The organism is Geodermatophilus sp. SYSU D01036, from assembly GCF_054050435.1.
In genome coordinates this window covers 220,132-275,663 of record NZ_JBJGZJ010000001.1, presented here as the reverse complement: position 1 = coordinate 275,663, position 55,532 = coordinate 220,132, and the positions used below count along the sequence as shown (strand labels likewise).

Genomic DNA, 55,532 nt, shown 5'->3' with positions numbered 1-55,532 from the left:
GCCGACGACCAGCAGCACCTCGCCGGCACCGGCCGGGGCCGACGGCGCCGCGGGCAGCGCCGCGCCGAGCGCGCGGGTCAGCGCCGCGTAGGTGCCGGACTCGGCGACATCGGCGGGGAAGCCCGCACCGAGCAGGTCCTCCGGCACGCCGAGCGCACGCAGGCGGGCGACGGTGCCGGCGGCCCCGACCATCCGCGGGTCGACCCAGCCGCGGCCCGGCGCCAGCGCGCCGGCCTCGCGGACCGACGGCACGACGACGCGGGCCGGCGTCCACCCGCGGGCGGCGCGGGCGTCGACGGGCAGGCGGGTCACGGTCGCCAGGCCCGGCGCCGGGGCGGCCACGCGGGCGACGGCCTGACCCGGCGCCGGCGGCAGGCGGCGCGCCGGCGGCACCGGCGGGCGCCCGAGCAGCCGCGGCACGGCCAGCTCCGCGCCCGGGGTGGGCGGCGGCAGCAGCGACAGCGGGGGCAGGACGGCGGTCGAGTCCAGCGCCAGCGGGGCCGGGTCGCTGGCGGTCGGCGCGAGCACCGCCTCCTCGGCCTCCCACTCGTCGGACTCGGCCGCGGCGTCGACCCAGCCCGGCTCCTGGTCCACGCGCTGCGAGGGCGCCGGGACCGGCGGGCGGCCGCGGTGCGCGCCGCCCTGGGTGGAGGCGCTGGCGAGCACGCCGCGGAGGATGTCGGTGAGCGCGTCGTCCGGGGTGTCGTGGGCCAGGGCCGCGCGCAGCACCTCGGCGATGGCCTCCTCGCGCCCGGTGACCGGGCCGGTCGGGTCCGCGTCGGCCCAGGCGGCCACCGGCCGGGGCGCCGGCACCTCGACGGGCTCGGCGACGACGGCCGGCAGCACGTCGGTGACCGGCTCGGCCTCGGCCACGACGGCCACGACGGCGACGGCGGTGTCCTCGACGGCGGGGTGCTCGGTCTCGTCGGTGGCGGTCTCGTCCGCCTCCGGACCGAGCAGCTCGGTGAGGAGGGAGTCCTCGGTGTCGTCGCGGTCCTGGGGGTCCTCGTCCGCCGGGGGCTCCTCGACGGCCGGTGCCTCGACCACCGGCTCCTCGACGACGGGCTCCTCGACGACCGGCTCGGCGACGGCGGCGGGTCGGAAGACGGGCACGGGGTCGGCCCACATGTCCACGCCGGGACCGGAGTCGTCGGCGGACCCGGAGACCTCGGGGACCTCGGGAGCCCCGGGCAGCGGCGCCTCGACCACGGGGGCATCGACCACGGGGGCATCGACCACGGGGGCATCGACCACGGGGGCATCGACCACGGGGGCATCGAGCACGGAGACCTCGGCCACGGGCTCCTCGACGACGGGGGCCTCGGCCACCGGGGCGACCGGCTCCGACTCCGGCTCCGGCTCAGGAGCCGCGGGAGCAGGGGCGGGCGCGGCCATCGCGGCGGCGAGGGCGGCGGCCAGCGGCATCGCCGGCGCGGCGGGGGCGGGCTCCGGGGTCCGCAGCACCGACGGGGGCGCGAGCTCCTCGTCCGTGGCCTCGGCGGTCGCGGCGGCGACGGCCTGGACCGCCCGCAGCGCCTCGGCGGCGGACATCGCGGCGGCCGAGCGGACGGCGTCGTCGACGGCCTCGCGGACCTCCCGGTCACCCGCGACGACCTGCGCCAGCGCGGCGGTGAACAGCGAGGGTCCGGCGGGCTCGGCCGGCGGGCGCACCGCCGCCCGAGCGGGCCGCCGGGCGGCCGGGGGCGCGGCTGCGGAGGGCGCGGCTGCGGAGGGGGCGGCAGCGGACGGGGCGGCAGCCGCGCGAGGGGCAGCGGTGCGGACGGCGGTGGCCGGGCGGAAGGCCGCGGTGCCGGCGGCGGGCCGGCGGGTCGCGCCCACCGACGCCCGGGAGTACAGGTCGACGCCCGGGCCGCCGTCGCCGGACCCGAGCAGGCCGGCCAGCTCGGACACCGGGTCCGGCAGCTCGGTCGGGAGGGTCGGGCGCTCGGTGCGGACGGCCGGGCGCGCGGTGGGCCGGGCCGCCGCGGGGCGGCTGCGGTGCAGCTCGGTGGCGCGCAGGAACGCGCCGGTGTCGGCGAGCGGGCCGGGGTCGCGGCTGAGCGCGGCCTCGATCCGGCGGGCCGACTCGGACTTCGGCGCGGGGCCGCGCCGGGCCGGCTCGACGTCCTCCACCTCGGCGACGAACCGCTCGGTGGCGAAGAAGCCCAGCACGCCGCCGGACCGGATGCGGCGCACCCCGGTGATCCGCACCGCGTTGCCGTACCGCTCGCGGGCCGCCGCGACGGCGGCCTCCGGCGTGGGCGCCTCAACGGATGGCAACGGCACCGTTCACCACTCCCAGTGACTCGATCTGGGCCGTCCGGGAGACCTCCGAGTAGGAGATCACCGGCAGGCGGGGGAGGACCTGACGCATCAGGCGGGACAGCGCGGCCCGCACCTGGGGGGAGCAGACGAGGACGGGGGACAGGCCGTGCTGCTCGGCGTCCTCGAGCAGCCCGCTGCACCCGGTGACCAGCGCGTCGACCGAGCCGGCGTCCAGCGCCAGCACCTGGCCGCCGTCGCTGTGCCGCACCGCCTCCAGCAGCCGCTGCTCGAAGGCGGGCTCCAGCGTGAGCACGTGCAGCCGCTCGTCGGGGGTGACGTAGGGGTGGCTGATCGCCGCCCCGAGCGCCGCGCGCACCGCCTCGACCAGCCCGTCCAGGTCGGTGGAGGTCTTCGCACGCAGCGACAGCGCCTCGAAGATGCGCACCAGGTCGCGGATGGAGACGTTCTCGGCCAGCAGCGCGTGCAGCACCCGCTGGATCTCGCCGAGCGTGAGCAGCCCCGGGGTGAGCTCCTCGACGACGACCGGGTGGGTCCGCTTGACCATCTCCACCAGCAGCCGCACGTCCTCGCGGCCGAGCAGCTCGGCGGCGTTCTGGCGGACCACCTCGGCCAGGTGGGTGGTGATGACCGAGGAGCGGTCGACGACGGTCGCGCCGGCCATCTCCGCCTGCCGCTGCAGCTCCACCGGCACCCACTTGGCGGGCAGGCCGAACACCGGCTCGCGGGTGGGCCGGCCCGGCAGCCCGTCGAGGGCGTCGCCGATGGCCAGCACGGTGCCGGCGGGGGAGGTGCCCTTCGCCGCCGGGACGCCGTTGAGCCAGATGACGTACTGCGACGACGGCAGGTCGAGGTTGTCGCGGGTGCGGACCAGCGGGATGACCAGGCCGGTCTCCATCGCGACCTTCCGGCGCAGCGCCTTGACCCGGTCGAGCAGGTCGCCGCCGCGGGAGGAGTCGACGAGGTCGACGAGGTCGAAGGCCACCTCGAGCTCCAGCGGGTCGACCCGCATGCGCTCGGCGATCGCCTCGGGGGAGTCCGGCGCGGGCTCCTCGGAGGCGGCGGGCGCGGGCGTGTCGTCGTCCTCGGCCGGGGTCTCCTGCATCCGCGCGGCCATGACCAGGAACAGCCCGCCGATGACCAGGAACGGCAGCTTCGGCAGCCCCGGGATCAGGCACAGCGCCAGCGCCGCGCCGCCGGCGATGCGCACCGGCTGGCGGAAGCGGCCGAGCTGGGCGAGCAGGTCGCTGCCCATGTCGCCGTCGCTGGCCGAGCGGGTGACGATGATGCCGGTCGCGGTGGACAGCAGCAGCGCGGGGATCTGCGAGACCAGGCCGTCGCCGACGGTCAGCAGCGAGAAGGTGGAGACGGCGTCGCCGGGCGCCATGCCGCGCTGCATGACCCCGACGGCGAAGCCGCCGACCAGGTTGATCAGCGTGATGATGATGGCGGCGATGGCGTCGCCCTTGACGAACTTCGAGGCGCCGTCCATCGAGCCGTAGAAGTCCGCCTCGGCGGTGACCTCGGTGCGCCGCCTGCGCGCCTGCTGCTCGTTGATCAGCCCCGCGTTGAGGTCGGCGTCGATGGCCATCTGCTTGCCGGGCATCGCGTCGAGGGTGAAGCGGGCGCCGACCTCGGCCACGCGGCCGGCACCGTTGGTGATGACGACGAACTGGATGATCGTGAGGATCACGAAGATCACCAGGCCGACGACGAGCGAGCCGCCGATCACGAAGTGCCCGAAGGCCTCGATGACCTTGCCGGCGTAGCCGTCGGTGAGCACCAGCCGCGTCGAGGAGACGTTGAGGGCGAGCCGGAACAGCGTCGCGATGAGGATCAGCGACGGGAAGACCGCGAAGTCCAGCGGCCGCTTGATCTGCATCGCGACCAGCAGGATCAGCAGCGACGCGGTGATGTTCAGGCCCAGCAGCAGGTCCAGCACCGCGGCGGGCAGCGGCACGACCAGCATGAGGACGATGGCCACCACGCCGATCGGCACGGCGGCCTTGGTCATCCCTCGCACGGGCACACCATCGGCAGCCGGGGGTCCCCGGCAGACCGCTGACGGCGCACGAGTCACAGCCGTCCCAGCGTCGCGGGTGCCTACGAGGCGACCGGGGTCCTCCGGCGGCCGGCCCTGGGCAGGCCGGCGACGTCGGGCGCCTCGAACCCCGGCCGGTGGAAGCCGCCGCGCACCCCGCGGGCGCCGAGCTGCATGACGAAGGCCAGCACCCGGGCGACGGCGGTGAACAGCTGCGGCGGCACCTCCTGGCCGAGCTCGCAGGAGGCGTGCAGCGCCCGGGCCAGCGGCACGTCCTGCACCATCGGCACCCGCGCCTCGGCGGCCCGCTCGCGCAGCTTCGCGGCGACCTCGTCGGCGCCCTTGGCCACCACCCGCGGCGCGCCCTTCTCCGGCTCGTACCGCAGCGCGACGGCGACGTGCGTCGGGTTGACCAGCAGGACGTCGGCGGTGGCGACCTCGGCCATCATCCGGTTGCGCGACATGGCCAGCTGCATCGAGCGGCGCTGGCCCTTCACGTGCGGGTCGCCCTCGGACTGCTTGTGCTCCTGCTGGATCTCGTACTTGGTCATCTTGAGCCTGGTCATCGTCTGCTTGCGCACCACGACGTAGTCGGCGATCGCGATGACCAGGCCGGTGATCGCCACGACGCGGAACATGAGGACGGCGGAGGAGGCGAACGTCGCCACCACCGCCGACAGCGGCAGCGCCCCGGACGCCGACACCAGTGCCTGCGCCTCGCTGCTGGTCACGACGACGACGGTGCCGAGCGCCGCCGTCTTGATGACCGCCTTGAGCGCCTCCCACAGGCCGTGGGTGCCGAACATCCGCTTCATCCCGGGGAACGGGTTGAGCTTCTTGAGCGTCGGCTTCATGCCCTTGGTGGCCAGCGCGACCCCGCCCTGCGCGGCCGAGGCGAGCACCCCGACGAGCATGAGCGCGAGCGCCATCGGCAGCGCCGTCTCGAGGAACGTCCTCAGCGCCTCCCCGAGCAGCGCGCCGACGGCGTCGGCCTCCGGGTGCTCGACCACCGACCCGAACCGCACGAACAGCCGGCCCACCGCGTCGAAGGCGTTGCCGACCAGCACGGGCAGGAAGACGCTCGCCGCCGCCACGCCCGCCCAGGTGCCGAGTTCCTGGGTCCGCGGGATCTGCCCCTCCTTGCGCGCCTCCTTGAGGCGCTTGGGAGTGGGCTTCTCGGTCTTCTCACCGCCCTGTCCGTCCTTGGCCACGCGGCCTCACCCGCTCCGGAAGCCGACGATCGCGCGGGTGGCCTGCTCCACCAGCGCGTCCAGCGCCGGTGGCAGCAGCGGGAAGGTCAGCCCGAGCAGCGCCAGGGTCAGCATGATCTTCACGGGGAAGCCGATGGCGAAGATGTTCAGCGCCGGGGCGGCCCGGGACAGCAGGGCGAGGGCGACGTCGGCCAGCAGCAGCACGGCCACCATCGGGCCGGCGATCTGCAGCGCGGCGAGGAACATCATCGAGAACGCCGTCAGCACGACCTGGCCGACGTCCCCGGCCGGGAACCCGCCGCTGACCGGCAGCCCCTCGTAGGAGGTGGCGAACCCGCGCACGATCACGAGGTGCCCGCCGCTGGTGAACAGCAGCGTCGTCGCGAGCAGGTAGTGCAGCTTGCCGATGACCGAGTTGGTGGTCATGGCCAGCGGGTCGTAGGCCGGCTGCAGGGAGAAGCCGCCGGTGAGGTCGATGAGCTCGCCGGCGAACTGCACCGCGGTGAAGAACAGCTGGACGACGAAGCCCAGCGCCGCGCCGATGGCCACCTCGCTGACGGCGGTGACGACGAGGAACCCGGTGGTCGGCTCCGGCAGCCCCGGCGCCACGCGGTCGACCAGGGCGACCGACAGCGCCAGGGCCAGGGCGCCCTTGACCGGCGCCGGGATGGTGCGGGTGGTGAACGGCGGGGCGAGCAGGACGAAGCCGGCCGCCCGGGCGGTGGCCAGCAGCAGGGCCGCGAGGGTGACCGCCGGGACCTCGAGGTCCATGCCGGTCAGGTCCGCCCGAGCAGGCGCGGCAGCTGGTCGAACAGGGTGTGGGTGAAGTCGACCAGCTCGGAGAGCACCCAGTTGCCGGTGACCAGCAGGGCGATGCTCACCGCGATCATCTTGGGGACGAACGACAGCGTCGGTTCCTGGATCTGGGTCGCCGCCTGGAACAGCGAGATGAGGAAGCCGACCAGCAGGGCCGTGAGCAGGACCGGGGCGGCGACCTTGGCGGCCACCATCATGGTCTGGACGGCGATGTCGGTGACGTCGGCGTCGGTCATCCGTAGCTCCCGACCAGCGACGTGGTGATCATCGCCCAGCCGTCGACGACCACGAAGAACAGCAGCTTGAACGGCAGCGACACCATCGACGGCGGCACCATCATCATGCCCATCGACATGAGCGCGGCGCTGACCAGCATGTCCATCACCAGGAACGGGATGAACACGACCAGCCCGATGATGAAGGCGCTCTTGAGCTCGGAGAGGACGAACGCCGGGACCAGCGTCGTCATGCTCACCGCGGCGCGGTCCTCGGGCTGCTCCTCCCCGGACAGGCCGACCATCAGCTGCAGCTCGTCGTCACGGGTGTTGTCGAGCAGGAACTCCTTGAGCGGCACGACGCCGACGTCGTAGGCCTGGGAGACCGACATCGCGCCGTCCATGTAGGGCTGCACGGCGACGTCGTTGATGTCGGAGAGCACCGGCCCCATGACGAACAGCGTCAGGAACAGCGCGATGCCGGTGAGCACCGAGTTCGGCGGCGAGGACTGCAGGCCCAGCGCGTTCCGGGTCAGCGACAGGACGACGACGATCTTGGTGAACGACGTGCACAGCAGCAGCACCGCGGGCGCCACCGACAGCACGGTGATCGCGAGGATCAGCGTGATCGAGGTGCTGGGGCTGCCGTTGCCGACCGAGATGTCGACCCCGCCGTCGACCGCGGGCACGGTCGGTGCCGTGGGTGCGGTCGGCGCGGTGGGCGCCGCCGCGGCCGGACCCGCGAGCAGCACGCCGGCCAGCGCGCAGCCCAGCAGGGCCAGCAGCAGGGTGGCGGCCCGGCGCGCGCGGGGGCGCGCGGGGGCGGTGGCGGTCATCAGCGGCGGACCGTCCGCTCGCGCAGCTGGGTGACGAAGCCCTGCCAGCCCGACCGGTCGAAGACCGAGCCGGCCAGCGCGCCGCCGATGCGGGGCGTGGGGACGGCCGGGCCGCCCGCGGCCGGGGCGGCCGCGGCGCGCTCGGCGAGCGTGGCCTCCACGGCGTCGCCGTCGAGCTCGGCGAGCAGGGTGACCTGCTCCTCGGTGGCGCCGACGACGAGCACCCGGTCGGCGATGCGCAGCACGTTGACCGTGCTGGCGCGGCCCATCCGCTGGCGCGCCACGACCTCGACGAGGCCGCCGCCGGAGCCCAGGCCGCGCTTCTTGGCCAGGCGCGCGGCGAACCACAGCACCCCGCCGACGAAGGCCAGCGACAGGACCAGCCGGATCAGCATCCAGGTCATGCCTGCGCGGCCCCCAGCTCGGTGGCGGCGTCGGTGACGATCTCGCTGATCCGCAGGCCGAAGTCCTCGTCGACGACGACGACCTCGCCGCGCGCGATGAGGGTGCCGTTGACCAGCAGGTCGGCCGGCGCGCTGGCGGCGCGGTCGAGCTCGACCACCTCGCCCGGGTGCAGCGAGAGCAGCTCGCCGACGGTCATCCGGGTGCGGCCGATCTCGACGGTGACCTCCATGGCCACGTGCCGCAGCAGGTCCAGGCTGTTGCGCGGGGTGCGCGGCGCGGTCGGCAGGGTCACCTGCAGCGCGAGCGTGGCCTGGTGGTCGGCGCCGGCCACCAGCGGCACGGCGACGAACATGCCCTTGTCGCGCAGACCGTCGAGCGCGGTCACCGGGTCCTCGGTGCGCTCGGCGTCGACCCGCACCCGGCCCAGGGTGGCCGCGGCGGCCTCGAGCGCGGGGCGCAGCGCGGTCGCGACGTCCATCGGGCCGACGGGGGAGTTGTCGAGCGCCTCGACCACCTCCGCCGACAGCACCAGGACGACGTCGCCGGTGATCTCCCCGGACAGCCGGGCGCCGACCGCGGCGGCCGCGGCGGGCGGGACCGGGACGGCGTCGGGGTCGGTGACCGCGGGCCCGGGGACCAGCTCGGTGCCGGAGGGGACGAGCGCGGCCGCGGCCCGGGCGGCGGCCACCACGACGGCGGTGATGGTCTCTGCAGCAGCGTGGGTGGCGGCCTGGGTGGTGTCGAGCGTGGCGGTCATGCGGGGTCCTTCACGGCGGACGGGGCGGGCACGATGGCGGCGGCCAGCCGGCGGCGGTGGTTGGTGGCGATGGCGTGGGCGAAGACGGCGTCGTTGGTGGTGACCTCGAGCGGCGCGTCCCGCGGGTGCCGCAGCAGCAGCACGTCGCCGACGGTCAGGGAGAGCAGGTCCTCCGAGGACACCTCGAGCGGGCTGAACCGGACGCTGACGTCGACCGGCACCAGCTCCAGGCGGGCGGCGAGCAGCTCGGCGGCGCGCTGCCGGGTGCGCTGTGCCGACTCCGACAGCTGCGGGGAGGCGGCGCTGTCGAGGGCCTGCTGGAAGGAGCTGAAGGGCAGCACCAGCGACGCGGCGCCCTCGCGGCCGCCGATCGACATCGTGTAGCGGGCCACCATCACGGTGTCCGAGCCCGCCGCGGCCTGGGCGAGGGCGGGGTTGTACTCGATGCCGTCGATGGCCGGCTGCAGCTCGGTGACGTGCGCGAACGAGGCGGCGAACTCCTGCAGCAGCCGGGTCAGCAGCGAGGTGGTGATGGTGGTCTCCATCGCCGTCATCGGCCGCTCGGGCTGCTGGGCGGCGCCGGAGCCGCCGAGCAGGTGGTCGACGCCGGCCATCGCCATGTCCAGCGGGTAGGCCAGCAGGCCCTTGCCGCCCAGCGGCTCGATGGTGAACGTCGTCAGGAAGCAGGGGTCGGGCAGCGTGGCGAGAAAGTCGTCGTAGGAGTGCTGCTCGATGCCGTGCAGCTCCATCCGCGCGCCGGTGCGCAGCATCGTGGTGAGGACCGTCGTCGCCTGGCGGGCGAAGGCCTCCTGGGCGATCTGCAGCACGCGGACGTGCTCGCGGGAGAGCTTGGTGGGGCGGCGGAAGTCGTAGGTGCGGGGCGCACCGCGCCGGCCGCGGCCGCCACCGGCCGGCGCCTGCGGCCCGGGCCCTGCGGGCGCGGTCGCGGTGTCGGGGCGGGTCACGGTCCCCTCATCGGCGGGGCCGGGACGCGAACTGACCGGCGGCGCGGGGCGCCGCCGGTCAGCCGGGGAGTGTGGGACGGGTGGGACTACTGCGTCACTGGGTGACGTACTCCGTGAGGTAGACGTGCATGACCATCGGGACGCCGTCCTCGGTGTAGGCCTCGACGATCTGGTGCTCCAGGGACTCCTTGAGCGCCTCGCGGGCGCCGGTCACGTCGGCCGGCTGGGCCTGGGAGTAGGTGGAGATGAGGATGTCGAGGGCCTTCGAGCCGTCGACGCCGCCGCTGCCGTGCCCGCCGGAGGCGGCGGCCGCGGTGTACTCCAGGGTGATGCCGATCTTGAGGTAGCCGCCGCCGGCCAGGTTGACCGCGATGGGCTCCAGCGCGGTGTAGCCGCCGTGCTCGGGCTCCTCGGCCGCGGCCTCGCCGCCGGCGAACAGGAAGAAGTACGCCGCGGCGCCGAGGGCGACCAGCAGGACGGCGACGACGGCGAGCAGCTTCTTCTTCCCGCCGCCCTCGGCCTCCGCGTCCTCGGCGGCGTCCTTCTCCTTGGCCTTGCTCTTGGTGCTCACTCGTGGGTGCCTTCCTGGGCAGGGGCGGCGGCCGGGGCGGGCGCGGCCTGTGCGGGGGCGTCGAGGCCGGGCAGCAGTTCCCGGGCCTCGGCGGAGGCGTCGGACAGCACGACGACGTCGACGCGGCGGTTGAGGGACAGGGCGTTCGGGTCGCTCGCCGGCACCACCGGGCGGGTGTCGGAGTAGCCGGTCCCGGACATCCGGTCCTGCGGGACGCCGGCGGCGGCGAGGTAGCGCACCACCGTGGTGGCCCGGTAGGCCGACAGCTCCCAGTTGGAGGGCCACGGCCCGCCCGGGGTCACCGGCAGCGAGTTGGCGTGCCCCTCGATCGCGAGGTCGTTGGGCAGCGCGGCCAGGGTGGGGGCAACGGCGTCGAGGATGGTGCGGCCCTGCGGCTGCAGCGTGGCCTCCTCCGGGCCGAAGAGCACCGGGTCGGACACGATGTGCACGGTCAGGCCGCGCTCGTCGATCTCGTACCGCGCGGTCCCGGCGTGCCCGGCCGCCGCGAGGGCGGCGTCGATGGCGTCGCGCGCCGCGGCGAGCTGGTCGTACTCGGCGCGCGCCTCGGCCGCGACGTTCGCGGCCTCCTGGGCGGCGGCCCGGGCGGCCGCCGCGTCGACGTCGGACTCCGCGGCCGGGGCCGGCGGGATCTGCACGTCGACGGCGGCGTCGAGGGAGTCGAGCACCGACGCGTCGGAGTTGGTGCCGGCGCTGCTCAGCGCGCTCACCGGGGCGCCGAACGCCTCCGACAGGCCGCTGGCCAGCGCGGCGAACTTCTCCTTGTCCACCTGGCTCATCGCGAACAGGACCACGAAGAGCACCAGGAGCAGCGTCATCATGTCCGCGTAGGACACCAGCCACCGCTCGTGGTTCTCGTGCTCCTCCTCCTCGTGCTTCTTCACCCGGCGCTTGCCGCCGTGGCCGCCGGCGCTCACGCGCGGGCCCGGGCGGCGGTCACGCCGCCTCCCTGGCGGCCTCGCTCGGCGGGATCAGGGCGCTGAGCTTGAGCCGGACGGCGCGCGGGCTGGTGCCGGCCTGGATCTCGGCGATGCCCTCGACCAGCAGCTCCATCTGCGCCGCCTGCAGCTCGCTGACCCGCAGGATCTTGGCGCCCATGGGCAGGAACCAGAAGTTGGCCGCCATGACGCCCCACAGGGTGGCGACGAACGCGGAGGCGATCATCGGGCCGAGCGCCGCGGGGTTGCTGAGGCTGCCCATGACGTTCATCAGGCCGACGATGCAGCCGACGATGCCGATGGTCGGGGCGTAGCCGCCCATCGTCGTCATGAACTTGGCGGCGACCTTGTCCTCGGCCTTCTTGGCGGCGATCTCGCTCTCGAGCACCGCGCGCAGCTCCTCGGGGTCGGTGCCGTCGATGCCCATCTGCAGGCCGCGCTTGAGGAACGGGTCCTGGATCTGCTTGACCTGGGCCTCCAGCGCGAGAAGGCCCTCCTTGCGGGCCTTCTCGGCGAGGCTGACCAGGGTCTGGATCTGCTCGGAGGCCGCCGGGACCTTGGCCGGCATGAGCCCGGCCTTGAACCAGCCGCCCATCTTCTTGAGGTCGGCCATCGTCTGGCCGGACATCGCCGCGCCGAAGGTGGCGACGATGACCAGCACGATGGCCGGGAGGAAGAGCAGCGACGTCGGGTCGGCGCCCTCCAGGACCATGAAGACCAGGAGCGCGACGAGCGAGACGACGAAGCCGATCAGGGTCGACGGGTCCACGGGTCAGCGCTCCTCGCGGGCCGGGAAGGGGACGACCGACGCGCGGCGGGTGTCGCCGGCCGGGTCGCTCGCCGGGGTGCACGTGCCGGCGCGGTAGCTGCCGCGGTCCATGGCGTAGGCGGTCGCGAGGATGCTGGCCCGGTACTCGCGGATCTCGTCGAGCACCGCGTCGACGTCCTCGCTGACGACGTACCTGGTGCCGTCGACGAGGAAGACGACGGTGTCGGGGTGGCCCTCGACCCGCTCGATCAGGTCGGGGTTGAGCGCGAAGTGCTCCCCGTTCAGGCGCGTCACTCGGATCACGGGTGGGTCCTCTGGCTCGTTCGGGAAGGGGGAGGGGCCGCGACGGCGCGGCGCCGGCTACAGGGACCATCGGTCCCGCGCGGGGCCTGCTTGAGCCGAATGCGGCCCGCCGCACCACCCCCGGGGGTGAGCCGGGCACCGCGTTCCCGCACGTCACACGCGCACCGGGAGGCGACCGGGGGACGACGCGACGCGGCCCGGCACCCCGGGGAAATCGGGTGCCGGGCCGCGGGCTCGGCCGGACGCGCCGTCAGCGCTTGAGGTTGACCAGGTCCTGCAGGATCTCGTCGGAGCTGGTGATCACGCGGCTGTTCGCCTGGAAGCCGCGCTGGGCGACGATCAGGCCGGTGAACTCCTCGGCGAGGTCGACGTTGGACATCTCCAGCGCGCCGGCGGTCAGCGAGCCGCGGCCGCCGGTGCCGGCCTCCCCGATGACGGCCTGGCCGGAGTTGTCGCCCACCCGGTAGCTGGAGTTGCCGGCCTTGGACAGGCCGCCGGGGTTGGCGAAGGTGGCCAGCGCCAGCTTGCCGATCGGCTCGCGCAGGCTGTTCGAGTAGACGCCCATGATCGTGCCGTCGTTGCTCAGCGAGATCGACTGCAGCGTGCCCATGGCGTTGCCGTCGACGCCGCTCGGGGTCAGCGCGGTCTTGCCGCCGAACTCGGTCACCCCGGTGAGGTCGAGCGGGATGGTGCCCGGCCAGTTGGCGCCGGTGACGCCGAGGGTGAAGGTGCTGCCACCGGAGGGCCGGCCGGTGGAGGGGTCGAAGGTGAGCGTCTGCGCGGCGCCGATCGCGGTGCCGTTCTCGCCGGCGGCCACCGACCAGGTGTTGGGGCCGGTCTTGGTGAACGTCAGCGCGATCTGGTGCGCGGTGCCGATCGAGTCGTAGGCGGTGATCTGCGTCTGCACCTGGGTGGCCGCGACCGGCGGGCTGGCCAGCGGGTCCGCAGCCACGGACGCCGTCGACAGGTTGCCGGCCAGCGCGCCCGTCGTCGTCGCGGTCGGGGACATGACCTGGCCGAACGGGATGGACAGCGGGCCGATCGGGCCGTTGGCGTCCACGGTGCCGTCCGTGCCGGCCATCCAGCCCTGCAGCTGCGCGCCGTCGGGGGTGACCAGGTTGCCGGCGCCGTCGTAGTCGAAGGACCCGGCGCGGGTGAACAGGTTCTCGTTGCCGGCGCGGGTCACGAAGAAGCCGTCGCCGCTGATCATGAAGTCGGTGGCGCGGCCGGTGTTCTGGGTGGAGCCCTGGCCGAAGTTGGTGGTGACGCCGGCGACCCGGACGCCGAGGCCGACCTGCGCCGGGTTGGTGCCACCGGTCTCGGCGGTCGGCGAGGAGCCGTTGCGGATCACCTGGGACAGGGTGTCCTCGAAGACGGTCTGGCTGCTCTTGAAGCCGACGGTGTTGACGTTGGCGATGTTGTTGCCGGTCACGTCGAGCTTGGTCTGGTGGGCGCGCAGGCCGGAGATGGCCGAGAACATGGAGCGGAGCACGGGGAGGTCCTCTCAGGAGGGGTCGGCGGCCCCCTCGTAGGGGCCCGCCGCGAGCTTGCGAGCGGTGGGGGGCGAGGGGGTCCTTCTCTAGGCGGGGAGGGAGATCTCGCTGAGGCGGCCGAGGGGCACCTCGGTGCCCCCGACGACGGCGGTCGGCCCGTCCCCGCCGAAGCGGACCGAGGACACCGTCCCGGTCCGGGTGGTGCCGTCCTCGGCGGTCCAGCTGACGCCGTGGCCGACCAGCGCGCCGGCCGACAGCGAGCGCTGCAGGGCCAGCAGCTCGGCGTTCTGCGCGGCGATCTCCTCGAGCTTCTCGACCTGGGTGAACGTCGCCGTCTGCGACATGAACTCGGTCGTGCTCGTCGGGCTGTTCGGGTCCTGGTACCGCATCTGCGCCACCAGCAGCTGCAGGAACGTGTCCTTGCCCATCTGGTCGCTGCGGTCCACCGCGGTGGTGGCCGTGTACGTGGCCGGGCTGCCGCCCACGCCGCCCACGGGCTCGGTCATCGTCGGCTCCTCTCAGGCCCGGACGTCGAGGACGCTCGACGCGGGGTGGTCGGCGGCGGCAGCCGGGCGGCTCCCGTCGGGGTCGGGGGTGCGCAGCCACGGCCGGCCGCGGTCGTCGGCGGGGCCGCGCCCCTGGGCGGACCCGCGGCCGTGCTCGCCCTGCTGCTGGGCCTGCTGCCAGCCGCCCTGCGCCTGCGACGAGCCGGAGCCGGCCGGGTCGCGGTCCACCTGCAGCCGTGAGCAGGTCAGGCCCGCGGCCTCCAGGTCGCGGCGCAGGTCGGGCAGGGCGTCGAGGAGGGCGGCGCGGCCGGCGTCGGAGGCCCCGCGCAGGCTCAGCTCGACCGTGCCGTGCTGGACGGTCACCCGGACCTCGACCGGGCCGAGCGTCTCGGGGGTGAGCACCAGCGTCATGGTGTGCGTGCCGTCGGGCCCCGCGGCCAGCGTGGCGACGGTGGGGGCGACCTGGGCGGCCACCGGCGGCTGCGGCACGTCGGGCCGGGCCGGGGCCGGGGTCGCCGCGGCGGGGGCCGGTGCCGGGGTGGGTGCGGGGACCGCCGACGGCAGGGCCCCGCCGGAGGTCCCCGGGTCGCGCTCCTGGGTGCCCGGGTCCGCGGGCACGGCGGGGACCGGTGCGGCGGCCGGGGCGACGGGCGCCTCGGCGGGAGCGGCGGCCGACGGGACCGGCGCCGGCTGCGGGTCCGCGGCGACGACGACGAGCCCGGCGGGCAGCGCCGCCGCGCCCGGGGCCGCGGGCGGAGGGGTCGCGGGGGCCGGGGCGGCGGCGCCGGGCAGGGCGGCGGGTGGGGTGCCCGCACCGGCCGGCACACCGGCGTCGGCGGGGACCGGCGCCGCGGCGGCCTGGGGGAGGCCGGCGGCGACGCCCGGCACCGCGACGGTCCCGGCGGGGACGGCGGGGACGGCGCCGTGCGCGGCGGCCGCGCCGGGGGCGGCGGGGCCGGTGCCGCCGGGAGGAGTCGTGCCGGCGCCGGGGACGGCGGTGCCGAGGGCGAGGGCCAGCGCCCAGCCGGCCGGCAGCGCGCCCGGCGGGACGTGGGGATCGCCCGCGGGCCGCCCGTCGGCCGGTCCCGCGTCGGCGGCGGCGTCGGCGGTCCCGGGGCGGCCGGGGTCGCCGTCGCGGCCCACGGCGCGGCCGGGCCGGTCGCCGTCGCGGCCGACGCCGCGGTCGGCGCCCGGGCGTCCGGCGATCGGGTCGTCGAGGGCGTCGTCGAGGGCGGACGCGAAGCCGGCGGCCGAGCCGGGGTCGGACCCGCCGGCCGGGGAGGCCGGGGCCGGCGCGGCCGCGGCGGCGGTCAGGACGGGAGCTGTCACGAGTAGGCCTCCGCGGCGCTGGTGACCTTGCGGACGTAGGACCGGGTCTCGGCGTACGGCGGGACGCCGCCGTGGCGGGCCACCGTGCCGGGACCGGCGTTGTAGGCGGCCAGCGCCAGGTCGGTCGACCCGAACCGGTCGGTGAGCTGGCGCAGGTAGCGGGCGGCGCCGTCGATCGACGACGCCGGGTCGGTGGCGTCGACGCCGAGGCCGCGGGCGGTGGCCGGCATGAACTGCATGAGGCCGGTGGCGCCCGCCGACGAGACGGCGGCGGAGTCGAAGCCGGACTCGACCTCCGCCACCGCGGCGAGCAGCGCCGGGTCGACGCCGTGCCGGGCGCCGGCGGCGGTGAACAGGTCGGCGTACGGGACGCCCGCGAGGCCGGCGCCGGGGGAGGCCACCGCCGCCGACGCGGCGGCGGAGGCGGGCAGCACCCGGCGGATGACGGTCGGGCTGCCGACGTCCTGCACGCGGACGACGTCGCCCTCCTGCGGCGCGGCGATCATCTTCCCGTCGCCGACGTAGATGCCGACGTGGTCGATGCCCGGGCGGGACGGGGAGTTGTCGAAGAACACGAGGTCGCCGGGGCGGGCCTCGGCCAGGCTCGCGACCGGTGCGCCCGCGGTGGCCTGCTGGGAGCTGGTGCGGGGCAGGTCGATGCCCAGGTCGGCGAAGACCCGCTGGACCAGCCCGGAGCAGTCCAGGCCCACCGACGGGTCGGTGCCGCCCCAGGCGTAGGGCACGCCGAGGTAGCGCTGCGCCGCGGCGACCGCCTGCCCCTCCAGGCCGCTGCCGGCGGCCGCCGTCGTGCCGGTCGCCGTCGTGCCGGTCGCCGTCGTGCCCGCGGTGCCGGTGAGCCCGGCGGCGGCCGCCGCGCCGGCCCAGGCGGCCGACGTCGAGGTGGCCGACGCCGAGGCGAGGGTGAGGATCCGGTTCTGGATCGCGGCGATGCGGCCGTGCACCGCGGTCAGTCCCTCCACGGGTCCTCCTCTCCCTCGGGTCCGGTCCCGGCGTGCCGGGCGGTGACCAGGTCGTCGACCGCGCGCTCCTCGGCGCCGAGCTCGGCGGTCCGCAGCGCGAGGAGGTGCCGCTCGCGCAGCTTCTCCAGCGCCTTGGTCTGCTGGGCGGCGGCGGTCCACCGCGCGCGCAGCAGCCCGGCCTGCTCGGCCGAGGCCTGCGCCGTCGCCCGTGCAGCTGTCACATCGGCAGCCGCGGCGGCCGATGCGACCATCGCGGCGACGAAGACGTGCGCCGGCGCGGACGCGGGCGGCACCCGGGCGGCCAGCGCGGCGGCCTGCGCCTCGGCGCGGCGCTCCGCCTCGCGGGCCGCGGCGGCCGCCTCGGCGGCGGCCCGCTCGGCGGCCTGCTCGGCGGCGCGGCGGACCCGCAGCACCGGCTCGAGGCGGAAGGCGGCCGGCCGGGCCACGTCAGCCGGCCGTCACGAGCCGGTGCAGCATCGCCCAGGCGTCGTCGGGGGAGGTCGAGTCCTCCAGCGGCTGGCGCAGGAAGGCGTCGATGGCGGGCGACAGCGCGCGGGCGCGGTCGACGAGCGGGTCGCTGCCGGCCTGGTAGGCGCCGATCTCCACCAGTTCCCTGACGTCGCGCAGCGCGCCCATGAGCCGGCGCATCTCGCGGGCGTCGGCCATCCGCGCGGGCGCGGTGACCGCGCCGGCGACCCGGGAGATCGACTCCAGGACGTCGACGGCGGGGAAGTGGCCGGTGGTGGCCAGCCTCCGGGCGAGCACGACGTGCCCGTCGAGGATCGAGCGGGCGGTGTCGGCGATCGGCTCGTTGTGGTCGTCGCCCTCGACGAGCACGGTGTAGAGGCCGGTGATCGAGCCGGTCGCGCCCGGGCCCGCCTTCTCCAGCAGCCGCGGCATCATCGCGAAGACGCTCGGCGGGTAGCCGCGGGTGGCCGGGGGCTCGCCGGCGGACAGGCCGACCTCGCGCTGGGCCATCGCGGTGCGGGTGATCGAGTCCATGAGCAGCAGCACGTCGCGGCCCTGGTCGCGGAAGCCCTCGGCGATGCGGGTGGCCACGAACGCGGCCTTGAGCCGCACCAGCGGCGGCTCGTCGGAGGTGGCGACGACGACGACCGTGCGCGCCATGCCCTCGGGCCCGAGGTTCTCCTCCAGGAACTCCTTCACCTCGCGGCCGCGCTCGCCGATCAGCCCGATGACCCGGACGTCGGCCTGCGTGCCGCGGGTGATCTGCGCGAGCAGCGTGGACTTGCCGACGCCGGAGCCGGCGAAGATGCCCAGCCGCTGGCCCTTGCCGACCGGCACGAGGGTGTCCAGCGCGCGGACGCCGACCGGCAGCGGCTCCTCCACCCGGCGCCGGGACAGCGCGTGCGGGGTCTCGCTGGCGAGGTCGACCCAGTCGACGCCGGGGCCGAGCGGGCCGTGCCCGTCGACCGGGCGGCCCAGGCCGTCGAGCACCCGGCCGAGCAGCGCCTCGCCGACGGGCACCTGCAGCGGCATGCCGGTGTTCCGGACCGGCGCGCCGGCGTGCACGCCGCCGAGCTCGCCCAGCGGCATGCAGGTGAGCCGGTCGCGGGAGACGGCGACCACCTCGGCCACGAGCCCGCGCGGGCCGGGGCCGACCTCGACGAGGTCCCCGACGGCGGCGGCGACGCCCTCGACGGTGAGGGTGAGCCCCATGGCGCCGACCACCGAGCCGGTGAGCTGCGGGCGGGCGGCCAGGCGGGCGCGCTCGATCAGCGTGCGCGTGGTGCTCACGGAGACAGCACCGTCCGCACCCGCGCCAGCGCCGTCGACAGCTGGGCGTCGACCCGGCGGGGGCCGCACTCGGCGACCGCGCCGGCCCGCTCGACGGCGTCGTCGCCGACGACGGTGACCGACGGCGGCAGCGCGGCGAGGGCGGCCGGCGGGACCTCGGCGAGGTCGTCGGGGTGCAGCCGGACGACGGCGGGCGCGTCGGCGGGCAGCAGGGTCAGCGCGCGGCGGATCGCGTCCACGCCGGCGGTGGTCGAGGCCGACAGCTCGCGGCCGAGCAGGTCCTCGACGAGCGTCAGGACGCCGTCGACCAGCGTGTCGCGGACGTCCTCGGCGGTGGGCGCCGCGGCGGCGTCGAGGGCGGCGACGGCGGCGCCGAGCGCCGCGGTCGCCGACGCCATCCGGCGCTCCCAGCGGGCCTGCGCGTCGGCCAGCCGGGCGGCGGCCCCGGCCTCGGCCTCCGCGACGACCCGGCCGGCCTCGGCCAGGCCCTCGGCGTAGCCGGCGCTGTGGCCCTCGGCGCGGGCGAACTCGCGCAGCCGGGCCAGCTCCTCGGCGTACACGTCACCGAGCCGCCGCACGCCCCGGCCGTTGGGCACCGGGACGTCGCCGGCGCGGCGGACCGTGGACCGCCGCTCGACCACGTCGGGCGCGCCGTCCACGACCGGCCTCGTCAGCGGCCGGGTCAGCATCGCGTCCGGCGACTGGGGCGGCGGGAGGGTCACCGGCCGGGTCAGCTGCCGGGTCGGCGGGTGGGTCACCGTCTGCGGCGCCGTACGCGGCTCGGGCACCGTCGTCCCCGCCACCTGCCGGTAGGGCGCCGCCGCGCTGGCCGAGGCCCCACGCAGCAGCACCGACTCCCGCGCCGTCGGACGGGACCCGTCAGGCGACGAACTCATCGTCCCCACCCCGCGAGATGGTCAGGACGCCCTGCTCCTCGAGCGTGCGGATGACCGCGACGATCTTGCCCTGCGCCTCCTCGACCGTGCGGGCGCGGACCGGGCCGAGCAGCTCGATCTCCTCGGCGAGGTTCTCGGCGGCGCGCTCGGAGAGGTTCCGGACCACCTTGTCGCGGACGTCGGGGCGCACGCCCTTGAGCGCGGTGGCCAGGTCGTTGGCCTCCACCTCGCGCAGCACCAGCTGCATCGACCGGTCGTCGATCGTCGTGATGTCCTCGAAGACGAACATCTGTGCGCGCACCTGCTCGGCCAGCTCCGGGTCGGAGGTGTCCAGCCACTCGAGGATCGAGCGCTCGGTCGGCCGCGGCGAGCGGTTGATGATCTCCACGAGGGTCTCGACGCCGCCCACGGTGGACATGTCCTGGTGGGCGAGCAGCGACCCCATGCGGCGGCCGAGCTCCTCCTCCACCAGCCGGACCATCTCCGGCGAGGTGCGGTCCATCGTGGCGATCCGGTGGGCGACCTCGGCCTGCTGCTCGGGGGAGAAGCCCGAGAGCACCTCGGCCGACTGCGCGGCCGACAGGTGGGCCAGCACCAGGGCGATGACCTGCGGGTGCTCGTCCTTGAGGAAGGTGACCAGCTGGCGGACGTCGGCGTTGCGCAGCGAGGCGAACGGCACCTCGGTGTAGACGACGTTGAGCCGGGCGAGGATGCCCTCGGCCTTGTCCTCGCCGAGGCCGGCGGCCAGGATCTCGCGGGCGAAGTCGACGCCGCCGCGGCCCACGTACCGCTGCGCGGCCATCATCTGCGAGAACTCGGTGAGCACGCCGTCGACGTCCTCGGGCTCGACCGAGCCGAGCTTCATGATCTCGCGGGTGAGGGCCTCGACCTCGCGCGGGCGCAGCTTGGACAGCAGCAGCCCGGCCTCCTCCTTGCTCATCTGGGCGAGGAAGACGGCGGCCTTGCGCAGGCCGGGCATCTCGGGGCGCGGGGGAGCCGGCGGCAGCGCGGGCAGGTTGGTCCCGCCCGCGCCCACCAGCTGCTCGACACTGGCGAGCGTCATTTCACGTCACTCAGCCAGCCGCGCAGCATCTGCGCCACCTCGTCCGGACGTTCGCTGACCATCGTGGCGATCTCCCCCCGCACCCGCTGCCGCTCCGCGGCCTCCAGTTCCAGCGCCCGGTTGTCCAGGACGGCGGTGTCGTCCCGCGAGCTGGACACCCGCAGCCGCTCGAGCTCGGCGATCAGGCCCTCGTCGAGCTCCAGCGGCTCGTCGTCCTCGTCCTCCTCGTCGTCGCCGCGGCGGCGCGAGCGCAGCCACACGACGAGGACCAGCAGCGCGATGCCGAGCGCGATGCCGCCGTTCTTCACCAGCGCCCACACCTGCGCCTGCTGCTCGGCCTCGCGGGCCGCGGTCATCTCCGCGGCGGCGGCGTCGGCGGCGGTGGTGTCGAAGGCCAGCGAGGCGACGCTGATGTCGTCGCCGCGCGCCGTGTCCAGGCCGACGGCGTTGCCGATGAGGTCCTGCACCTGGGTCTGGTTGAGGTTGCCGGCCACCGTGTCGTTGAGGACGACGGCGACGGTGAGCCGGTTGACCTCCCCGGGCGCGGTGACGGTGTTGGTGACCGTCTGGTCCACGGAGTTGTTCGCCGTCGTGGACTCGGTCGAGTAGGTGGAGTTCCCGCCGCCGGTGCCGTTGGCGGCGTCGGCGGTGTTCTCCGGGCCGAGGACGCCGCCGACGGCGGTGCCGTCGCCGGTGTACTGCTCGGTCGAGCGCTGCTCGGAGACCGGCGGGGTGCCCTCGGTGTAGCCGTAGGTGGTCGCGGTGCTGTCGCTCTGCGACATGTCCAGGTCGGCGCGCACGGCGACGCGGGCGTTGCCCGGGCCGAGGACGGTGTCGAGGATCGCCTGGGCGTTGGAGGCCAGGCGGCTCTCGTAGTCGGTCTCCATCTGCGAGCGGGCGTCGCCGGAGGCGGCGCTCACGCCCTGGCCGGCGGCCGACAGCAGCTGGCCGGTCGAGTCGGAGACGGTGACCTGGTCGGGGTCCATGCCCTCGACGCTGGAGGACACCAGGTTGGTGATCGACTGGATCTGCTCGCCGGCGAGCTCGGTGCCGGGCTCCAGGTCCAGGAGCACCGAGGCGGTCGGCTCACCCTCGTCGGAGGCGAACACCTCGTCCTCGGGCAGCGCGACGTGGACCACGGCGGTCTGCACGCCGTCGAGCGCCTCGAGCGTGTTGGCCAGCTCGCCCTCGATGGCGCGCTGGTACTGCACCTGCTGCTGGAACTCGCTGGTGGTGATGCCCTGCTCGTCGAGCAGCGCGTACCCGGTGTCCGAGCCGGCCGGCAGGCCCTTGCCGCTCATCTGCAGCCGCAGGTCGTAGACCTGCTCGTTGGGCACCAGGATCGTGCCGCCGCCGTCGGCGAGCTCGTAGGTGACGCCGGAGGCGTTGAGCTCGTCGACGATCGCCGAGGCGTCGGTCGAGGCCAGGTTGGAGAACAGCGGCGCCATGGTCGGCGTCGTGATCCAGCGGTAGAAGAAGAAGCCGCCCAGAGCGAGCCCGGCCACCAGCAGGCCGATCACGACCTTCTGGCCGAGGCTGATGGTGGCGAGCGTGCCCTTGATCTTCGCCAGGGGACCGGCGAGTGCGGCAGGCATCAGACGGGCATCCTCATGATCTCGGTGAAGGCCTCGACCGCCTTGTTCTTGAGGGTCACGACCATCTCGGTGGCCACGGAGGCCTCCTGGGCGGCGATCATGTAGTCGTGCACGTCACGCAGGTCGCCGGTGGCGCCCTGGACGGCGAGGGCGTCCTTGGCCTCCTGCATGCTGCCGAGCCGGTCGAGCGCGCCGGTCAGCGCGGCGGCGAAGCCCTCGCCCGAGGTGGAGGCCGCCGGGGCCGCGGCCGTCGTGCCGGCCGCGCCGCCGAGGGCGCCGATCGCCGGGATGCCGGGCAGCGAGATGCCGTCGATGGGGGAGCTCACGGTCAGCCCTTCCCGAGCTGGAGGGCGGCCTGGTAGGCGGTGGTCGCCCGGTCCAGGGACGCCAGGTTCGCCTGGTAGCCGCGCTGGGCCATGATCAGCTGGGTCATCTGGTCGCCGAGGTCGATGTCCGGGTACCGGACGTAGCCCTCGGCGTCGGCCAGCGGGTGGTCGGGCTCGTGCACGAGCCGGCCCTCGCCGCTGCCGAACTCGGCGCGGGCGATGCGGACGCCGCCCTCCCCGGAGCCGTAGTCCACGGCCTGCGCGACGACCATGCGCTCCCGGAACGCCTCGCCGTCGGTCGAGCTGACCGTGTTGATGTTGGAGATGTTGTCCGAGACGGCGTCCATCCAGCGGCGGTGGACGGACAGTCCGGACCCGGAGATGTCGAGGCTGTCGAACACGTCAGGACGTCCTCAGGGCCGTGCGCAGACCGCTGTACTTGCCGTCGAGCGCGGTGAGCGCGAACTGGTAGCGCAGGCCGGTCTCGGTGGCGATGACCGTCTCGCTGTCGAGGTTGACGTTGTTGCCGTCCTCGCGGGTGGGCTCGAACGAGCGCGCGACGGAGCCGCCGGAGACCGTCGGCGTCCTGCCCTGGCGCAGCTCGGTGCGCAGCGAGGACTCGAAGTCGGTCCGGCCGGCGAGGAAGCCCGGGGTCTGGACGTTGGCGATGTTGTCCGCGGTCACGCGCTGCCGCTGGGCCAGACCGCTCAGCGCCGCGTGCAGCGTCGTCATCGTGACGTCGCTGATCGTCATCGGGTGGACCGCCGGCGGGCAGGACGGCAGGACACGACTGGCCTCCGGGTACGTCGGGGGACCCCGGCGCGCGAGCGCAGGGGCGGGGCCGCCGATCCGTGGCGAGAGTGGTGCTGTCCGTGCAGGACCGTTCTCGGCAGCGGTCCGTCACACCTTGACCACGTTCCGTGACTCGCGTGACGGGTGTGACGGATGGAGAGGACGGGCCGGGTGCGCACTGCCGGGGCCCCTGCCGCCTCCCGAGCCGTCTCCCGCCCGCGGGAGGCGGTCCGCGGCCGAGGACGACGACGGCCGGGCCCGCCGCGAGGCGGACCCGGCCGGGCCGGTGCGTTGTGGGGTTGTGCCAGTCGGTGTCAGAGGGCCCTGTCGATGAAGGCGGCCACCGGGCGGGGCCGGTAGGCCATCCGGGCGGCGACGTCGCGCTGGCGCTGGGACTGGGTGATCCGCTCGACGAGCTCCTCGGCGACGGCGAGCTGGTGCTGCAGCAGCCGGGCGGCCCGCTCGCGCAGGTCCGTCGGCACCGGGCCGAGCACGCTGGGCGGGGTCCAGTCCTCCATGCGCCGGCCCCAGGCGGCGATCTCCTCGGCGCGGTTGCCGCGGATGGCCCGCTCCGCGTCGAGGACCTCGACCTCCATCTCCTCGAGGACGCTGGCCCACTCCGCGCGGCGCTGCTCGTCCGCGGAGCGCGCCGAGGTCATGCGGTGCCCGCCGCGAGGCTCGCGGCCGCCTGGCGCCAGGCGTCCCGCAGCGGCTCGACGACCTGCAGGCAGGACCTCACCCGGTTGGCGTCCTGCTTGACCATCGCCTGGTTCAGCTCGGCGATCAGCCAGTTGTAGAGAGCGGCGAGGCGGGGGCCGCCCTCCCAGGCGTCGACCCGAAGGCTGCCGAGCAGCTCGAAGACGATGTCCTGGGCGTGGCGGACCTGCTCGCGCGCGTCGGCGCGCCGGTCCTCGGCCAGCGCGGTCCGGGCGCGCTCGAGGTCCAGGGCGAGGCGGTCGTAGAGCATCACCAGCACCTGCTGCGGCGAGGCGGTGCTCACGGCGTCGCCGAGGTAGCGGGAGCGGAGGGAGGCGGCGGTCATCGGGGGAGCTCCTGGATCGGGGACGGGGGAGCGGGGATCAGGAGAGATCGGGTCAGGCCAGGCCGGCCAACTGGCCGGCGAGCCAGGTCGACTGCGACTTGAGCGAGCTCAGCGCGGTCTCCATGGCGGTGAACTGCCTGGTGAGGGCCTCCTTGCGGGCGGCCAGGCGCAGGTCCCAGTCGTCGATGCGCTCCTGCAGGTCGTCGGCGAGCCTGTCGCGGCCCTCCGCCAGGAGGGTCAGTGCGCCGGTGGTCTTGTCGGTCACCCGCGCGGCCAGCACCCGCATGCGGGTGCCCACGCCGTCGGCACCGTCGGCCGCGGCGGTCCCGGCGAACCGCGTCCGCACCTGCTCCGGCTCGGCCTGCAGCTCGCTCAGGAAGGTCTCCTTCGTGAACTCCACCTTCCCGGTACGGGTGAGCTCGACGCCGGCCGAGCCGGCGGAACGGGACCCCGCGACGGCTTCGGACACCGCCCCGAGGATCTGGTCGGTGAGCCGGCGCAGGCTGCTGTCGCCGCGCAGCGTGGCGGTGGAGCCGGTGCCGTTGGCGGACTGCTTCGAGATCTCGTCGAGCGCGGCGTTCGCGGCGTCGACGAAGGCCTGCACCTTGGCGGCGACGGCGTCGGGGTCGGCCGTGACGTCGACGGTGACCTGGGTGGCGCTCCTCGCGCTGACCGTGAGGGTGCCGCCGGGGATGACGCCGGTGAAGGTGTTGGTGCTGGAGGTGATGATCAGCGGCGGGTCGGCATCGCCGACGGTGATCCGGGCGTCAGTGCCCTCGCGCAGGGTCCTGAAGTCGCCGTCGAGGGAGAACCGGCCGGCTTCCCCGGTGGTCTTGGCGCTGATCTGGAGCGCGTACTCACCCGGCTTGACCTGCAGGACCGTCGCGTTCAGTCCGAGGCCGCTCTCGTTGATGGCGGTCGCGGTGTCGTTCAGCGACCCGGTGCCGAGGTCATCGAGGAGGACGTCGGTGCCGTCGGCCGTGCGCACCGTGAGGCTGGAGTAGGCCCCGCCCGTGGTGGCCGGTTGCTGGACGGTGGTGCCGACGACGGCGTGTGTGGCGGCGACGGAGTCGACGGTGAAGGAGATCGAGCCGGTCTGCGGCGTGCCGGTGACGGCGACGGCGACGGCGGTGCTCGAGCTGGTCGCCTTGGCGGCGATCCACGTGCCGGTCTTGCCGAGCTCCTCGGCGGCCGAGCGGAGAGCGTCGACCTTCGTGTTGATCGAGCGGTAGGCGTCGGCGGCCCTCTGCGTCTGGGTCAGCCGGGTCTTGAGCGCGGTCTGCGTGGCGCCCTCGGCGGCGACGAGCTGGGTGATCAGGCTCGTGGTGTCCAGGCCCGAGATCAGGCCGTCGACGCTCAGGCTCACCATCGCTGCGCTCTCCAGGGATCGCGGGGGAGGGACGGGTGGGGCGGGTGTGACCTGCTCCCGGTGTGCAGTGAGGGGGGAGGCCTGGGCCTCCCCCCTCACCGGGTGGTGCTGTGTGCTGGCTGGTCAGGCGCTCGGGCCCCGCGTCAGCGGAGCAGCTGCAGGACGCCCTGCGAGCTCTGGTTCGCCTGCGCCAGCATCGCGGTGCCGGCCTGCGACAGGATCTGCGAGCGGGTGAAGGACACCATCTCCTGGGCCATGTCGGTGTCGCGGATGCGGCTCTCCGACGCGGACAGGTTCTCGATGGCGACGTTCACGTTGTTGAGCGTGTGCTCGAACCGGTTCTGGATCGCACCGAGCTCCGCACGCTGGGCCGAGACCTCGTCGATCGCGTCCTGCAGGGTGTCGCTGTTGGTGATGTCGATGGCAGCCATCGCCGTACCGGCCGTGAAGTCCGCGCTCGCGGTGGCGGAGATCTCGATGGTGTCGGTGTTGGCGTAGCCGACCTGGAACACCTTGGCGGTGTCGTTGAACAGCTCGACGCCGTTGAACTTGGTGTTGTCCTTGATGCGGGTGATCTCCGTGCTCAGGGCGTCGAACTCCGCCTGCAGCGCGGCCTGCGAGTCGCCGCCGGCGACGTGCGTGCCGCTGTTGTACTGCACGGCCAGGTCGTTCATGCGCTGCAGCATGGAGTGGACCTCGGTGAGCGCACCTTCCGCGGTCTGGGCGACGGAGATGCCGTCCTGGGCGTTGCGGGCGCCGACCTTGAGGCCCCCGATCTGCGAGCGGAGGCCCTCGGAGATGGCCAGGCCGGCGGCGTCGTCGGCCGCCCGGTTGATGCGCAGACCGCTGGAGAGCTTCTCCAGCGACTTGCCCATCGCCGTGTCGGTGCCCGACAGGTTCCGGTAGGCGTTGAACGCGGCGATGTTGTTGTTGACGCGCAGACCCATGGTGATCCTCCTTGGACTCGGGTCTTCCTGGTTCCCGCTGCATCCGTGCTGCGGGCCTTGCAGGTGGTGTTACGGCTGGGGCGTCCCGGACCTTGAGGCGAACGCCCCGTTTTCTGCCGAACTTCTCCCTCAGGCGGGTCGGGCGGCTCCGTACGCGGCCTGCCACCCGGTGCGGGGGCGGGGGATCGGCGGCGCGTTGCGGTCGGCGGAGCTCCGCCCGGCGACGCGCTCGACGTAGAGCCGCTGCTGGTTGCGCGCCCGGACCCCGCCGTCGGCGGGCACCGCCCGGCCCTCCCAGACCTCGCTCATCGCCGCGTGCAGCAGGGTCAGGGCGCGGGCGCGCATCTGCGAGACGCGGGAGAGCGTGACGCCGAGGTCGGCGGCGATGTCGGTGAGCGACTCCCCGCCGAAGAAGTTGCGCTCCACGACCTCGTCGAGCCGGTCGGGCAGCGCGCGGATGGCGTCCTGCAGGTAGCGGGCGCGCTCGCCGCGCAGCACCGCCCGCTCGGGGGACTCGCCGGGGTCGGGCAGGTCCAGCGTGCCGCCCTCCGCGCCGGTCTCGGCGTCGATGCTCACCATGACGGCGCGGTGGACGTCGACCTGCAGCGCGTCGAGGTCCTCGCGGCGCACGCCGAGGGCCTCGGCGAGCTCCTCGCGCGTCGGCGGCCGGCCCAGCCGGATGGTCAGCGCGTCGGACGCGGCGTCCGTGCGGCGGGCCGCGGCCCGGACCGAGCGGCTGGCCCAGTCGCCCGAGCGCAGCTCGTCCAGGACCGCGCCCTGCAGCCGGGGGAGGGCGTAGGTGGCGAACGTCGCGCCGGCCGCCGGGTCGAACCGGCGGGCCACCTCGACCAGCGCCACCTTCGCGCAGGACAGCAGGTCCTCCCGGCTCACGTGGCCGGGCAGCGAGATGCGCGACGCCACCGCGTTGACCGCGAACGAGCACAGGGGGAGGTGCTCGGTGACGAGCGCCTCGACCTCCACCTCGGAGCGCAGGACCTCGGAGCGCAGGACCTCGGGGCGCGCGGCGTCCGACGGTTGCGGGGGAGCGGAGCGCGCGGGGACCGCGCGGTCGGTCACCGGGGAGCGGGCTGCTGGCACGGTCCCTCTCTCGGCAGGGACCGCACCGTCCCGGACGCACAACTCCTGCCAATCCTGGGAACTCGGCTTGAGGGCCGCTTGCCCGCTGCCGACCGTCTGTCCGCGAAGGCGGGGACACCCGCCGGGAGACGAGGGAGGCGGTGGCGGACGTGGACTTCCAGCACCTGTCGACGCTGCTGTGGCGCGAGCAGGAGCTGCTCGACCTGCTGCTGTTCAAGGCAGAGGAGAAGCAGTACCTGATCCTGTCCGGCAAGACCCGCTGGCTGGCCCGGATCGCGCACGAGATCGAGGTCGTCCTCGACCAGTTGCGCGTCCTCGAGGTCGAGCGGGCCGCCGCCACCGAGGCGATCGCCGTCCGGCTGGGCACCGGGGTCAACCCGTCGCTGCGCCAGCTGGCCGAGGCCGCCCCCGCGCCGTGGAACGACCTGCTGGCCAAGCACCACGAGGCCCTGCTCGTCCTCGTCACCGACCTGCGCAGCCTCTCCGACGCCAACCGCGAGCTCATCGAGGGCGGCCTGTCCGCGATCGGCGACGCGCTGCTCTCGGTCCGCCACCCCACGGCCGGCACCTACGGCGCCACCGGCCGCTCCGAGCACGGGTCCTCCCGCGCGGTCACCCTGGACGGGGCCCTGTGAGCACCTTCTCCGGCCTCAACACCGCGTCGACGGCGCTGTGGGCCGCCCAGCGCGGCCTCGACGTCACCGGCCAGAACATCGCCAACGTCAACACCGCCGGCTACTCCCGCCAGCGCGTGGACCAGACCGCCATGGGCGGCACCGCCGTCCCCGCGATCCACTCGGTCAGCACCGGCGTGGACGGCGGCGTCGACTCCGACGGGGTCCGCCGCGTCCGCGACGCCTTCCTCGAGGCCCGCGCCCAGCTCGAGACCTCCTCGAGCGCCCGGCTCACCGCGGAGGCCGACGCGCTCTCGCAGATCGAGGACGCGTTCCGCGAGCCCGGCGACACCGGCCTGCAGAGCATGCTGTCCGACGTCTGGGCCGGCTTCTCCGACCTGGCCGACAGCCCGCTCACCCTCGCCGCGCGCAGCCAGGTGCTCGAGCGGCTCGACGTCCTCGCCGACGGCATCCGCACCACCCGGGCCGCGCTGGACCAGCAGTGGGAGCAGACCCGCGACGGCCTGCAGGCCCTCGTCGCCGACGTGGACACCGCGGCCGCCTCGGTCGCCGAGCTCAACGGCGCGATCCGGCAGGCCACCCTCTCCGGCCTGCCGGTCAACGAGCTCTCCGACCGCCGCGACGCGCTGGTCATGCAGCTGTCGCAGAGCATCGGCGCCACTGCGGTGCCGCGGGCCGACGGCGTCGTCGACGTGACCGTCGGCGGCACCAGCCTGGTCGCGGGCAGCACCGCGACCGCCGTCCGGCTGGCCGGTAGTGACAACGCCGACGGGATCGGCGCCGACGCGCCGCGGCTGGAGACCCACCCCGGCGGGTCGACGCTGCGCGTGGGCGGCACCGCGGCCGGCCAGCTCACCGCCCTGACGCAGACGGTCCCGGCCTACCGCACGCAGCTCGACGAGTTCGCCCGCTCGGTCGCGACGACGTTCAACGCCGCGCACACCGGCGGGTACGACCTCGCCGGGGCGCCCGGGCAGGCGCTGTTCGACACCGGCGGGTCCGGCACCGTGGTCACCGCCGCCAACCTCACCCTGCGCCCGCTCACCCCGCAGCAGGTCGCCGCGGCGACGACGCCGCCGTCAGGTGCCGGCAACGCGCCGTCGGCCGACGGCGACAACGCGGACGCCTTCTTCCGGCTCAGCCTCGACACCGCCGGCCTGGACGCGGCCTACCGCAGGCTGGTGGTGGCCCTGGGCGTCGAGTCCTCCGTGGCCACGCGCAACGCCGAGGTCCAGTCCGTGGTGTCCGCGCAGGTCGACGCCGCCCGCGAGTCGACCTCCGGCGTCAACCTCGACGAGGAGATGACCAACATGCTCTCCTTCCAGCACGCCTATGCCGCCGCCGCGCGCATGGTCAGCGCGATCGACGAGGCGCTGGACACCCTCATCAGCCGCACCGGCGTCGTGGGCCGGTGAGCGGGATGCGCATCACGCAACGGGCTGTCGCGCAGACCGCCCTGCAGGGCCTCAACCGCAACCTCGCCGACCTGGGCAAGCTGCAGGAGCAGCTCACCTCCGGCAAGGTCGTCAGCCGGCCCTCGGACTCGCCGACCGCCGTCAACCGGTCCCTGCAGATCCGCAAGGACCAGGCCGCCACCGAGCAGTACGCGCGGGGCATCTCCGACGCGCAGAGCTGGATGGAGATCACCGACACGGCTCTGACGTCCGTGATCGCGCAGGTGCGCCGGGTCCGGGACCTCACCGTGCAGGCGACCAACGGCACGATGACGGAGAGCAGCCGCACCGCGATCGCCACCGAGGTGTCCGCGCTCCGGGAGAGCCTGCTCGGCCTGGCGAACGAGAACGTCGACGGGCGCCCGGTCTTCGGCGGCGTCACCAGCGGGAAGCAGGCGTACCGGGCCGACGGCACCTGGGTCGGCGTGGGCAGCGCCGACGGCACCGGCGTCGTCCCGATCACGCGGCGGATCTCCAACGACGAGCGGGTCCGCATCGACGTCACCGGCGTCGAGGCGTTCGGCCCGCCCGGGAACGACCTGTTCGCCGTCGTGGGGAGGATCGCCACCGACGTCGCGGCCGGGGCCCCGGTGCAGGGCGACCTCACCGCCCTCGACGCGGCGACGGACCGGCTGCTCACCGCGCTCTCGACGATCGGTGCCCGCGCCGCCCGGATCGACAACGCCGCGCAGGTCAACTCCGACCGGTCGCTGGCGCTGCAGAAGCAGCTCGCCACCGTCGAGGACGTCGACCTGCCGAAGACGATCATGCAGCTGCAGTTCCAGCAGACCGGCTACCAGGCGGCGCTGCAGGCGACCGCCCAGGTCGTCCAGCCCTCGCTCGCGGACTTCCTGCGGTGACCCTCGCCCCGGTCGTCACCCTGCCGCTGCTGGGCATGGTGTCCCCGTTGCCCGGCTTCCCCGACTTCCGCGACTACGTGCTCGTCACGGCCGACGGGGACGGGCTGCTGTTCTGGCTGCAGTCCCTGGACGCCGACGGTCCGCGGTTCCTGGCCGTCCCCCCGGCCCGGTGGTTCCCGGACTACGCGCCCGTGCTGCCGGCCCCGGTGCTGGCCGACCTGGACCTCGCGGACCCGGCCGACGCCTCGCTGTTCTGCCTGGTCACCGTGCCGGCCGGGGGCCCGGCCGCGGCGACGGCGAACCTGCGTGCCCCGGTCGTGCTCAACCCGGCGAACTGGCGGGCCACCCAGGTCGTGCTCCCCGACGGCCGTCATCCGATCCGGCGTCCCCTGCGCCGATAGAGGAGGGGAGCGGTCCCGCCGCTCGACCCCCCGCCCCGCCGGGCGGGGTGCCAGGAGGCCGTCACACACCCATGGAGGGGTACCCGTGCTCACACTGACCCGCAGCGTCGGCGAGACCATCCGCATCGGCGACGACATCGAGGTGCACGTCGTGGAGGTCCGCGGCGGCACCGTCCGGCTGGGCTTCAAGGCCCCGCGCGAGGTGACCATCCACCGCGAGGAGGTCTACCGGCAGATCGCCGAGGCCAACCTGCTCGCCGCGCAGGTCACCGCGGACACGCTCGGCGCGCTCGCCGCCTTCGCGCCGCCGGCCGGCGCCCCCGCCCCGGCCGCCCCGGAGCGGCCCGGCTCGCCGGAGCGGCCCGCGCGCTGACGACACGCCACGGACGGCGGGCCGGCGGTTCGGCGAAGATCGCCGATGCGACGGCCCGCCGGACCGTGGAGGGCTCCGTCCTGGGCAAGACCTGACGAAGGTCGCCCCGGAGATTGCACAGTGCACGGCGAGTTGTGTGCCGGTCACCGTCCGCTCATGCGCCAGAGTTGCCCCGAGCACGACACAGGGGGCGATGGAGATGCAGCACAGCGTGATGGCAGGGACCCAGCAGGCCGACGAGACCGTCGTCGTCCACGTCCAGCTGCGGCCGCGCCGCGGGTCCACCCGGCGCTGCCTGGCCGAGCTGACCGCGCTGGCCACCGCCCACCCGTCGGTCGCCTTCTCGGTCACCGGGCTCGGCAAGGACGAGCGCGTCGTCCGCGTCACCGTCGGCGTGGAGCTCGGCCCCCGCGAGGCCATCGCCCGCTTCTCGCCGCAGGCGCAGGCCGCCTACGCCTTCGTCAGCGACCTGTTCACGGTCCTGTACGACCACATGCCGGTGTACGCCGCCGAGCCCTCCGCCGCCGAGCGCTCCGCCGCCGAGGTCCTCCTCCGCGCCGACGACGCCGAGCTCGAGGCCCCGGACGGCGCCCTCGCCCTCGAGCGCGTCCCGGCCTAGAGCCCACCCCTCGCCGACGCCTTCCCCGCGATCGACCAGGAGTCCCCGGTGACCAGCACCTCCCCGTCCGCCGTCCCCACCGCCGACCAGCCGGCCGACGCCGGCGCCCGCGCGCCGCTCGTCTTCGGCGGGATCCCCGAGGCCGAGGGCTTCGCGCGGGTCCCGATCACCGCCCGCGACCGGGTGCACTTCCGCGTCGACCGCGACCTGCCGCTGGCCGTGTTCCGCGCCGACCTGCCCGACGGCGTCACGGTCAGCCACGACGAGGGCGAGGGGCTCTACCGGGTCGACGGCCCGTGCGGCCAGGGCCAGGTGCTCGCCGACTGGATCCGCGCCTGGTGCGCGACCCGCGACGTCGCCACCGTGGGCCTGCGCGCGGAGGCCGGCGTCCGCCGCCGCGCGCCGCGGGACCTGCCGCCGGCCTTCCTCGAGGACCTGTGCCGGCACTACCAGCCGGTCAGCCTCAAGCGGCTGCAGCGCAACATGAGCACGATCCGGATGCACCTGCCCGACCCCGACGACCTCGGCCAGCAGGTCGCCGAGTGGATCCTCAAGGCGGTCGGCCAGTACGACGAGACCAAGGGCGTCCCGTTCGGCGCCTTCCTCGCCACCCAGCTGTCCAAGTGGGTGCACGACCTGGGCCGCAACGCCCACGGCCGCACCGCCGCCGACACCGAGAACCGGCAGCAGAAGGCGATCGCCGCCTTCCAGGCCGAGCACCAGCGGCGCCCCACCGAGCGCGAGCTCGCGGCCTACATGGGGCAGAGCGTGGCCACGCTGCGGCGCAACTCGCAGACGGTCGCCACCCTCAACGGCCTGCGCAACCTGCAGTCCCTCGACGGCGGCCCGGACGCGGCCGAGGTGCTCCTGCCGGACTCCAGCGAGGCGCCCGATCAGATCATGGACGAGGCGGAGCAGACGCTGCTGTCGCACGCGCTGACCGCGGCCTGCGCGCCCGACCCGACCGCCGCGCGCGGACAGCGGGCCGCGCAGCCCAACGTCCTGGGCTGGGCCACCTGGTACCTGACCACCTGGGGCGGGCAGACCAAGACCCAGGTGTCGGCCGACCTCGGCACCTCGGTGCGCAACATGAACGTGCACGCCGACCGCGTCGAGCGGGCGCTCAAGGACCGGCTCGCCGAGTTGTCCGAGTGACGTCCCGGTAAACGGAACACAAGGGTCCGTCGCCGACGGGTCCATCCGGGCGCGGGCCTGCCGATATCGAGGACGTGACCGCGAGTCCCCGCTGCCCCGCCGCCGGGGGACCGCAGACGCCGACGGGTGGAGGTGTGCGGTGAGCGTGCTGCCTGCGGGCGACCCCGCCGTCGTCCTGCTCCCGCACTGGCTCTCCGGTGCCGACCGCGAACTGCTGGCCGGCGTCGTGCGCGCCGCCGTCGAGCGGCCCGGCGTCCACCCGGTCGCCGCCGTCCACCTCGCCGACGTCCTCACCGAGCTGCACGTGGCCGCCGCCCGCGACGCCGTCTGGCCCGGCCCCGCCGCCCGCGTCCGCCGCGTGACCGGCTGGGCCGAGGACGTCCTGCCGGTGCGGCTGTCGGCCGCCGAGCTCGACAGCGTCCTGGCCCTGGCCGAGCTGCCGGGCGACCTGCGCGCGACCCTCGGCGGGCGCCGCCCGTGACGCCCGGGCGCCCCGGCCGCGCCGCGTCGGGTCTGCTGCAGCGGCTGCGCCCGGCGCCGGTCGCCCTGGACGACGTCCGCGCCGCCGCCGACGCGGTGCTGCCGGGCCTGGCCACCGGCGGGCTGCGGGCCGCCGTGCTCACCGACCCCGCCCGCGGGCCGGTGCTGGTCCTCGCCGAGGACGAGCGCCGCGTGCGGGTGCCGCTGCACGACCTCGCCGAGGACATGACCGACGCCGGGGTGGCCCCGACCGCCGACGGCGTCGCCGCCGCGCTCACCGCCTTCGTCGCCGCCCGCCCGGTCAGCGACGCCGCGGCCGCCGGCGCCGGCGTCGCCGTCCTCGACTGGACCGGCCCGGCGTGCACCGCCGTCGGCTGGCGGGTGGTCGTCCGACGCGGGGAGCACACCGTCGCGTGGACGCCGTCGGACCGCGCGGACGCCGCCGCGGTGGCCCGCACCCGCACCGCCGCCACCGCCCGCGCCGCCGAGGCGGGGGGCGTGCTCCGCGTCGAGGGGCCGGTGGCGCTGTGGTCGCACCCCGGCGCGCCGATGCTGGCCACGGCCGCGCTGGCCGATCCCGAGCGGCTGCTCGGGCGGATCGCCGAGGCCGGGCTGCGGGTGGCCGAGCCGCACGTCGTCGTCACGCCGCTGCGGCCGCTGGCGTGCGCCTCCGCGGGCGTGACCGACCGCCTGGCCGGCCTGACCGGCGAGGCGTGCGTGCGCCTGCCCTGGGCCGCCCTGCCCGACCTCCGCTGGCTCTGAGGCGGCCCCTCTGCAGGGTCCCGCCGCGGGCCTGCCAGCGGTGGGGGGCAGAGGGGTCCTTCCTCAGGCCAGGTGACCGAACTCCCAGTGCCAGGGCTCGGGCTTCTCGGCGCCGGGGCGGGCCCAGTCGGGGTTGACGAAGCCGAACTGTCCGGCGTGCTCGGTCATCCACGTCCACTGCGGCGTGCCGGCCACGTTCACCCCGCCGCACAGGTCCACCGCCAGCGCCCAGCCGTGGTTCGACGTCCCCGGCACCGCGGCCAGCGCCGGCTTGCGGCGGAACGCGTCCACCTGCGCGGCCATCGGCCGGTAGGAGTCGGTGATGCACAGCGGGCCGCCGAACGCCGCCTCGTAGGCCCGGCCCAGCGCGGCGTAGCCGGCCGCGGCGTCGCAGCGCAGGGCGTGGCCCCGGGCGACCGGGCACAGCGCCTCGGCGGGGATCCGGCCGTTGGACCAGCCGCCCCACGCGGGGCTCACCGGCCCGGCCGGCGCCGGGGGAGCGCCGCAGGCCCCGCGGCCGGACGCCGACGGCGGCAGCGGCGCGTTCGGCGTCGCGGGCGCGGGCAGGGTGACCCGGACGGCGCGGGCGTCGCCGGGCATCGAGCGGACGCCGACCTGGTAGGTGGCCGCCGAGGCGCCGAGCACCTCGCCGTCGCCGAGGTGGACGCCGACGTCCGCGCCGCCGTCGGAGACGACCAGGTCGCCGACCTGCAGCTGCGAGGCGGGCACGACGGCCGCCGCGGCCCACTGCTCCGCGGCGCCGGCCGGCAGGTCGTAGCCGGCCAGCAGCCACGCCGCGGCGGTGAGCCCGCCGCAGTCGAAGGCGTCCGGGCCGGTGGCGCCGGCGGCGTACGGCCGGCCCAGCTGGGACAGCGCGCTGCTCACCGCGGCGACGGTCTCCGCCGGCAGCACGGTCACCGGCCGGTTGCCGACGACGGCCCACGCCACGCCGGGCACGGCCTGGCCGGCGGCGTCCAGCGCGGGGGAGAAGCCGTCGGGCAGCGTCGCCGGGTCGGCCAGCTCGGCCGCGGACGGCGGCTCGATCCCCGCCGACGCCAGCTCGGCGAGGTGAGCCTGCCAGCGCCGCAGCGCGGCGGTGTTGCGCTCCTGCTGCGTGCCGGCGGCGGGGACGGTGCCCAGTGCGGCCAGCTGCGCGGAGACGTCGAGACCGAGGTCGTCCACGGTCGCGCGGACGCCGGCCAGCACGGTGCGGGCCTGCGCGGCGGCGGCGTCGACGGCGTCCTGCGCGGCGGCCACGCGGGCGGCCGCGGCCCGGGCGGCGGCCGCGGCGCGCTCGGCGCGGACGACGGCGGTCTCCCGCTCCCGGGCGGCGCGGTCGGCCAGCGCCTGGCGGTAGAGGACGTCGCCGGTGGTCGCGGGTGCCACGGCGGACAGGCCGAGGACCGGCATGCGGGTCTGCGCAGAGGCGCGATAGAGGTCGGCCGCGGCCGAGCCGACGGTCACCTGCTCGGCGGCGACGGCGGCCCGGGCGGCCTGCTCGGCCTCGACCGCGGCCTGCAGCTCCGCCTGCCGCGTGGCGACCTCGGCCTGCAGCCGGCGGTAGGCGTCGGAGTCCTGCAGCAGGGTGCTGCGGGCGGCCAGGGCCAGGCCCGCCGGGTCGCGAGCGACGGTGGCCGAGCCGGGCGCGGAGGTGGCCGGGGCGAGCAGGACGGTCAGGACGGGCACGAGCAGCGTGGCCAGGCCGACGACCAGCAGCCGGGTGCGCCAGGGACCGCGCCCGCGCGGCGTCCGGGCGGCGGGCCGGCGGCGGGCGGGCGGCTTCCGGCGCTTCTTCCTCGTCCCGGTGCCGGTGCCGGTGCGGCGCGGGGGAGCCGGGGCGCCGGTGGCGGCGCGGGCGGCCAGCAGGGCGCGCAGCGCCTCGGCCTCGCGGGCGGTGAGCGCGCGGCGGGGAGCGGTGCGGGCGGCGGCGGTGCGGGACGGGGCGGCCGTGCGCGCGGGAGCGGGCGTGCGTGGTGCGGGCACGGCGGGGTCCCCCGGGCGGTCTCGGTCGGCTGGCCGCGCTCCGGTGCGGAGCGCTCGCCGTCAGATCGACCGCCGGGGGGCCCCGGAGGAGGGACGGGAGGGGAGGCCTCACCCGCACGGGGGAGGGGATGCGCCCGGCCGGGGACCGGGTCGGGCGCGCCGTGCCGCGCCACCAGCGGGATGCGGTGCTCGGCGCCGTCCTCGGTGAGCACGACCAGCTCGACGCCGGTGATCGGCACCGGACGGTCGTCGTCGTCGCGCAGCAGCCGCCCGGTGGCCAGCGGGATCGGGGGCAGGACCAGCAGGTCCTCGCCGGGCGGCTCGCTGCCCATGGCGGCCCGGGTCAGCGCTCGGCGAGCGGGACGAACGCCCGCTCGGTCTCACCGGTGTAGACCTGCCTCGGGCGGCCGATCTTCGTCGTCGGGTCGGCGATCATCTCCCGCCACTGCGCGATCCAGCCGGGCAGCCGGCCCAGCGCGAACAGCACGGTGAACATCCGGGTCGGGAAGCCCATCGCCCGGTAGATCAGCCCGGTGTAGAAGTCGACGTTCGGGTAGAGCCTGCGCTCGACGAAGTAGTCGTCGGAGAGCGCGACCTCCTCCAGCTGGCGGGCGAGGTCGAGCAGCTGGTTGTCCCCACCGAGCTTGTCGAGCACCGTGTCGGCGGTCTTCTTCACGATCGCCGCGCGCGGGTCGTAGTTCTTGTAGACCCGGTGGCCGAAGCCCATGAGCTTGACGCCGGGCTCCTTGTCCTTCACCCGGGCGACGAACCGGCCGATGTCCCCGCCGTCGCGCTGGATCGCCTCGAGCATCTCCAGCACCGACTGGTTGGCCCCGCCGTGCAGCGGCCCGAACAGCGCGTTGATGCCGGCCGAGACCGAGGCGAACAGGTTGGCCTGCGACGAGCCGACCAGCCGCACCGTCGACGTCGAGCAGTTCTGCTCGTGGTCGGCGTGCAGGACGAAGAGCATGTCGAGCGCCTTCACCAGGTCGGGGTCCTGCTGGTAGGGCTCGGCGGGGAAGCCGAAGGTCATCCGCAGGAAGTTCTCGACCAGCCCGCAGGAGTTGTCCGGGTAGAGGAAGGGCTGGCCGACCGACTTCTTGTAGGCGTAGGCGGCGATCGTCGGCAGCTTGGCCAGCAGGCGCAGCGTGGAGATCTCCACCTGCTGGGGGTCGAAGGGGTCCAGCGAGTCCTGGTAGAAGGTCGACAGCGCGCTGACCGCCGAGGACAGCACCGGCATCGGGTGCGCGTCCCGCGGGAAGCCGTTGAAGAACATCTTCAGGTCCTCGTGCAGCAGCGTGTGCCGGCGGATCCGCGTGTCGAACGCCGCCAGCTGGTCGGCCGTCGGCAGCTCGCCGTAGATCAGGAGGTAGGTCACCTCCAGGAAGCTGGAGTGCTCGGCGAGCTGGTCGATCGGGTAGCCGCGGTAGCGCAGGACGCCGGCGTCGCCGTCGATGTAGGTGATCGCCGAGGTGCACGAGGCGGTGTTGACGAAGCCGACGTCGAGCGCCACCTGGCCGGTGGTCGTCAACAGCTTGGAGACGTCGAGCCCGGAGGGGCCCTCCGTCGCCGGGACCGTGCGCAGCGGGAGGTCACCCCCCGCGTGTCGCAGGGATACCTCGGGGGTGCTGGCTGTCTCGGTCATGGTGGCCCGACGCTACTGGCGTCGGGCCCCGAGGACGACAGGGACCGTCCCCGTCCGGGTGGGCCGGGTCCCCGGCCCACCCCGGACGGTCAGGGGTGGGTCATCGAGAGGACGTCCAGGGCCTCGTCGAGCTGGGCCTCGGTGAGCTTGCCCTGCTCGACGTAGCCGCGCTCGAGGACCACCTGGCGGATCGTCTTCTGCTCGGCCAGCGACTGCTTGGCGACCTTCGCGGCCTCCTCGTAGCCGATGTACTTGTTCAGCGGCGTCACGATCGACGGCGAGGACTCGGCGTAGGTCCGGCACTGCTCGACGTTGGCGACGATCCCGTCGACGCAGCGGTCGGCCAGGATCCGGCTGACGTTGGCCAGCAGGCGGATCGACTCGAGCACGTTGCGGGCCATGAGCGGCAGCGTGACGTTGAGCTCGAAGACGCCGGTGGTGCCGGCGTAGGTGACCGCGGCGTCGTTGCCGATGACCTGGGCGGCGACCTGGATGACCGCCTCGGGGATCACCGGGTTCACCTTGCCGGGCATGATCGAGCTGCCGGGCTGCAGGTCGGGCAGCTGGATCTCGCCGAGGCCTGTGCGCGGGCCCGAGCCCATCCACCGCAGGTCGTTGGCGATCTTCACCAGGCCGACGGCGATCGTCTTGAGCTGGCCGGAGGCCTCGACGAGCGAGTCCCGGGAGCTCTGCGCCTCGAAGTGGTTGCGCGCCTCGGACAGCGGCAGGTCCAGTTCCTCGGCGAGCGTGTCGATGATCGCGGCCGCGAACCCGGGCGGGGTGTTGATCCCGGTGCCGACGGCGGTGCCGCCCAGCGGCAGCTCGCCGATGCGCGGCAGCGAGGCCTCCAGCCGCTCGACGCCGTACCGGATCGCCGCCGCGTAGCCGCCGAACTCCTGGCCGAGGGTGACCGGGGTGGCGTCCATGAGGTGGGTGCGGCCGCTCTTCACGACCTCGGCGAACTCCGTCTCCTTGCGGGTGAGGGAGGACTCGAGGTGGCGCAGGGCCGGGACCAGGTCGCGCACGATCGCCCGGGTGGCGGCCACGTGGATCGCCGAGGGGAAGACGTCGTTGGACGACTGCGAGGCGTTGACGTGGTCGTTCGGGTGCACCGACGTCCCGGCGGCCTCGGTGGCGAGGGTCGCGATGACCTCGTTGGTGTTCATGTTGCTCGACGTCCCCGAGCCGGTCTGGAAGACGTCGATGGGGAAGTGCTCGTCCCACGTGCCCGAGGCGACCTCGGCCGCGGCGGCGGCGATCGCCCGTGCGACCTCGCCGTCGAGGACGCCGAGGTCGGCGTTGACGCGGGCCGCGGCGCCCTTGATGGCGGCCAGGGCGGCGATGAGCTCGCGCTCGATGGGGGTGCCGGAGATGGGGAAGTTCTCGACGGCGCGCTGGGTCTGGGCCCGCCACTTGGCCCACGCGGGGACACGGACCTCCCCCATGGAGTCTCGTTCGATGCGGTGGTCCTGCTCGGTGGCCACGCTGGCTCCCGTGTGGTGTCGGTGGGATCGCTGCTGCACGCGTGACCCTAGAAGGGCCCCGTCCTCCCCACTGCTCGCAGGCTCGGAGTGGGACCCGGGACCGGGTGGCTCCGGGTCCTACGGTGCGGCGACGCCCTCGGCCCGAGGAGGCCCCCGTGACCCACCCGCATCCCCCGGATGCGCCCGGCACCGTCCCCGTGGGCGGCTGGACGCCGTGGGGCACCTGGGACCCCACCGCCGGCCGGGCACCCGCCGCCCCGCCGGCGCCCGCGCCGGTCGCGGGCCCCGCGCCGGCCTCCCGCGTCCTCCCCGCCGCCCTGCTCGCGGGCGGCCTCGCCCTGGGGCTGGTGCTCGCCGCCGTCGTCGGCGCGCTGGTGCTCCGCGGCGCCGCGGACGACGCCGGCCGCGCGGCCGGCGAGGCGGTGGGCGAGGCGGTGGGCGACGCCCTCTACGGCGGCGGCACGTCCGAGTACCACGACCACGGGACCGGGGGCGGGCTGGGCGAGGTCGATCGGTCCGAGCCGGTGCCGCCCGGCGTCCTCGGGTCCGACCCCGTCCTCGACGCCCACGCCCAGGGCTGCTTCGACGGCGACCTGCAGGCCTGCGACGACCTGTTCGCCGAGTCGCCGCCGCTGTCGGAGTACGAGGAGTACGCGCTCACCTGCGGTGGCCGCGTGAAGGCGTGGTCGGTGCCGCTGTGCACCGACCTCGACTGACCGGGCCCGTCCGTGACCTGCCGGTGCTGGTCGCCGCCACCCGGCCCACCTAGCCTGACCGGCGCATCTACCTGAACCGAGGAGTTCGCACCATGTCCCAGCCGCCGTATCCGCCGCCGGGCGGCAACGACCCCCAGGGCGAGCAGCCCGGCCACCAGGGGTGGGGGCAGTCCGACGACCCGACGAGGCAGATCGGCCAGCCGGCGCCCCCCACGTCCCAGTTCCAGCCGGGCCAGTACGGCCAGCCGGGCGAGCGCGACCAGACCTCGCCCTTCCCCCAGCCCGGTCAGCAGCCCTACGGTCAGCCGGGCCAGGACCCCACGCAGCAGTACGGCCAGCAGCAGTACGGCCAGCAGCCGTACGGGCAGCAGCCGTACGGGCAGCCCGGCTACGACCCGAACCAGCAGTACGGGCAGCAGCCCTACGACCCGAACCAGCAGTACGGCCAGCCCTACGGCCAGTACGGGCAGCCCGGCTACGGCCAGCAGCCCTACGGGCAGCCGGGCTACGGGCAGCCGCAGCAGAAGGGGAACAGGAGGAACGTCGTCGTCGCCTCGGTGGTCGCCGGCGTGCTGCTGGTCGCCGCCGCGGCCGTCGGGCTGTTCTTCCTCCTCCGCGACGACGGCAGCTCGACCGTCGCCGACCCGACGCGGACCAGCACCTCCTCGTCCGCGTCCAGCTCGTCGTCCTCGGGCCCGTCCTCGTCGTCCTCGCCGAGCAGCTCCTCGTCGTCCTCGTCGTCCGGCGGGGGCGGCGGCGCGGGCTCGACGTCGGCCCCGGTGCCCCCGCAGGGGCTCGGCTCGGACCCGGACGGCGAGTTCCAGCCGCTGGCCGAGGCCTGCTTCGCCGGTGACTTCTCCGCCTGCGACGAGCTGTGGGTCTCGACGCCGGTCGACTCGGCCTACGAGCAGTACGGGGGCACCTGCGCCGGCCGGGCGCCGTACGAGGCCGGCCAGTGCGTGTCGCGGCTCGGTGAGGGCGCGCCGGAGCCACAGGGCGACCCGGTCCCGCCGCAGGGCCTCGGGGAGGACCCGGACGGCGAGTTCCAGCCGCTGGCCGACGGCTGCTTCGCCGGCGACTGGGTGGCCTGCGACGACCTGTGGGGCTCCTCCCCGTCGGGCTCGCAGTGGGAGCAGTACGCCGGCACCTGCGCCGGCCGGGTGCCCTACGAGGTCGCCAACTGCGAGGGCCGGCTCGGCTGACGCCGGTCCCGCGACGCACGACGGCCCCGGGGCGCTCGCCCCGGGGCCGTCGTCGTCAGTCGTCGTTCACCCGTCCTCGGAGCGGTCGAAGGGCACCGCGGAGTAGGCGCGCAGCTTCTCCAGCGAGTGCAGGCTGTCGATCGAGCGGATCGTGCCCGAGCGCGAGCGCATGACCAGCGACTGCGTGGTGCAGCCGCCGGCCCGGTACTGGACGCCGCGCAGCAGCTCACCGTCGGTGATGCCGGTGGCCACGAAGAACACGTCGCCGCGCACCAGGTCGTCGATGGTGAGCACGCGGTCGAGGTCGTGGCCGGCGTCGACCGCCTTCTGCCGCTCCTCGTCGTCCTTGGGCCACAGCCGGCCCTGCAGCGCACCGCCCATGCACTTGAGCGCGCAGGCGGCGATGATCCCCTCCGGGGTGCCGCCGATGCCCATGAGCATGTCGACGCCGGTGCCCTCGCGCGCGGCGGCGATCGCGCCGGCGACGTCGCCGTCGGTGATGAACTTGATCCGCGCGCCCGCCTCGCGGACCTCGTGCACGAGCTGGTCGTGCCGCGGCCGGTCGAGGATGCAGACGGTGACGTCCTCGGGCCGGCTCCGCTTGGCCTTCGCGACCCGGCGGATGTTCTCGGCGACCGGTGCGGTGATGTCGACGACGTCGGCGGCGGCGGGGCCGGTGGCGATCTTCTCCATGTAGAAGACGGCCGACGGGTCGTACATGGCGCCGCGGTCGGCGACCGCCATGACGGCGATGGCGTTGGGCATGCCCTTGGCCATCAGGGTGGTGCCGTCGATGGGGTCGACGGCGACGTCGCACTCGGGGCCGTAGCCGTCGCCGACCTGCTCGCCGTTGTAGAGCATCGGCGCCTGGTCCTTCTCGCCCTCGCCGATGACGACGACGCCGCGCATGCTCACCGTGCCGATCAGCGCCCGCATGGCGTCGACGGCGGCGCCGTCGCCGCCGTTCTTGTCGCCGCGGCCGACCCAGCGGCCCGCGGCCATCGCGGCGGCCTCGGTGACGCGCACCAGTTCGAGGGCGAGGTTGCGGTCGGGCGCCGGGCGGTCGGTGCGGAAGGTGCTCTGGCGGGGGGCGGGTGGCACGGGGCCGTCGGGTACGGGCAGGGTCACGTGGCCTCCTAGTCCGGCACCGTTGCCGGTGTCCGCCGCCCGCGACCCGTCCCCGGGGCCGGTCGGGCGCGCGGGGCAGTCCGGGAGCGGGGCGGCGGGGTGGTGGATCGGTGCTGCGATCCTAGGGGCATGACCAGTTCCGGCCCGTCGGGCCAGCAGGCCCCCGAGGAGCAGTCGCCGCCGGCGCCGACCGCCGCGGAGCGCGCGAACCGGATGAGCGCGGCCAACATGCTCCGGTCGCTGCTGCCGCTGGTGGTCATCGTCCTGCTGGTCGCCGGCTGGGTCGCCTTCCGGCAGAGCGGCATCGACCCCGTCCGCCCGATCGACCCGACCAGCAGCGTCCGGCTCGCCGCCGAGCGGGCGTCCTACACCGTCGAGGTGCCCGCCGGGCTGCCCGACGGCTACCGGCCGACCAGCGCGCGCACCGACGCGGCGGACGCCGGTGAGGGGGAGCCGGTGACCCTGGAGATCGGCTACGTGACGCCGTCGGACGAGTACGCGGGCTTCCTCACCACCGACGACCCCGACGCCGACCGGTTGCGTGCCGTCCTCGACGGCGCGCAGGACGACGGCAGCGTCGACCTGGCCGGGCGCACCTGGACCCGGCAGACCAACGGGCGCGGGGAGACCGTGCTGGCGCTGGAGGCCGGGGAGGTGACCACCGTGGTCACCGGCTCGGCCGCCGACGACGAGCTGGAGACCGTCGCCGCCGCCGTCGCGCCGGTCAGCGTCCCCAGCTGAGACCCGGCGGGGTCAGCCCTCCTGCTCGGCGGGCGTCGCGGCGGCCAGCCGCTCGCGGGCGCGGTCGAGCCAGTGCTGGCACAGCTGCGCGAGCTGCTCGCCGCGCTCCCAGAGGCCGAGGGACTCCTCGAGGGTGAGGCCCCCGGCCTCGAGCCGGCGGACCACCTCGGCCAGCTCCTCGCGGGCCTGCTCGTAGGTCTGCGTCGGCTGCTCGGTCGTCGGCTCGCTCACGGTTCCCCATCCTGCCCGTCCACCCGGACGCCCAGCCGCCCACCCGCGACGCGCACCGACAGCCGCTCGCCGTCGGCCACCTCGGCGGGGTCGCGGACCAGGGCGCCGTCGGCCCGCTGCACGAGCGCGTAGCCGCGCTGCAGCGTCGCCTGCGGGGACAGCGCGGCCACCCGCGCGCGGGCGTGGTCGAGGTCGCGCTCGGCGGACTCGACGCGGTGGGTGAGCGTGCGGCGGGCCCGGTCGCGCAGCGCCGCGACGTCGTCGGCCCGGCCGTGCAGCAGCCGCTCGGGGTCGGCGAGCACCGGCCGGCTGCGGACGCTCTCCAGCCACCGCTCGGACTGCTCGAGGCGCACGGTGAGCAGGTGCCGGGCGCGGGCGCGCAGCCCGTCGACCAGCCGCCGCTGCTCGCCGATCTCGGGCACCACGCGGTGCGCGGCGTCGGTGGGGGTGGCCGCGCGGACGTCGGCGACGTGGTCGACCAGCGTGGTGTCGGTCTCGTGGCCGACGGCGGTGACCACCGGCGTGCGGCAGGCGGCGATCGCGCGGACCAGGCCCTCGTCGGAGAAGGGCAGCAGGTCCTCGACCGACCCGCCGCCGCGGGCGATGACGATCACCTCGACCTCGGGGTCGCGGTCGAGCCGCTGCAGCCCGTCGATCACCGACGCGGCGGCGTTCACGCCCTGCACCAGGCTGTGGTGGACGGCGAAGCGCACGGCGGGCCAGCGGCGGCGGGCGGTGACCAGCACGTCCCGCTCGGCGGCGGAGTCCTTGCCGGTGACCAGCCCGACGACGGCGGGGGCGAACGGCAGCGGGCGCTTGCGGGCGGGGTCGAACAGGCCCTCGGCGGTCAGCAGCCGGCGGATCCGCTCGATGCGGGCGAGCAGCTCACCGAGGCCGACGGCGCGGATCTCGGTGGCGCGCAGGGAGAAGGAGCCGCGGGCGATGTAGTAGTCCGGCCGCGCGCGGACGATGACGCGGGCGCCCTCGGTGAGCTCCAGGCCGGGCCGGTCGGCGACGTCGCGGGCGCAGGTGACCGGCACCGAGAGGTCGGCGGCGGGGTCGCGCAGGGTGAGGAACACGGTCGCGGCGCCGCTGCGCCGGTTGAGCTGGGCGACCTGCCCCTCGACCCAGACCTCGCCGAGCCGGCCGATCCACTCGGCGACCTTGCGGGCCACCGTCCGGACCGGCCAGGGCGACTCGGGGGACGAGGGCGCACTCACGGCCCCGAGGGTGCCAGGCGGGACCGACGGCCCCGCCCGGCACCCCGGGGTGGGTCCCCGTCCGCTAGCCGCGGGGCTGCAGCGGGCTGGTCTCGACGGCCTGCTGCTCGAGCTTCTCCAGCCGGTTGCGCAGCATCGTGAGGAACGGCGCCCGCGCGCGGGTGGCCTCCTCGTAGGCGAGCAGGTCCGACACCGTGGCCAGCTGGTAGCCGCGGAGCCGGCCGCGCAGCTGGGCGACGGTGAAGGAGTCGTAGCCCTCGATCGGGGCGGCCCCGGCGGCCTGCGAGCCGGACAGTTCACTGCCGCCCTGCGCGTCGTCGGTCGGGGCGGCGGAGTCCCCGCCGACGGCGTCGACGGCCGCGCCCTCGGCGATCGCCGCGTCCTCCTCGGCGGTGTCGGGCTCACCGACGTCGGTGCGCACGCCGGTGGCCGCGGCGACGGTCGTGCCGCCCTCGTCGGTGGCCTCGGCGGCCGGCTCGGGCTCGACCGTGCCGGTGGCCGCGCCGCTGTCCTCGCCGGGGGCGGGCTCGGCGCCCAGCTCCTCGTCGACGCGGGCGTGCTCCCCCGTGACGACGTCGCTGGCCTCGCCGGTCGCGGTGCCCTGGGTGGCGGCGGCCTGCTCGCCGCCGTCCTCGGGGGCGACGACGCCCTCGTCGGTGACGGTGCCCTCGACCGTGGTGACCTGGCCGTCGGGCGTGATGACGTCGACCTCGGTCGCGGCGTCCTCGGCCGCGGCCGCGTCGGCCTCCGCGTCCTCACCCAGCACGCCGGCGTCGGGGGAGCCGGCGGCGCCGTCGGCGAGGCCGATGCCGGTGTCGGGCACGCCGGAGTCCGCGGCGTCGGGCACCACCCTGTCGTCGGTGCCCACGTCGGGGGCGCCGGCCAGTTCGCCGACCGGGGAGCCGCCCGGGTCGCTCGCGGCGGGCGTGCCCTCGGCCTCGAGCAGCGCGCTCTCCAGGGCGTCCTCGGCGGTCAGCGCGGAGTCGGCGGCGTCGAGCGCGGACGCGGCCTCCTCGGCGCCCAGCACCTCGTCGTTGACGTCCTCGACGGCGGCGACGACCGCGGCGGGGGAGGGCTCCGGGGGCAGCCCGGCGAGCTCGTCGTCGACCAGGCCGGCGGCGTCGGTGTCGACGTCGACCTCCATGACGTCGACCTCCATGACGTCGACCTCGGCGGCGTCACCGACGGTGTCGACGTCGGGGGCGCGGTCGAACGCGGAGTCGCGCAGCACGTCGATCGGCTGGGCCACGAGGGGAGCACCGCCGGCGGCGGCCTCCTCGTCCTCGTCGAACGTGGCCAGGCCCGGCTCGCGGTCACCGCGCAGCCCGGTGAGGACCTCGTCGCCGCGGGCGACCAGCCCCGACCACTGCTGCTGCAGCTTCATCGCCGCCTGCAGCGCGATGCCGACGATGCGCACCGGCAGGCCCGGCAGCGTCTGCGGGAGGCTGCGGACGTCGTCGAGGACGGTGGCGGCCAGACCGACGGTGGCGCGGATCGGCTCCGGGATCTCACGGGACATGCGCCCAGACTGCCGCAGCGCGCGTCGAACGGCACAGCGGCCGGTTCCCGGCCCACCCGGTCGGGCGGCGTGCGGCTCGTCACGCTCCCCGCGACGGCCGGGCCGCGGGCCCGGCGCCACCTACCATGGGGTCATGGCTGATCAGCGCGGACGGGTCCTGCTGGCCGATCCCCGGGGCTACTGCGCCGGTGTCGACCGGGCGGTGGTCGCCGTCGAGCGGGCCCTGGAGATCCACGGCGCCCCGGTGTACGTCCGCAAGCAGATCGTCCACAACAAGCACGTGGTGGCCACCCTCGAGCGGCGGGGCGCGGTGTTCGTCGACGAGACCGACGAGGTGCCCGAGGGCGCGGTCGTCGTCTTCAGCGCCCACGGCGTCTCGCCGGCCGTGCACGAGGAGGCGGCCGCCCGCAACCTGCGCACCATCGACGCCACCTGCCCGCTGGTGAGCAAGGTGCACCAGGAGGCCAAGCGGTTCGCCAAGGAGGACTACGACATCCTCCTCATCGGCCACCGCGGGCACGAGGAGGTCGAGGGCACCTCCGGCGAGGCCCCCGAGCACATCCAGCTCGTCGACGGCGCCGACGACGTCGCGAACGTGCAGGTCCGCGACCCCGAGCGGGTCGTGTGGCTGTCGCAGACGACGCTGTCGGTCGACGAGACGCTCGCGACCGTCGACCAGCTCCGGACCCGGTTCCCCGGGCTGCAGTCCCCGCCGAGCGACGACATCTGCTACGCGACGCAGAACCGGCAGCAGGCGGTCAAGCAGATGGCCGCCGAGTGCGACCTGGTGATCGTCGTCGGCTCGACCAACTCGTCGAACTCGGTGCGGCTGGTGGAGGTGGCCCTGGAGGCCGGCGCCCGTGCCGCGTACCTGGTCGACTACGCCGCCGAGATCGACCCCGCGTGGCTGGAGGGCGTCGGCACCGTCGGCGTCACCAGCGGCGCGTCGGTGCCCGAGGTGCTGGTCGGCGAGGTGCTCGACCTCCTGGCCGAGCGCGGCTACCCCGACGTCGAGACGGTGAAGGCGGCCGAGGAGCGGCTGGTGTTCGCGCTGCCGCACGAGCTGCGGCCCAGGCGCGGCGAGACCGCCCGGCCCGTCCGCTAGGACCTGCGGACGCAGCGAGCCCCCTCCCGGCCGGGAGGGGGCTCGCTGCGTGCTGGAAGGTGGGTCAGCGGCGGGCGGCCCAGCGGACGACCGCCAGGACCAGCGCCACGGCGGTGGCGACGGCCATCGTGGGGAAGCCGCGGATGAGCACCGTGGCGAGCGTCGGCAGGCTGAACGTCGCCGACGGCGCCAGGCCGATGTTGACCAGCGCCACCGCCACGAACACCAGCGGCGGCGCGACGACGACGGAGAGCAGGTCGCGGCGGCGCACCAGCAGCGTGCCGACGGCGGCGGCCGCGACGAGGGTGACGAGGGTCAGCGTGCCCAGGCCCGTGCCGAGGAACGAGTCGACGGCGCCCCCGGCGAGGGTGATGACGAAGACGCCGAGGACGACGAGCAGGCCGCGCATCCGGCTCCCCTGGGTCGGCTCCGCGGCGGCCCGCTCGGCCGCGCGCGCGGCGGCACGGGTGCCGTGGGCGCGCGGCGGTGCCGCGGGCTCGGGACGCTCGGCGAGCGGGTGGACGCCCGGGTACGGGGTGCGCTGCTGCGCGGGACGCGCGGCCGGCGGGCGGGCCATGGGCCGGGCCTCGACGGGCGGGCGCGCCGGGACGGCCCCGCGGCCGGCGCCACGGTCACCGGGACGGCCGCGCGGCGGGGGCGGCGGCACCGGCGGGAGGCCCATGCGCATCGAGCGGTCCGGGCCGGTGGCGTCGGGACGCCCCGCCCGCGGGCCGGCGTGGGGGCGCTGCGCGCCCACCCCGCTGTCCCGCCAGGTGTCGGCAGTGCTCGCCGAGGCCATGGCGTACCTCCCCGTCCGGACGTCCTGGCCCCTCCGGGCCGCTGTCGGACCTCACGGTAGCGACGGGAGACCGCCCGCAGGGGGAGTTCCCGGGCTCGACGCGCGACAGGTCGCCCTGTCGATTTGGCAACTCTCGGTGAGCCGCGGGGTGGGTGTGACGGACGTGTCCCGCGGGCCGGACGGGACGTCCCGCGCTCAGCGCCCCTCGGGCAGCCGCCAGCGCAGCGGGGTGGGGTCGTCCTCCCCGGCGTCGTCGAGGGGTGCCGGTTCCTCACCGGCCGGCCGCAGCTGCCGCACCACCGCCTCGACCTCCGGCGGGGTGGGCACGGGGGTCTCGCCGACGCCGAGGTCGTCGAAGCGGCGGGCGGCGGCGAGCACGGAGCGCTCGTAGGAGCCGACCGTCTCGTTGTAGCGGGTCAGCGTCGAGCCCAGCGCCGAGCCCAGGCGGGCGAGGTGGCCCGAGAGCGTGGTGAGCCGGGCGTGCAGCCGGCGGCCGGTCTCGATGACCTGGTCGGCGTCGCGGGCCAGGCGCTCCTGCCGCCAGGAGTGCGCCACCGTGCGCAGCAGTGCGAGCAGCGTGCTCGGGGTGGCGATGACGACGTCGCGGCCGAAGCCGTACTCGAGCAGGCCCGGCTCGGCCTCCAGGGCGGTGGTGAGGAACCCGTCGGAGGGGACGAACAGCACGGTGAACGGCGCGGCCGGGCGGAACGCGGTGGGGTAGCGGCGCTGGGACAGGGCGTCGACGTGCGCGCGCAGCTGCCGGGCGTGCGCGGCGACCCGCTGCACCCGCACCGTCTCCTCGGTCGCCTGGGTGGCCTCGATGTAGCCGGTGAAGGGGACCTTCGCGTCGACGACGACCTGCCGGCCGTCGGCGAGGGTGACCACGAGGTCGGGCCGGACGCCCGCGCCCTCGTCGTTGGTCGACGACGGCTGCTCGACGAAGTCGCAGTGCTCGAGCAGGCCGGCCACCTCGACCACCCGGCGCAGCTGGATCTCGCCCCAGCGGCCGCGGACGTGCGGCGTGCGCAGCGCGGTGACCAGCGCCGCGGTCTCCTGGCGCAGCATCGCGCTGGTCTGCCCGACGGTGCCCATCTGCTCGCGCAGCTCGCCGTGCGCGGTGGCCCGGGCCTGCTCCATGCCGGCGAGCAGCCGGTGCAGGTGGTCCAGCGACTCGTGCAGCGGGTCCAGCCCGGCCTCGGCCGGCCGGCGGCGGGCCAGCAGCGCGACTCCCCCGAGGGTCACGGCCGCCCCCAGCAGCACCCCGAGGAGCAGGCCGAGCAGGAGGGAGGCAGCGTCCACGGACAGCAGGGTGCAACACCCGACCGACAACTCCCGGGAGGCGGCCCCGTCCCACCCCCGCGGCCCCCTGCAGGGTCCCGCCGCGAGCCTGCGGGCGGCGGGGGCACGGGGTCCTCCCTCAGGCGTCGACGGGGACCGGGGCGTGCGCCGCCTCGTGGTCGAGCAGCCAGCGCTTGACCGGCGTGCCCCAGCGGAAGCCGCCCAGCCCGCCGTCGGAGCCGAGCACCCGGTGGCACGGGACGAACAGCGCGGCGGCGTTGCGGGCGCACGCGTTGGCCGCGGCCCGCACCGCCGAGGGCCGGCCGCAGCGGGCGGCGAACTCGGCGTAGGTGTCCGGCTGCCCCGGCGGCACGGTGCGCAGCACCTCCCAGGCGTCCTCGAGGAACGGCCCCGACCGCTGCCGCACGGGGACGGCGTCGATCGCGCCGACGTCGCCGGCGGCATGCGCCTCCACGACGTCCAGGACCGGCAGGTGCTCCACCCGCTCGACCCAGGTGGGCCGCAGCGCGCGGTGCACGACGGGCAGCAGCTCGGCGACGTCGCCGGTCCACCCGGCGGCCAGGACGACGTCGCCGCCGTCCGGCCCCGGTGTGACGACGACGGTGAAGGGACCGGGCGGGGTGGCCACGGTCGCGAAACGGGCGGACGGGGTCATGACGCACTCCGATCGGCGGGGGAGCGGGTGAACAGTGTGGGCGCCGCGAGCGCCCAGAGGTGCATCGCGGCGTACGAACGCCACGGCCGCCAGCGGCCGGCGGCCTCGGCGTCGGAGCTGCCGAGGGCGGCGAGGGCGCGGCGCAGCGCGAGGTCACCGGGCAGCCACACGTCGGGGTCGCCCAGGCCGCGCATCACCACCAGCGCCGCGGTCCACGGGCCGATGCCGGGCAGTGCCAGCAGGTCGCGGGCCGCCTCCTCGCGGTCGCAGCCGGGGTCGAGGACCACCCGCCCGTCGGCGAGCGCGGCGGCCAGGCCGCCCAGCGTGCGGCGGCGGGCGCCGGTCAGGCCGACGGCGGACAGGTCGGCGCCGGCCAGGGCCTCGGGCCGCGGGAAGGCGTGCGTGAGCGTGCCGACCGGCTCGGCCAGCGGCGTCCCGGCCAGGGCCAGCACCCGCGCGGTGAGCGTGCGGGCGCCGGCCACCGACACCTGCTGGCCGAGCACCGCCCGCGCCGCCGCCTCCGGGGCGTCGGGGGAGGCGGGCACCCGGCGGCCGGGCGCGACGGCGACCAGCGGGGCCAGCGCCGGGTCGGTGCCGAGGACCTCGTCGACGGCGGCCGGGTCGGCGTCGAGGTCGAGCAGCCCCCGGCAGCGGGGGACGGCGGCGCGCAGGTCGCGCAGGTCGGTGAGCAGCAGCCGGGCGGTCACCGCGGCGCCGCCGTCGGCGGAGGGGGACAGCCGGACGACGCCGGGGCCGGCGGGCAGGTCGAGGACCCGGGAGAACGTCGTCCCGTCCCACTCCTCCAGGCCCGGGACGGCGTGCGCGCCGAGGAAGTGCAGCACCTCGGCGGCGTCGAACGGGGCGCGGGCGGCCAGCCGCAGGGTCAGCCAGCCCGGCGTCCCGCCGACCGTGCCCGGCCGGCGGCTGCGCAGCTCGGTCGGCGTGCAGGCGAACACCTCGCGGACGGTGTCGTTGAACTGGCGGATGCTGGCGAACCCGGCGGCGAAGGCGACGTCGGCCATCGGCAGGTCGGTGGTCTCGATCAGCACCCGCGCGGTCTGCGCGCGCTGGGCGCGGGCCACCGCCAGCGGGCCGACGCCGAGCTCGCCGACCAGCAGGCGGTGCACCTGCCGCTCGGAGTAGCCGAGCCGGGCGGCCAGCCCGGGCACGCCGGTGCGCTCCACCTCGCCGTCGGCGATCAGCCGCATGGCCCGGGCGACGACGTCGGCGCGCACGTCCCACTCGGGAGAGCCGGGGACGGCGTCGGGCCGGCAGCGGCGGCAGGCGCGGTAGCCCGCGGCCTGGGCGCCGGCGGCGGTGCCGAAGAAGGAGACGTTCGCGGCCGCGGGCGTGCGCGCCGGGCAGGAGGGGCGGCAGTAGATGCCGGTGGTGCGCACCGCGGTGAAGAACCAGCCGTCGAACCGGGCGTCGCGGCTGGCGACCGCGCGGTAGCAGCGTTCGGCGTCGAGGGGGGAGAGCACGACACCGAGCATGGCACCGGGCAGGGCCGGGGACTGGCGGTTTCCGGACGCGGCCGTGGGGCCGCCGGGGACCGCGGGGGATCTCCGCGGCCCGCCGTCCGTTGGCCGGGGTGTGCAGACGACGCAGGCCGCCGCCCCGCCCCGGCGGCGGCAGGGAGCGGCCCTCGTCGTCGGCGTCCTGGTGCTGCTGGCGGCGTTCGTCGTGGTGCGCCAGGTGACGACGCCGTCGCCGCGGTCGGCGGACTGCGCGGCCGCCGAGCCCGGGGTGCGGGTCGACCCGGCCGCCGTGCCCGACGGGCCGGTCGCCGGGTACCGCGGGGAGCAGCTGGCCAACGCCGCCGCGATCGTGAACGCGGCCGCGGTGCTGGGCCTGGACACCTGCGCGCAGGTCGTCGGGGTGATGACGGCGATGGGGGAGTCCTCGCTGCTGGTGCTCGACCGCGGCGACGCCGCCGGGCCCGACTCCCGGGGGCTGTTCCAGCAGCGCGACAACGGCGCCTGGGGCTCCTACGAGGACCGGATGGACCCCACCACCAGCGCCACCAACTTCTTCCTGGCGCTGCAGGAGGTCCCCGACTGGCAGTCGCTGCCGCCGACCATCGCCGCGCACCGCACCCAGCGCAACGCCGACCCGGACCACTACCGGCGCTGGTGGGACGACGCCGTCGAGGTGGTCAGCGCGCTGGCCGGCCGCCCGGTCCTCGCTCCGCGTCCCTGACCCCGCCGTCCACCGGACGGTGGACGGCGGACCCACCGCGCGGCCGTCCCGGCCGGCGCGGCGCGCCGACAGGCTCGGGGCCATGACAGCGATCGAGACCGCGCCGCCCCCCGCGGCGCACGGGTACGAGCCGGCGGTCCGCGTCCGCGGGCTCGTCAAGCGGTACGGCGCGCGGGCCGTGGTCGACGGCGTCGACCTCGACGTCCGGCGCGGCGAGGTGTTCGCCCTGCTCGGCCCGAACGGTGCGGGCAAGACGACGACCGTCGAGGTCCTGGAGGGCGTGCGCCGCCGCGACGGCGGGGAGGTCGCCGTCCTCGGCGAGGACCCCGCCCGCGCCGGCCGGGCCTGGCGGGACCGGCTCGGCGTCGTCGGCCAGGCCACCGGCGCCGGCAACGCGCTCACCGTGCGGGAGATCCTCGACCACTTCGCGCACTACCACGCCACGCCGGTGCCGACCCGGGAGCTGCTGGCCGACGTCGGGCTCGCCGAAGCCGCGGGCACCCGGGTGGACCGGCTCTCCGGCGGGCAGCGGCGGCGGCTGGAGGTGGCCCTCGGCGTGCAGGGCCGGCCGGAGCTGCTGTTCCTCGACGAGCCGACGACCGGCATGGACCCGGTGGCCCGCCGGCAGTTCTGGACGCTGGTGGAGGGGCTGCGCGACCGCGGCACCACGGTGCTGCTCACCACGCACTACCTCGACGAGGCCGCGCACCTGGCCGACCGGGTCGGCGTCATCGCCGCCGGCCGGCTGGTCGAGGTGGCCCCGCCGGCGGGACTCGGCGCCGCGCTGCGCCGCCAGGCCACGGTGCGGTGGACCGAGGACGGCCGCGGCCGCGAGGTGGTGACCGCGACGCCCGCGGCCGTGCTGCGCGACCTGCTCGCCGCCGCACCGCACGGCGAGGTGCCCGGCCTGACCGTCACCCGCCCCGGCCTGGAGGACGTCTACCTCCGGCTGGTCGCCGCCGCCGAGGGGGAGCCCCGATGACCGCCACCGCCACCCGTCCCGCGCCGCCGTCGGCCGCCGCGATCGGGCTGGCCCGCGCGGGGATGGAGCTGCGCCTGTTCGTCCGCGACCCGGCGCAGGTGGTGTTCTCGTTCGCCTATCCCGTCGTGATGCTGGTGATCTTCGCGTCGGTGTTCGCCGGCGAGGACCGGCCGGGTGGCGTGCCGTTCGCGCAGTACTTCCTCGCCGGGATCGCCGCCACCGGGATCATGCTGACCAGCTTCCAGGCGGTCGGGACGGCGATCGCGGAGGAGCGCGACCGCGGCGACCTGGCCCGGCTGCAGACGCTGGGCACCCCGGCGCTCGGCTACTTCCTCGGCAAGGCCGGGCAGGTGCTGGTGACGACGGTCCTGCAGATGGCGCTGCTGCTCACCGTGGCCGCGACGGCCTTCGGCGTCCCGCTGCCCACCGACCCCGGCCGCTGGCTGACCTTCGCCTGGGTGGCCCTCGGCGGTGCGGCGGCCGGCACGGTGCTCGGCGTCGCGGTCGCCTCGGTCGGCAGCAGCCGGTCGGTGGGCAACGGGATCGCCGCCTTCGCCGTCGTCCTGCAGTTCTTCTCCGGCGTCTTCTTCGTCTTCTCCGAGCTCCCCCCGTGGATGCAGGAGGTCGCCTCGGTCTTCCCGCTCAAGTGGATGGTCCAGGGGATGCGCTCGGTCTTCCTGCCCGACGCCGCGGCGGTCGCGGAACCGGCCGGCAGCTGGGAGCGCGGGACCACTGCCCTGGTGCTGGCGGCATGGGTGATCATCGGCGCCGTGGTGTGCGCCCGGACCTTCCGCTGGCGCCGGACGTCGTGAGCCTGACCCGCCGCCTGGCCGCCGCCGTCGTCCCCCCGCGGGACGACGGCGGCGAGCCGCTGCCCGAGCGCGGGTGGCGGGCCACCGTCACCGGCGTGCACGTGATCTCCGCCGTCGTGTGGGGCCTGGCCGTGGTGTCCGCGGCCGCCGGGGACGCCGTCGACGACGACCGGCGCGCGGCGGCGCTGGCGGTGCTGGGCGCGCTGGCCGTCGCCTACGCCGTCCTCGGCGTCCCGGCGGTCAGCCGGGGGGCGCGGCGGCGGGCGGTCGCCTACCTGGCCGTGCTGGTCACCGCGTTCGCCCTGCTCGGCTGGGTGGCGCCGGGGCTGCTGTTCCTGCTCTTCCTCGCCTACCCGCAGGTCTGGTTCGCCGTCCAGGGGACCCTCACCGGCGTCACCTGGACCCTGCTGCTCGGGCTGGCCAGCGCGGCCGGCCCGGTGCTGGGCGCCGCCTCGGAGCGCAGCACCGCCGACGTGCTGCTCGAGACCGGCATCGGCATCGGGTTCAGCCTGGCGCTCGGCGTCTGGATCAGCCGGGTGCTGCACGAGAGCGCCGAGCGCGCGTCGCTGATCGCGCAGCTGGAGGCGACGCGGTCGGAGCTCGCGGCCGCCGAGCGCGAGCGCGGCGTGCTGGCCGAGCGGGAGCGGCTGGCGCAGGAGGTGCACGACACCCTGGCGCAGGGCTACACGTCGATCGTGGTGCAGGCGCAGACCGCGGCGGCGCTGCTGGACGCCGACACCGGCGCCGTCCGCGAGCGGCTGGCGGTGATCGAGGAGGTCGCCCGCGACAACCTGGCCGAGGCGCGGGCGGTGGTCGCGGCGTTCCGGCCGGTGGCGCTGGACGGCTCGACCCTGGTGGAGGCGCTGGAGCACCTGGCGGGCCGGTTCGCCCGCGAGACCGGGCTGCCGGTGCGGGTGGACACCGGGGCACTGGACGGGGGGACCGGGCTGCGCACCGACGAGGAGGTCGTGCTGCTGCGCGGGGCGCAGGAGGCGCTGACCAACGTCCGGCGGCACGCGGGCGCCACAGCGGTGGTGCTGCGGCTGGCGCGGGTCGGCGGGCAGGTGTCGGTGCACGTCGAGGACGACGGCGTGGGCTTCGACCCGTCGTCGGTGGCGGTGTCGGGGCTCGACGGCCTGCGCGGGCGGGTGGCGCAGGTGGGGGGCGAGGTCGACGTCGCCTCGGCGCCGGGCTCGGGCACCCGGGTGACCGTGCGGGTGCCCGGCCCGTGATCCGCGTGCTCGTGGTCGACGACCACCCGGTGGTGCGCGGCGGGCTGGTGGGCTGGCTGGCCGCGCAGGCCGACCTCGACGTCGTCGGGGAGGCCGGCGACGGGCAGGAGGCGCTGGCGCAGGTCGCCGCGACGCGGCCCGACGTCGTCCTCATGGACCTGCGGATGCCGCGGATGGACGGCGTCACCGCGATCGAGCGGCTGGCCGGCACGCACCCCGGCGTCCGGGTGCTGGTGCTGACCACCTACGACACCGACGCCGACATCGTGCGCGCCGTCGCCGCCGGGGCGACCGGCTACCTGCTCAAGGACGCGCCGCTGCCGCAGCTGGCCGACGCCGTCCGCGCGGCCGCCCGGGGGGAGACCGTGCTGGCGCCGCCGGTGGCCGCCCGGCTGGTGTCGCGCATGCGGGCGCCCGCGGCGGAGGAGCCGACGCCGCGGGAGCTCGAGGTGCTCGCCGGGGTGGCGCGCGGGCTGACCAACGCCGAGATCGGCCGGGAGCTGTTCATCGGCGAGGCCA

General features: G+C 75.7%; 59 protein-coding genes (2 of these 59 only partly in view). 18 read left to right on the top strand and 41 right to left on the bottom strand.

Annotated features, from left to right (window positions below; translation table 11 throughout):
* The 30 genes from ACI8AR_RS01510 to ACI8AR_RS01365 form a co-directional block, all read right to left on the bottom strand.
* Nucleotides 1-2,280 carry the 5' portion of a hypothetical protein gene (locus ACI8AR_RS01510; protein ID WP_457049398.1) on the bottom strand. It extends 492 nt beyond the left edge of the window, so 2,280 of the gene's 2,772 nt are visible here — the first part of the coding sequence; it begins with the start codon at nt 2,278-2,280; its stop codon lies off the left edge, out of view.
* Nucleotides 2,267-4,297 carry a flagellar biosynthesis protein FlhA gene (flhA, locus tag ACI8AR_RS01505; RefSeq protein ID WP_457049397.1) on the bottom strand — a complete coding sequence of 677 codons (2,031 nt, stop codon included), beginning with the start codon at nt 4,295-4,297 and terminating at the stop codon, nt 2,267-2,269. The genes ACI8AR_RS01510 and flhA overlap by 14 nt, the downstream gene beginning before the upstream one ends.
* Before the next feature lie 89 nt (nt 4,298-4,386).
* On the bottom strand, nt 4,387-5,535 hold the full coding sequence (locus tag ACI8AR_RS01500; protein WP_457049396.1) for an EscU/YscU/HrcU family type III secretion system export apparatus switch protein: 1,149 nt from the start codon (nt 5,533-5,535) through the stop codon (nt 4,387-4,389).
* A gap of 6 nt (nt 5,536-5,541) precedes the next feature.
* Entirely contained in the window at nt 5,542-6,306 is a 765-nt protein-coding gene (fliR, locus tag ACI8AR_RS01495; protein WP_456926435.1) for a flagellar biosynthetic protein FliR, read from the bottom strand.
* Between the two features lie 5 nt (nt 6,307-6,311).
* A complete protein-coding gene (gene fliQ / locus ACI8AR_RS01490) occupies nt 6,312-6,587 on the bottom strand; it encodes a flagellar biosynthesis protein FliQ (RefSeq protein WP_387987863.1) in 276 nt (91 codons plus the stop codon).
* On the bottom strand, nt 6,584-7,402 hold the full coding sequence (gene fliP, locus ACI8AR_RS01485; RefSeq protein WP_457049395.1) for a flagellar type III secretion system pore protein FliP: 819 nt from the start codon (nt 7,400-7,402) through the stop codon (nt 6,584-6,586). The genes fliQ and fliP overlap by 4 nt, the downstream gene beginning before the upstream one ends.
* The gene (locus ACI8AR_RS01480; protein WP_457049394.1) at nt 7,402-7,806 is read right to left on the bottom strand and encodes a FliO/MopB family protein; all 405 of its coding nucleotides are present in this window, start codon (nt 7,804-7,806) and stop codon (nt 7,402-7,404) included. The genes fliP and ACI8AR_RS01480 overlap by 1 nt, the downstream gene beginning before the upstream one ends.
* Nucleotides 7,803-8,564 (bottom strand): flagellar motor switch protein FliN, encoded by a 762-nt coding sequence (gene fliN / locus ACI8AR_RS01475; protein WP_457049393.1) that lies wholly within the window; start codon nt 8,562-8,564, stop codon nt 7,803-7,805. Before fliN ends, ACI8AR_RS01480 begins: the two co-directional genes overlap by 4 nt.
* A complete protein-coding gene (locus ACI8AR_RS01470; RefSeq protein WP_457049392.1) occupies nt 8,561-9,529 on the bottom strand; it encodes a flagellar motor switch protein FliM in 969 nt (322 codons plus the stop codon). Before ACI8AR_RS01470 ends, fliN begins: the two co-directional genes overlap by 4 nt.
* A 94-nt stretch (nt 9,530-9,623) precedes the next feature.
* Nucleotides 9,624-10,100 carry a flagellar basal body-associated FliL family protein gene (locus ACI8AR_RS01465; RefSeq protein WP_457049391.1) on the bottom strand — a complete coding sequence of 159 codons (477 nt, stop codon included), beginning with the start codon at nt 10,098-10,100 and terminating at the stop codon, nt 9,624-9,626.
* Nucleotides 10,097-11,035 carry a flagellar motor protein MotB gene (locus ACI8AR_RS01460; RefSeq protein WP_457049390.1) on the bottom strand — a complete coding sequence of 313 codons (939 nt, stop codon included), beginning with the start codon at nt 11,033-11,035 and terminating at the stop codon, nt 10,097-10,099. Before ACI8AR_RS01460 ends, ACI8AR_RS01465 begins: the two co-directional genes overlap by 4 nt.
* 19 nt (nt 11,036-11,054) lie before the next feature.
* Nucleotides 11,055-11,825: a motility protein A gene (locus tag ACI8AR_RS01455; RefSeq protein ID WP_457049389.1), complete on the bottom strand. Its 771-nt coding sequence runs from the start codon at nt 11,823-11,825 to the stop codon at nt 11,055-11,057.
* A 3-nt stretch (nt 11,826-11,828) separates the two neighbouring features.
* Complete coding sequence (locus ACI8AR_RS01450) at nt 11,829-12,128, bottom strand: flagellar FlbD family protein (RefSeq protein WP_457049388.1); 300 nt, start codon at nt 12,126-12,128, stop codon at nt 11,829-11,831.
* Nucleotides 12,129-12,378: 250 nt separating this feature from the next.
* Entirely contained in the window at nt 12,379-13,620 is a 1,242-nt protein-coding gene (locus tag ACI8AR_RS01445) for a flagellar hook protein FlgE (RefSeq protein WP_457049387.1), read from the bottom strand.
* An 87-nt stretch (nt 13,621-13,707) separates the two neighbouring features.
* Nucleotides 13,708-14,127: a flagellar hook assembly protein FlgD gene (locus tag ACI8AR_RS01440; protein ID WP_457049386.1), complete on the bottom strand. Its 420-nt coding sequence runs from the start codon at nt 14,125-14,127 to the stop codon at nt 13,708-13,710.
* A 12-nt stretch (nt 14,128-14,139) separates the two neighbouring features.
* Nucleotides 14,140-15,456, bottom strand: a complete 1,317-nt coding sequence (locus ACI8AR_RS01435) for a flagellar hook-length control protein FliK (protein WP_457049385.1) — start codon at nt 15,454-15,456, stop codon at nt 14,140-14,142.
* Entirely contained in the window at nt 15,453-16,436 is a 984-nt protein-coding gene (locus ACI8AR_RS01430) for a transglycosylase SLT domain-containing protein (RefSeq protein ID WP_457049384.1), read from the bottom strand. Before ACI8AR_RS01430 ends, ACI8AR_RS01435 begins: the two co-directional genes overlap by 4 nt.
* The gene (locus tag ACI8AR_RS01425; protein ID WP_457049383.1) at nt 16,424-16,882 is read right to left on the bottom strand and encodes a flagellar export protein FliJ; all 459 of its coding nucleotides are present in this window, start codon (nt 16,880-16,882) and stop codon (nt 16,424-16,426) included. The genes ACI8AR_RS01430 and ACI8AR_RS01425 overlap by 13 nt, the downstream gene beginning before the upstream one ends.
* A 1-nt stretch (nt 16,883) precedes the next feature.
* Nucleotides 16,884-18,194 carry a FliI/YscN family ATPase gene (locus tag ACI8AR_RS01420; protein ID WP_457049382.1) on the bottom strand — a complete coding sequence of 437 codons (1,311 nt, stop codon included), beginning with the start codon at nt 18,192-18,194 and terminating at the stop codon, nt 16,884-16,886.
* Entirely contained in the window at nt 18,191-19,090 is a 900-nt protein-coding gene (locus ACI8AR_RS01415; protein WP_457049381.1) for a FliH/SctL family protein, read from the bottom strand. Before ACI8AR_RS01415 ends, ACI8AR_RS01420 begins: the two co-directional genes overlap by 4 nt.
* The gene (gene fliG, locus ACI8AR_RS01410) at nt 19,074-20,153 is read right to left on the bottom strand and encodes a flagellar motor switch protein FliG (RefSeq protein ID WP_456936940.1); all 1,080 of its coding nucleotides are present in this window, start codon (nt 20,151-20,153) and stop codon (nt 19,074-19,076) included. The genes ACI8AR_RS01415 and fliG overlap by 17 nt, the downstream gene beginning before the upstream one ends.
* Complete coding sequence (gene fliF / locus ACI8AR_RS01405; protein ID WP_457049380.1) at nt 20,150-21,748, bottom strand: flagellar basal-body MS-ring/collar protein FliF; 1,599 nt, start codon at nt 21,746-21,748, stop codon at nt 20,150-20,152. Before fliF ends, fliG begins: the two co-directional genes overlap by 4 nt.
* Complete coding sequence (gene fliE / locus ACI8AR_RS01400; RefSeq protein ID WP_457049379.1) at nt 21,748-22,074, bottom strand: flagellar hook-basal body complex protein FliE; 327 nt, start codon at nt 22,072-22,074, stop codon at nt 21,748-21,750. Before fliE ends, fliF begins: the two co-directional genes overlap by 1 nt.
* Nucleotides 22,075-22,076: 2 nt before the next feature.
* Nucleotides 22,077-22,475: a flagellar basal body rod protein FlgC gene (locus ACI8AR_RS01395; RefSeq protein WP_456936943.1), complete on the bottom strand. Its 399-nt coding sequence runs from the start codon at nt 22,473-22,475 to the stop codon at nt 22,077-22,079.
* A gap of 1 nt (nt 22,476) precedes the next feature.
* Nucleotides 22,477-22,827, bottom strand: coding sequence for a flagellar basal body rod protein FlgB (flgB, locus tag ACI8AR_RS01390; protein ID WP_457049378.1), 351 nt, complete (start codon nt 22,825-22,827; stop codon nt 22,477-22,479).
* A gap of 353 nt (nt 22,828-23,180) precedes the next feature.
* Complete coding sequence (locus ACI8AR_RS01385; RefSeq protein ID WP_457049377.1) at nt 23,181-23,525, bottom strand: hypothetical protein; 345 nt, start codon at nt 23,523-23,525, stop codon at nt 23,181-23,183.
* Nucleotides 23,522-23,908: a flagellar export chaperone FliS gene (gene fliS, locus ACI8AR_RS01380; RefSeq protein WP_457049376.1), complete on the bottom strand. Its 387-nt coding sequence runs from the start codon at nt 23,906-23,908 to the stop codon at nt 23,522-23,524. Before fliS ends, ACI8AR_RS01385 begins: the two co-directional genes overlap by 4 nt.
* A gap of 52 nt (nt 23,909-23,960) precedes the next feature.
* Complete coding sequence (gene fliD / locus ACI8AR_RS01375; protein ID WP_457049375.1) at nt 23,961-25,277, bottom strand: flagellar filament capping protein FliD; 1,317 nt, start codon at nt 25,275-25,277, stop codon at nt 23,961-23,963.
* A gap of 143 nt (nt 25,278-25,420) precedes the next feature.
* Entirely contained in the window at nt 25,421-26,224 is an 804-nt protein-coding gene (locus ACI8AR_RS01370; RefSeq protein WP_457049374.1) for a flagellin N-terminal helical domain-containing protein, read from the bottom strand.
* 129 nt (nt 26,225-26,353) lie between these two features.
* Complete coding sequence (locus tag ACI8AR_RS01365) at nt 26,354-27,301, bottom strand: sigma-70 family RNA polymerase sigma factor (protein ID WP_457049373.1); 948 nt, start codon at nt 27,299-27,301, stop codon at nt 26,354-26,356.
* A gap of 161 nt (nt 27,302-27,462) precedes the next feature.
* Between ACI8AR_RS01365 and ACI8AR_RS01360 the strand changes: the two genes are divergently transcribed.
* The 9 genes from ACI8AR_RS01360 (at nt 27,463) to ACI8AR_RS01320 (ending at nt 34,061) form a co-directional block, all read left to right on the top strand.
* On the top strand, nt 27,463-27,957 hold the full coding sequence (locus ACI8AR_RS01360; protein WP_456936949.1) for a flagellar protein FlgN: 495 nt from the start codon (nt 27,463-27,465) through the stop codon (nt 27,955-27,957).
* Nucleotides 27,954-29,372: a flagellar hook-associated protein FlgK gene (flgK, locus tag ACI8AR_RS01355; RefSeq protein ID WP_457049372.1), complete on the top strand. Its 1,419-nt coding sequence runs from the start codon at nt 27,954-27,956 to the stop codon at nt 29,370-29,372. The genes ACI8AR_RS01360 and flgK overlap by 4 nt, the downstream gene beginning before the upstream one ends.
* A 5-nt stretch (nt 29,373-29,377) precedes the next feature.
* The gene (flgL, locus tag ACI8AR_RS01350; RefSeq protein WP_457049560.1) at nt 29,378-30,271 is read left to right on the top strand and encodes a flagellar hook-associated protein FlgL; all 894 of its coding nucleotides are present in this window, start codon (nt 29,378-29,380) and stop codon (nt 30,269-30,271) included.
* Nucleotides 30,268-30,672, top strand: a complete 405-nt coding sequence (locus tag ACI8AR_RS01345) for a flagellar assembly protein FliW (RefSeq protein WP_457049371.1) — start codon at nt 30,268-30,270, stop codon at nt 30,670-30,672. Before flgL ends, ACI8AR_RS01345 begins: the two co-directional genes overlap by 4 nt.
* Nucleotides 30,673-30,757: 85 nt before the next feature.
* Complete coding sequence (csrA, locus tag ACI8AR_RS01340) at nt 30,758-31,045, top strand: carbon storage regulator CsrA (protein WP_457049370.1); 288 nt, start codon at nt 30,758-30,760, stop codon at nt 31,043-31,045.
* A gap of 193 nt (nt 31,046-31,238) precedes the next feature.
* Nucleotides 31,239-31,664, top strand: coding sequence for a hypothetical protein (locus ACI8AR_RS01335; protein WP_457049369.1), 426 nt, complete (start codon nt 31,239-31,241; stop codon nt 31,662-31,664).
* Nucleotides 31,665-31,712: 48 nt separating this feature from the next.
* Nucleotides 31,713-32,819 (top strand): flagellar biosynthesis protein FliA, encoded by a 1,107-nt coding sequence (locus tag ACI8AR_RS01330; RefSeq protein ID WP_457049368.1) that lies wholly within the window; start codon nt 31,713-31,715, stop codon nt 32,817-32,819.
* 139 nt (nt 32,820-32,958) lie between these two features.
* Nucleotides 32,959-33,300: a hypothetical protein gene (locus ACI8AR_RS01325; RefSeq protein WP_457049367.1), complete on the top strand. Its 342-nt coding sequence runs from the start codon at nt 32,959-32,961 to the stop codon at nt 33,298-33,300.
* On the top strand, nt 33,297-34,061 hold the full coding sequence (locus ACI8AR_RS01320) for a hypothetical protein (RefSeq protein WP_457049366.1): 765 nt from the start codon (nt 33,297-33,299) through the stop codon (nt 34,059-34,061). Before ACI8AR_RS01325 ends, ACI8AR_RS01320 begins: the two co-directional genes overlap by 4 nt.
* Before the next feature lie 63 nt (nt 34,062-34,124).
* Here ACI8AR_RS01320 and ACI8AR_RS01315 read toward each other — a convergent pair whose 3' ends face one another.
* The 3 genes from ACI8AR_RS01315 to ACI8AR_RS01305 all read right to left on the bottom strand — a co-directional run bounded on the left by ACI8AR_RS01315 (nt 34,125) and on the right by ACI8AR_RS01305 (nt 39,173).
* Nucleotides 34,125-36,044: an NlpC/P60 family protein gene (locus ACI8AR_RS01315; RefSeq protein WP_457049365.1), complete on the bottom strand. Its 1,920-nt coding sequence runs from the start codon at nt 36,042-36,044 to the stop codon at nt 34,125-34,127.
* Between the two features lie 343 nt (nt 36,045-36,387).
* Nucleotides 36,388-37,689: a citrate synthase gene (locus tag ACI8AR_RS01310; protein ID WP_457049364.1), complete on the bottom strand. Its 1,302-nt coding sequence runs from the start codon at nt 37,687-37,689 to the stop codon at nt 36,388-36,390.
* An 89-nt stretch (nt 37,690-37,778) separates the two neighbouring features.
* Entirely contained in the window at nt 37,779-39,173 is a 1,395-nt protein-coding gene (locus ACI8AR_RS01305; protein ID WP_457049363.1) for a class II fumarate hydratase, read from the bottom strand.
* A gap of 155 nt (nt 39,174-39,328) precedes the next feature.
* On the opposite strand from ACI8AR_RS01305, the gene ACI8AR_RS01300 reads away from it, so the two are divergent.
* Nucleotides 39,329-39,889 (top strand): hypothetical protein, encoded by a 561-nt coding sequence (locus ACI8AR_RS01300; protein ID WP_457049362.1) that lies wholly within the window; start codon nt 39,329-39,331, stop codon nt 39,887-39,889.
* Between the two features lie 92 nt (nt 39,890-39,981).
* Nucleotides 39,982-41,091, top strand: coding sequence for a hypothetical protein (locus ACI8AR_RS01295; protein WP_457049361.1), 1,110 nt, complete (start codon nt 39,982-39,984; stop codon nt 41,089-41,091).
* A gap of 66 nt (nt 41,092-41,157) precedes the next feature.
* On the opposite strand, the gene glpX is transcribed toward ACI8AR_RS01295, so the two are convergent.
* Nucleotides 41,158-42,219: a class II fructose-bisphosphatase gene (glpX, locus tag ACI8AR_RS01290; protein WP_457049360.1), complete on the bottom strand. Its 1,062-nt coding sequence runs from the start codon at nt 42,217-42,219 to the stop codon at nt 41,158-41,160.
* 129 nt (nt 42,220-42,348) lie between these two features.
* Between glpX and ACI8AR_RS01285 the strand changes: the two genes are divergently transcribed.
* Nucleotides 42,349-42,960 (top strand): DUF4245 domain-containing protein, encoded by a 612-nt coding sequence (locus tag ACI8AR_RS01285; protein ID WP_457049359.1) that lies wholly within the window; start codon nt 42,349-42,351, stop codon nt 42,958-42,960.
* Nucleotides 42,961-42,972: 12 nt separating this feature from the next.
* Here the strand turns inward: ACI8AR_RS01285 and ACI8AR_RS01280 are convergent, their stop codons facing one another.
* From ACI8AR_RS01280 to ACI8AR_RS01270, 3 genes are all read right to left on the bottom strand, one after another.
* On the bottom strand, nt 42,973-43,191 hold the full coding sequence (locus tag ACI8AR_RS01280; protein WP_456936965.1) for an exodeoxyribonuclease VII small subunit: 219 nt from the start codon (nt 43,189-43,191) through the stop codon (nt 42,973-42,975).
* The gene (gene xseA / locus ACI8AR_RS01275; RefSeq protein ID WP_456936966.1) at nt 43,188-44,411 is read right to left on the bottom strand and encodes an exodeoxyribonuclease VII large subunit; all 1,224 of its coding nucleotides are present in this window, start codon (nt 44,409-44,411) and stop codon (nt 43,188-43,190) included. Before xseA ends, ACI8AR_RS01280 begins: the two co-directional genes overlap by 4 nt.
* A 64-nt stretch (nt 44,412-44,475) precedes the next feature.
* Nucleotides 44,476-45,930: a hypothetical protein gene (locus ACI8AR_RS01270; RefSeq protein WP_457049358.1), complete on the bottom strand. Its 1,455-nt coding sequence runs from the start codon at nt 45,928-45,930 to the stop codon at nt 44,476-44,478.
* A gap of 133 nt (nt 45,931-46,063) precedes the next feature.
* On the opposite strand from ACI8AR_RS01270, the gene ACI8AR_RS01265 reads away from it, so the two are divergent.
* Entirely contained in the window at nt 46,064-47,035 is a 972-nt protein-coding gene (locus ACI8AR_RS01265) for a 4-hydroxy-3-methylbut-2-enyl diphosphate reductase (RefSeq protein ID WP_457049357.1), read from the top strand.
* Nucleotides 47,036-47,099: 64 nt separating this feature from the next.
* Here ACI8AR_RS01265 and ACI8AR_RS01260 read toward each other — a convergent pair whose 3' ends face one another.
* From ACI8AR_RS01260 to ACI8AR_RS01245, 4 genes are all read right to left on the bottom strand, one after another.
* Complete coding sequence (locus tag ACI8AR_RS01260; protein WP_457049356.1) at nt 47,100-47,834, bottom strand: DUF6542 domain-containing protein; 735 nt, start codon at nt 47,832-47,834, stop codon at nt 47,100-47,102.
* Between the two features lie 195 nt (nt 47,835-48,029).
* Nucleotides 48,030-49,133: a DNA recombination protein RmuC gene (locus ACI8AR_RS01255; RefSeq protein WP_457049355.1), complete on the bottom strand. Its 1,104-nt coding sequence runs from the start codon at nt 49,131-49,133 to the stop codon at nt 48,030-48,032.
* A 118-nt stretch (nt 49,134-49,251) separates the two neighbouring features.
* Entirely contained in the window at nt 49,252-49,788 is a 537-nt protein-coding gene (locus tag ACI8AR_RS01250) for a methylated-DNA--[protein]-cysteine S-methyltransferase (protein WP_457049354.1), read from the bottom strand.
* Complete coding sequence (locus ACI8AR_RS01245; RefSeq protein WP_457049353.1) at nt 49,785-51,269, bottom strand: AlkA N-terminal domain-containing protein; 1,485 nt, start codon at nt 51,267-51,269, stop codon at nt 49,785-49,787. Before ACI8AR_RS01245 ends, ACI8AR_RS01250 begins: the two co-directional genes overlap by 4 nt.
* 112 nt (nt 51,270-51,381) lie before the next feature.
* On the opposite strand from ACI8AR_RS01245, the gene ACI8AR_RS01240 reads away from it, so the two are divergent.
* The 5 genes from ACI8AR_RS01240 to ACI8AR_RS01220 all read left to right on the top strand — a co-directional run.
* Nucleotides 51,382-51,987, top strand: coding sequence for a hypothetical protein (locus ACI8AR_RS01240; RefSeq protein WP_457049352.1), 606 nt, complete (start codon nt 51,382-51,384; stop codon nt 51,985-51,987).
* 82 nt (nt 51,988-52,069) lie between these two features.
* Complete coding sequence (locus ACI8AR_RS01235; RefSeq protein WP_457049351.1) at nt 52,070-52,969, top strand: ABC transporter ATP-binding protein; 900 nt, start codon at nt 52,070-52,072, stop codon at nt 52,967-52,969.
* Entirely contained in the window at nt 52,966-53,781 is an 816-nt protein-coding gene (locus tag ACI8AR_RS01230) for an ABC transporter permease (RefSeq protein ID WP_457049350.1), read from the top strand. Before ACI8AR_RS01235 ends, ACI8AR_RS01230 begins: the two co-directional genes overlap by 4 nt.
* On the top strand, nt 53,778-55,013 hold the full coding sequence (locus ACI8AR_RS01225; RefSeq protein ID WP_457049349.1) for a sensor histidine kinase: 1,236 nt from the start codon (nt 53,778-53,780) through the stop codon (nt 55,011-55,013). The genes ACI8AR_RS01230 and ACI8AR_RS01225 overlap by 4 nt, the downstream gene beginning before the upstream one ends.
* On the top strand, nt 55,010-55,532 hold the 5' portion of the coding sequence (locus ACI8AR_RS01220; protein ID WP_457049348.1) for a response regulator. Its footprint extends 113 nt past the window's final position; only the first 523 of its 636 coding nucleotides appear in the window; it begins with the start codon at nt 55,010-55,012; the stop codon falls past the right edge of the window. The genes ACI8AR_RS01225 and ACI8AR_RS01220 overlap by 4 nt, the downstream gene beginning before the upstream one ends.

Bases quoted from the DNA above. Each gene is read 5' to 3' on its own strand.
- flhA (WP_457049397.1), bottom strand. From the start codon at position 4,297: ATGACCAAGGCCGCCGTGCCGATCGGCGTGGTGGCCATCGTCCTCATG.
- fliR (WP_456926435.1), bottom strand. From the start codon at position 6,306: ATGGACCTCGAGGTCCCGGCGGTCACCCTCGCGGCCCTGCTGCTGGCC.
- fliQ (WP_387987863.1), bottom strand. From the start codon at position 6,587: ATGACCGACGCCGACGTCACCGACATCGCCGTCCAGACCATGATGGTG.
- fliP (WP_457049395.1), bottom strand. From the start codon at position 7,402: ATGACCGCCACCGCCCCCGCGCGCCCCCGCGCGCGCCGGGCCGCCACC.
- ACI8AR_RS01480 (WP_457049394.1), bottom strand. From the start codon at position 7,806: ATGACCTGGATGCTGATCCGGCTGGTCCTGTCGCTGGCCTTCGTCGGC.
- fliN (WP_457049393.1), bottom strand. From the start codon at position 8,564: ATGACCGCCACGCTCGACACCACCCAGGCCGCCACCCACGCTGCTGCA.
- ACI8AR_RS01440 (WP_457049386.1), bottom strand. From the start codon at position 14,127: ATGACCGAGCCCGTGGGCGGCGTGGGCGGCAGCCCGGCCACGTACACG.
- ACI8AR_RS01415 (WP_457049381.1), bottom strand. From the start codon at position 19,090: ATGAGTTCGTCGCCTGACGGGTCCCGTCCGACGGCGCGGGAGTCGGTG.
- fliG (WP_456936940.1), bottom strand. From the start codon at position 20,153: ATGACGCTCGCCAGTGTCGAGCAGCTGGTGGGCGCGGGCGGGACCAAC.
- fliF (WP_457049380.1), bottom strand. From the start codon at position 21,748: ATGCCTGCCGCACTCGCCGGTCCCCTGGCGAAGATCAAGGGCACGCTC.
- flgB (WP_457049378.1), bottom strand. From the start codon at position 22,827: ATGACGATCAGCGACGTCACGATGACGACGCTGCACGCGGCGCTGAGC.
- ACI8AR_RS01385 (WP_457049377.1), bottom strand. From the start codon at position 23,525: ATGACCTCGGCGCGCTCCGCGGACGAGCAGCGCCGCGCGGAGTGGGCC.
- fliS (WP_457049376.1), bottom strand. From the start codon at position 23,908: ATGACCGCCGCCTCCCTCCGCTCCCGCTACCTCGGCGACGCCGTGAGC.
- fliD (WP_457049375.1), bottom strand. From the start codon at position 25,277: ATGGTGAGCCTGAGCGTCGACGGCCTGATCTCGGGCCTGGACACCACG.
- ACI8AR_RS01370 (WP_457049374.1), bottom strand. From the start codon at position 26,224: ATGGGTCTGCGCGTCAACAACAACATCGCCGCGTTCAACGCCTACCGG.
- flgL (WP_457049560.1), top strand. From the start codon at position 29,378: ATGCGCATCACGCAACGGGCTGTCGCGCAGACCGCCCTGCAGGGCCTC.
- ACI8AR_RS01335 (WP_457049369.1), top strand. From the start codon at position 31,239: ATGGAGATGCAGCACAGCGTGATGGCAGGGACCCAGCAGGCCGACGAG.
- ACI8AR_RS01310 (WP_457049364.1), bottom strand. From the start codon at position 37,689: ATGACCGAGACAGCCAGCACCCCCGAGGTATCCCTGCGACACGCGGGG.
- ACI8AR_RS01295 (WP_457049361.1), top strand. From the start codon at position 39,982: ATGTCCCAGCCGCCGTATCCGCCGCCGGGCGGCAACGACCCCCAGGGC.
- ACI8AR_RS01285 (WP_457049359.1), top strand. From the start codon at position 42,349: ATGACCAGTTCCGGCCCGTCGGGCCAGCAGGCCCCCGAGGAGCAGTCG.
- ACI8AR_RS01270 (WP_457049358.1), bottom strand. From the start codon at position 45,930: ATGTCCCGTGAGATCCCGGAGCCGATCCGCGCCACCGTCGGTCTGGCC.
- ACI8AR_RS01265 (WP_457049357.1), top strand. From the start codon at position 46,064: ATGGCTGATCAGCGCGGACGGGTCCTGCTGGCCGATCCCCGGGGCTAC.
- ACI8AR_RS01260 (WP_457049356.1), bottom strand. From the start codon at position 47,834: ATGGCCTCGGCGAGCACTGCCGACACCTGGCGGGACAGCGGGGTGGGC.
- ACI8AR_RS01250 (WP_457049354.1), bottom strand. From the start codon at position 49,788: ATGACCCCGTCCGCCCGTTTCGCGACCGTGGCCACCCCGCCCGGTCCC.
- ACI8AR_RS01235 (WP_457049351.1), top strand. From the start codon at position 52,070: ATGACAGCGATCGAGACCGCGCCGCCCCCCGCGGCGCACGGGTACGAG.
- ACI8AR_RS01230 (WP_457049350.1), top strand. From the start codon at position 52,966: ATGACCGCCACCGCCACCCGTCCCGCGCCGCCGTCGGCCGCCGCGATC.